This window comes from Caulobacter sp. FV2ps19 (assembly GCF_058681035.1).
Window position 1 is genome coordinate 451,764 of record NZ_CM178729.1, and the last position, 57,142, is coordinate 508,905.

At 67.5% G+C, this 57,142-nt stretch carries 49 protein-coding genes and 1 riboswitch (1 of these 50 running past the window's edge); of the genes, 30 read left to right on the forward strand and 19 right to left on the reverse strand.

Annotation, left to right across the window (positions count from 1 at the left end):
• Positions 1-101: 101 nt before the first annotated feature.
• From ACW18B_RS02140 to ACW18B_RS02150, 3 genes are all read left to right on the forward strand, one after another.
• Positions 102-524, forward strand: coding sequence for an Rrf2 family transcriptional regulator (locus ACW18B_RS02140; protein ID WP_492049203.1), 423 nt, complete (start codon positions 102-104; stop codon positions 522-524).
• A 154-nt stretch (positions 525-678) separates the two neighbouring features.
• Complete coding sequence (locus tag ACW18B_RS02145; protein WP_492049204.1) at positions 679-1,284, forward strand: flavodoxin family protein; 606 nt, start codon at positions 679-681, stop codon at positions 1,282-1,284.
• A gap of 186 nt (positions 1,285-1,470) precedes the next feature.
• Positions 1,471-2,271: an SDR family NAD(P)-dependent oxidoreductase gene (locus ACW18B_RS02150; RefSeq protein ID WP_492049205.1), complete on the forward strand. Its 801-nt coding sequence runs from the start codon at positions 1,471-1,473 to the stop codon at positions 2,269-2,271.
• Positions 2,272-2,380: 109 nt separating this feature from the next.
• Here the strand turns inward: ACW18B_RS02150 and ACW18B_RS02155 are convergent, their stop codons facing one another.
• Positions 2,381-3,001, reverse strand: a complete 621-nt coding sequence (locus ACW18B_RS02155; RefSeq protein ID WP_492049206.1) for a hypothetical protein — start codon at positions 2,999-3,001, stop codon at positions 2,381-2,383.
• Positions 3,002-3,102: 101 nt separating this feature from the next.
• Positions 3,103-3,798: a MarC family protein gene (locus tag ACW18B_RS02160; protein ID WP_492049207.1), complete on the reverse strand. Its 696-nt coding sequence runs from the start codon at positions 3,796-3,798 to the stop codon at positions 3,103-3,105.
• 84 nt (positions 3,799-3,882) lie between these two features.
• Between ACW18B_RS02160 and pyrF the strand changes: the two genes are divergently transcribed.
• Positions 3,883-4,584, forward strand: coding sequence for an orotidine-5'-phosphate decarboxylase (gene pyrF, locus ACW18B_RS02165; RefSeq protein ID WP_492049208.1), 702 nt, complete (start codon positions 3,883-3,885; stop codon positions 4,582-4,584).
• A 27-nt stretch (positions 4,585-4,611) separates the two neighbouring features.
• On the opposite strand, the gene ggt is transcribed toward pyrF, so the two are convergent.
• Both ggt and ACW18B_RS02175 read right to left on the reverse strand, forming a co-directional pair.
• The gene (gene ggt / locus ACW18B_RS02170; protein WP_492049209.1) at positions 4,612-6,306 is read right to left on the reverse strand and encodes a gamma-glutamyltransferase; all 1,695 of its coding nucleotides are present in this window, start codon (positions 6,304-6,306) and stop codon (positions 4,612-4,614) included.
• A gap of 78 nt (positions 6,307-6,384) precedes the next feature.
• Positions 6,385-6,594, reverse strand: a complete 210-nt coding sequence (locus ACW18B_RS02175; protein ID WP_492049210.1) for a DUF1674 domain-containing protein — start codon at positions 6,592-6,594, stop codon at positions 6,385-6,387.
• A gap of 97 nt (positions 6,595-6,691) precedes the next feature.
• On the opposite strand from ACW18B_RS02175, the gene ACW18B_RS02180 reads away from it, so the two are divergent.
• The 7 genes from ACW18B_RS02180 to ACW18B_RS02210 all read left to right on the forward strand — a co-directional run bounded on the left by ACW18B_RS02180 (position 6,692) and on the right by ACW18B_RS02210 (position 14,589).
• Complete coding sequence (locus ACW18B_RS02180; protein WP_492049211.1) at positions 6,692-7,096, forward strand: hypothetical protein; 405 nt, start codon at positions 6,692-6,694, stop codon at positions 7,094-7,096.
• 51 nt (positions 7,097-7,147) lie between these two features.
• Positions 7,148-8,431 (forward strand): RsmB/NOP family class I SAM-dependent RNA methyltransferase, encoded by a 1,284-nt coding sequence (locus ACW18B_RS02185; RefSeq protein WP_492049212.1) that lies wholly within the window; start codon positions 7,148-7,150, stop codon positions 8,429-8,431.
• Between the two features lie 60 nt (positions 8,432-8,491).
• Entirely contained in the window at positions 8,492-9,154 is a 663-nt protein-coding gene (rpe, locus tag ACW18B_RS02190) for a ribulose-phosphate 3-epimerase (protein WP_492049213.1), read from the forward strand.
• Between the two features lie 8 nt (positions 9,155-9,162).
• On the forward strand, positions 9,163-10,887 hold the full coding sequence (locus ACW18B_RS02195; RefSeq protein WP_492049214.1) for a heparinase II/III family protein: 1,725 nt from the start codon (positions 9,163-9,165) through the stop codon (positions 10,885-10,887).
• Between the two features lie 4 nt (positions 10,888-10,891).
• The gene (locus ACW18B_RS02200) at positions 10,892-11,176 is read left to right on the forward strand and encodes a hypothetical protein (RefSeq protein ID WP_492049215.1); all 285 of its coding nucleotides are present in this window, start codon (positions 10,892-10,894) and stop codon (positions 11,174-11,176) included.
• Between the two features lie 346 nt (positions 11,177-11,522).
• Entirely contained in the window at positions 11,523-13,778 is a 2,256-nt protein-coding gene (locus tag ACW18B_RS02205; protein ID WP_492049216.1) for a TonB-dependent receptor, read from the forward strand.
• Between the two features lie 124 nt (positions 13,779-13,902).
• On the forward strand, positions 13,903-14,589 hold the full coding sequence (locus ACW18B_RS02210; protein ID WP_492049217.1) for a TetR/AcrR family transcriptional regulator: 687 nt from the start codon (positions 13,903-13,905) through the stop codon (positions 14,587-14,589).
• Here the strand turns inward: ACW18B_RS02210 and ACW18B_RS02215 are convergent.
• The 3 genes from ACW18B_RS02215 to ACW18B_RS02225 are packed head-to-tail and all read right to left on the reverse strand — an operon-like array spanning position 14,528 to position 17,318.
• Positions 14,528-15,724 carry an MFS transporter gene (locus ACW18B_RS02215; RefSeq protein WP_492049218.1) on the reverse strand — a complete coding sequence of 399 codons (1,197 nt, stop codon included), beginning with the start codon at positions 15,722-15,724 and terminating at the stop codon, positions 14,528-14,530. The two genes, ACW18B_RS02210 and ACW18B_RS02215, sit on opposite strands and share 62 nt — an antisense overlap.
• A complete protein-coding gene (locus ACW18B_RS02220) occupies positions 15,721-16,374 on the reverse strand; it encodes a class II aldolase/adducin family protein (RefSeq protein WP_492049219.1) in 654 nt (217 codons plus the stop codon). Before ACW18B_RS02220 ends, ACW18B_RS02215 begins: the two co-directional genes overlap by 4 nt.
• Positions 16,374-17,318, reverse strand: a complete 945-nt coding sequence (locus tag ACW18B_RS02225; RefSeq protein WP_492049220.1) for a carbohydrate kinase family protein — start codon at positions 17,316-17,318, stop codon at positions 16,374-16,376. The genes ACW18B_RS02220 and ACW18B_RS02225 overlap by 1 nt, the downstream gene beginning before the upstream one ends.
• 82 nt (positions 17,319-17,400) lie before the next feature.
• Between ACW18B_RS02225 and ACW18B_RS02230 the strand changes: the two genes are divergently transcribed.
• Positions 17,401-18,675 carry an aminotransferase class III-fold pyridoxal phosphate-dependent enzyme gene (locus tag ACW18B_RS02230; protein ID WP_492049221.1) on the forward strand — a complete coding sequence of 425 codons (1,275 nt, stop codon included), beginning with the start codon at positions 17,401-17,403 and terminating at the stop codon, positions 18,673-18,675.
• A gap of 223 nt (positions 18,676-18,898) precedes the next feature.
• Here the strand turns inward: ACW18B_RS02230 and ACW18B_RS02235 are convergent, their stop codons facing one another.
• Together ACW18B_RS02235 and ACW18B_RS02240 are read right to left on the reverse strand one after the other, a co-directional pair.
• Complete coding sequence (locus ACW18B_RS02235) at positions 18,899-20,128, reverse strand: NAD(P)/FAD-dependent oxidoreductase (protein ID WP_492049222.1); 1,230 nt, start codon at positions 20,126-20,128, stop codon at positions 18,899-18,901.
• Positions 20,129-20,286: 158 nt separating this feature from the next.
• On the reverse strand, positions 20,287-20,649 hold the full coding sequence (locus ACW18B_RS02240; protein ID WP_492049223.1) for a PilZ domain-containing protein: 363 nt from the start codon (positions 20,647-20,649) through the stop codon (positions 20,287-20,289).
• Between the two features lie 105 nt (positions 20,650-20,754).
• A riboswitch (ZMP/ZTP riboswitch) is annotated at positions 20,755-20,835 on the forward strand.
• A 24-nt stretch (positions 20,836-20,859) separates the two neighbouring features.
• On the opposite strand from ACW18B_RS02240, the gene purH reads away from it, so the two are divergent.
• Together purH and ACW18B_RS02250 are read left to right on the forward strand one after the other, a co-directional pair.
• Positions 20,860-22,449, forward strand: a complete 1,590-nt coding sequence (gene purH, locus ACW18B_RS02245; protein WP_492049224.1) for a bifunctional phosphoribosylaminoimidazolecarboxamide formyltransferase/IMP cyclohydrolase — start codon at positions 20,860-20,862, stop codon at positions 22,447-22,449.
• 2 nt (positions 22,450-22,451) lie between these two features.
• Entirely contained in the window at positions 22,452-23,210 is a 759-nt protein-coding gene (locus tag ACW18B_RS02250; protein ID WP_492049225.1) for a dienelactone hydrolase family protein, read from the forward strand.
• On the opposite strand, the gene ACW18B_RS02255 is transcribed toward ACW18B_RS02250, so the two are convergent.
• From ACW18B_RS02255 to ACW18B_RS02265, 3 genes are all read right to left on the reverse strand, one after another.
• On the reverse strand, positions 23,207-24,415 hold the full coding sequence (locus ACW18B_RS02255; RefSeq protein ID WP_492049226.1) for a DUF418 domain-containing protein: 1,209 nt from the start codon (positions 24,413-24,415) through the stop codon (positions 23,207-23,209). The genes ACW18B_RS02250 and ACW18B_RS02255 overlap by 4 nt on opposite strands.
• Before the next feature lie 141 nt (positions 24,416-24,556).
• On the reverse strand, positions 24,557-29,413 hold the full coding sequence (locus ACW18B_RS02260) for an NAD-glutamate dehydrogenase (protein WP_492049227.1): 4,857 nt from the start codon (positions 29,411-29,413) through the stop codon (positions 24,557-24,559).
• 319 nt (positions 29,414-29,732) lie between these two features.
• Complete coding sequence (locus tag ACW18B_RS02265; protein WP_492049228.1) at positions 29,733-30,821, reverse strand: AI-2E family transporter; 1,089 nt, start codon at positions 30,819-30,821, stop codon at positions 29,733-29,735.
• 96 nt (positions 30,822-30,917) lie between these two features.
• On the opposite strand from ACW18B_RS02265, the gene ACW18B_RS02270 reads away from it, so the two are divergent.
• Positions 30,918-32,447 (forward strand): helicase HerA-like C-terminal domain-containing protein, encoded by a 1,530-nt coding sequence (locus tag ACW18B_RS02270; RefSeq protein ID WP_492049229.1) that lies wholly within the window; start codon positions 30,918-30,920, stop codon positions 32,445-32,447.
• A 6-nt stretch (positions 32,448-32,453) separates the two neighbouring features.
• Here the strand turns inward: ACW18B_RS02270 and ACW18B_RS02275 are convergent, their stop codons facing one another.
• The gene (locus ACW18B_RS02275; RefSeq protein WP_492051844.1) at positions 32,454-34,886 is read right to left on the reverse strand and encodes a putative bifunctional diguanylate cyclase/phosphodiesterase; all 2,433 of its coding nucleotides are present in this window, start codon (positions 34,884-34,886) and stop codon (positions 32,454-32,456) included.
• A gap of 108 nt (positions 34,887-34,994) precedes the next feature.
• Positions 34,995-35,978, reverse strand: a complete 984-nt coding sequence (gene galE, locus ACW18B_RS02280) for a UDP-glucose 4-epimerase GalE (RefSeq protein WP_492049230.1) — start codon at positions 35,976-35,978, stop codon at positions 34,995-34,997.
• A 329-nt stretch (positions 35,979-36,307) separates the two neighbouring features.
• Between galE and ACW18B_RS02285 the strand changes: the two genes are divergently transcribed.
• The 3 genes from ACW18B_RS02285 to ACW18B_RS02295 all read left to right on the forward strand — a co-directional run bounded on the left by ACW18B_RS02285 (position 36,308) and on the right by ACW18B_RS02295 (position 39,436).
• Entirely contained in the window at positions 36,308-36,964 is a 657-nt protein-coding gene (locus ACW18B_RS02285) for an exopolysaccharide biosynthesis polyprenyl glycosylphosphotransferase (RefSeq protein WP_492049231.1), read from the forward strand.
• A 186-nt stretch (positions 36,965-37,150) separates the two neighbouring features.
• Positions 37,151-38,458: a UDP-glucose dehydrogenase family protein gene (locus ACW18B_RS02290; RefSeq protein ID WP_492049232.1), complete on the forward strand. Its 1,308-nt coding sequence runs from the start codon at positions 37,151-37,153 to the stop codon at positions 38,456-38,458.
• Between the two features lie 3 nt (positions 38,459-38,461).
• Positions 38,462-39,436: an NAD-dependent epimerase/dehydratase family protein gene (locus tag ACW18B_RS02295; protein WP_492049233.1), complete on the forward strand. Its 975-nt coding sequence runs from the start codon at positions 38,462-38,464 to the stop codon at positions 39,434-39,436.
• Here the strand turns inward: ACW18B_RS02295 and ACW18B_RS02300 are convergent.
• The 4 genes from ACW18B_RS02300 to ACW18B_RS02315 form a co-directional block, all read right to left on the reverse strand.
• Entirely contained in the window at positions 39,421-40,326 is a 906-nt protein-coding gene (locus ACW18B_RS02300) for a DMT family transporter (protein WP_492051845.1), read from the reverse strand. The two genes, ACW18B_RS02295 and ACW18B_RS02300, sit on opposite strands and share 16 nt — an antisense overlap.
• A 5-nt stretch (positions 40,327-40,331) precedes the next feature.
• Positions 40,332-41,219: an SDR family NAD(P)-dependent oxidoreductase gene (locus ACW18B_RS02305; protein ID WP_492049234.1), complete on the reverse strand. Its 888-nt coding sequence runs from the start codon at positions 41,217-41,219 to the stop codon at positions 40,332-40,334.
• A 108-nt stretch (positions 41,220-41,327) separates the two neighbouring features.
• A complete protein-coding gene (locus tag ACW18B_RS02310) occupies positions 41,328-42,167 on the reverse strand; it encodes a WecB/TagA/CpsF family glycosyltransferase (protein ID WP_492049235.1) in 840 nt (279 codons plus the stop codon).
• Positions 42,168-42,286: 119 nt separating this feature from the next.
• The gene (locus tag ACW18B_RS02315; RefSeq protein ID WP_492049236.1) at positions 42,287-43,285 is read right to left on the reverse strand and encodes an NADPH:quinone oxidoreductase family protein; all 999 of its coding nucleotides are present in this window, start codon (positions 43,283-43,285) and stop codon (positions 42,287-42,289) included.
• 69 nt (positions 43,286-43,354) lie between these two features.
• Between ACW18B_RS02315 and ACW18B_RS02320 the strand changes: the two genes are divergently transcribed.
• The 6 genes from ACW18B_RS02320 (at position 43,355) to ACW18B_RS02345 (ending at position 50,736) form a co-directional block, all read left to right on the forward strand.
• Complete coding sequence (locus ACW18B_RS02320; protein ID WP_492049237.1) at positions 43,355-44,230, forward strand: isoaspartyl peptidase/L-asparaginase family protein; 876 nt, start codon at positions 43,355-43,357, stop codon at positions 44,228-44,230.
• 63 nt (positions 44,231-44,293) lie between these two features.
• Complete coding sequence (pgm, locus tag ACW18B_RS02325; RefSeq protein WP_492049238.1) at positions 44,294-45,934, forward strand: phosphoglucomutase (alpha-D-glucose-1,6-bisphosphate-dependent); 1,641 nt, start codon at positions 44,294-44,296, stop codon at positions 45,932-45,934.
• A gap of 874 nt (positions 45,935-46,808) precedes the next feature.
• Positions 46,809-47,753: a mechanosensitive ion channel family protein gene (locus tag ACW18B_RS02330; RefSeq protein ID WP_492049239.1), complete on the forward strand. Its 945-nt coding sequence runs from the start codon at positions 46,809-46,811 to the stop codon at positions 47,751-47,753.
• 397 nt (positions 47,754-48,150) lie between these two features.
• Positions 48,151-48,633: a hypothetical protein gene (locus tag ACW18B_RS02335; protein ID WP_492049240.1), complete on the forward strand. Its 483-nt coding sequence runs from the start codon at positions 48,151-48,153 to the stop codon at positions 48,631-48,633.
• A gap of 51 nt (positions 48,634-48,684) precedes the next feature.
• Entirely contained in the window at positions 48,685-50,343 is a 1,659-nt protein-coding gene (locus ACW18B_RS02340) for a lysine--tRNA ligase (protein ID WP_492049241.1), read from the forward strand.
• Positions 50,344-50,529: 186 nt separating this feature from the next.
• Positions 50,530-50,736, forward strand: a complete 207-nt coding sequence (locus tag ACW18B_RS02345; protein WP_492049242.1) for a hypothetical protein — start codon at positions 50,530-50,532, stop codon at positions 50,734-50,736.
• Positions 50,737-50,740: 4 nt separating this feature from the next.
• On the opposite strand, the gene ACW18B_RS02350 is transcribed toward ACW18B_RS02345, so the two are convergent.
• Positions 50,741-51,382: a S24 family peptidase gene (locus ACW18B_RS02350; protein ID WP_492049243.1), complete on the reverse strand. Its 642-nt coding sequence runs from the start codon at positions 51,380-51,382 to the stop codon at positions 50,741-50,743.
• A gap of 189 nt (positions 51,383-51,571) precedes the next feature.
• On the opposite strand from ACW18B_RS02350, the gene ACW18B_RS02355 reads away from it, so the two are divergent.
• From ACW18B_RS02355 to ACW18B_RS02380, 6 genes are all read left to right on the forward strand, one after another.
• A complete protein-coding gene (locus ACW18B_RS02355; RefSeq protein ID WP_492051847.1) occupies positions 51,572-52,051 on the forward strand; it encodes a MerR family transcriptional regulator in 480 nt (159 codons plus the stop codon).
• A 90-nt stretch (positions 52,052-52,141) separates the two neighbouring features.
• Positions 52,142-53,935, forward strand: a complete 1,794-nt coding sequence (locus ACW18B_RS02360; protein ID WP_492049244.1) for an acyl-CoA dehydrogenase C-terminal domain-containing protein — start codon at positions 52,142-52,144, stop codon at positions 53,933-53,935.
• A gap of 2 nt (positions 53,936-53,937) precedes the next feature.
• Positions 53,938-55,101: an acyl-CoA dehydrogenase family protein gene (locus ACW18B_RS02365; protein WP_492049245.1), complete on the forward strand. Its 1,164-nt coding sequence runs from the start codon at positions 53,938-53,940 to the stop codon at positions 55,099-55,101.
• 14 nt (positions 55,102-55,115) lie between these two features.
• Positions 55,116-55,472 (forward strand): hypothetical protein, encoded by a 357-nt coding sequence (locus ACW18B_RS02370; RefSeq protein WP_492051849.1) that lies wholly within the window; start codon positions 55,116-55,118, stop codon positions 55,470-55,472.
• Between the two features lies 1 nt (position 55,473).
• Positions 55,474-55,953: an OsmC family protein gene (locus ACW18B_RS02375; RefSeq protein ID WP_492049246.1), complete on the forward strand. Its 480-nt coding sequence runs from the start codon at positions 55,474-55,476 to the stop codon at positions 55,951-55,953.
• A gap of 24 nt (positions 55,954-55,977) precedes the next feature.
• Positions 55,978-57,142, forward strand: the 5' portion of a protein-coding gene (locus ACW18B_RS02380; protein WP_492049247.1) for an acetyl-CoA C-acetyltransferase. The gene runs 41 nt beyond the window's last position; 1,165 of the gene's 1,206 nt are visible here — the first part of the coding sequence; the start codon lies at positions 55,978-55,980; the stop codon falls past the right edge of the window.

Consider the following 57,142-nt stretch of genomic DNA (forward strand, 5'->3'; position numbering starts at 1 on the left):
GGCGACTTGGAGAAAGACTCTCCTAGGCTTTCGGGCCGGTTTTCGGTCTGTAGTGAGTTTTTGATTGAACGCACGAGTCGCGTGCTTAACCTGCGGTAGAGATGTCCGACAGCCAAAAATTTCCCGTGGCGGCTCACGCCCTCGCCTATCTGGCGCACAAGGAGGCCTTTTCGGCCGACCGTGCGGTGGCGAGCGCTGAACTGGCCGCCTCCATGCCGACCAATCCGGTCGTCGTGCGGCGTGTGACCGCCATGCTCGGCCGGGCCGGACTGATCGCGGCCCGGGCTGGGGCGAGCGGCGGGACCTGGCTGCTCAAGCCACCTGAGGCGATCACGCTCGATGTGGTCCTGCGGGCGGTCAACGGTTGCGCGCATCTTGGCGTCGCGCCTCCAGGGGTCCGGGGCTGCCCGATCGGCGAGAAGATTCCCGACGCCATCCGCGCCGCTCTCACCGCCGCCGACACAGCCGCCCAGGACCGCCTGGGCCAGATCACCGTCGCCGACCTGCTGGCGGGCGCGCACTAGGCTCCCTTCTCCCCTCGCGGGAGACGGGCTTTATCCCAACTCAATCCTCCCCCAGAAAAACTGCACCAGCTTTTGTTGCTGTTCCCCCTAGCGAAATCGAAACTGGGCCATATGTAATCGCCACAGCTTCAGTTTCTAAACAGGGAATACCCTCATGACTACCGTCGCCATCGTCTATCATTCCGGTTACGGCCACACCGCCGTCCTCGCCGACAAGGTCGCCCAGGGCGTCCGCGACGCCGGCCAGACCGCCGTGCTGTTGAAGATCGAAAGCGCTGACCAAGACTTCGCGCCCTTCATCGAGGCCATCACCAAGGCCGACGCCGTGGTGTTCGGCGCCCCGACCTATATGGGCGACGTCTCGGGCGTGTTCAAAGTGTTCGCCGACGCCACCTCCAGCGCTTTCTTCACCGGCGCCTGGAAAGACAAGCTGGCCGCCGGCTTCACCAATTCGCACAGCTTCGCCGGCGACAAGGCCCACGCCCTGGCCAGCCTGACCATCCTAGCCGCCCAGCACGGCATGAACTGGATCAATCTGGGCGTTCCCCCGCCCGCGGTCACCGCCGCCGAACGCGGCCCCGATACGCTTAATCGTGTGGGCTCGTTCATCGGCCTGGCCGCCCAGAGCGACAATGTCGCGCCCGAGATCTCGCCGCCGGCCGGCGACCGCGAAACCGCCCGCCTACTGGGCGAACGCGTCGCCAAGGCCGCCCTGCGGTGGACCAAGGGCGCCGAAGCCGACCTGGAAAAGGCGGCCTAACCCCTCTCGCCGGATCCCTCCCCGGTGATCGAGCGTCACGGCGTCGCCCACGTCGTGACGCCAGAGGGGGCCGTCGCTCCCCGAGCGCGACGCCCCCTCTCCCTGCGGGACTTCGCCCCGCCTTGAACCAAATCGGCTGGCATGCTGGTCTCCTGCGACGTTTCGCTTTCGCACTGGACCCACACCATGGCCCGCCGTCTTGCCCTGATCACCGGCGCCTCCGCCGGCATCGGGGCCGCCTTCGCCCGCATCCTGGCCAGCCATGGCTATGACGTGGCCCTGACCGCGCGCCGCGCCGATCGCCTGGAAGCCCTGGCCGCCGAGATCCGCCTGCGTTACGGCGTCGAGGCCTACGCCATCCCCGCCGACCTGGCCGATCCGGCCGGGGTCGAGGCGGTACTGGCCGGGGTCGAGGCCGAGGGCCGGGTGATCGACGCCCTGATCAACAATGCCGGCTATGGCCTGCCTGGAACCTATGCGACCACCGCCTGGAACGACCAGGGCAAGTTCCTGCAGGTGATGCTGACCTCGGTCTGCGAACTGACCCACAAGGTGCTGCCGGGCATGGTCGAGCGGCGGTTCGGCCGCATCGTCAATGTCGCCTCGCTGGCCGGCCTGGTTCCCGGCGCGGCCGGCCATACCCTGTATGCGGCGACCAAGGGTTTTCTGGTCAAGTTCTCCCAGAGCCTGCACCTGGAGAACCTGGCCACCGGCGTCCACGTCTCGGCCCTGTGCCCCGGCTTCACCTGGTCGGAATTCCACGACGCCAACGGCACCCGCGCCCAGGTCAGCCGAGGCGTGCCCGACTGGCTATGGATGGGCGCCGACGAGGTGGCCGCCACCGGCTATGAGGCCGTCGAGGCCAACCGGCCCGTCTGCGTCCCCGGCGCCCCCAACAAGACCATCGCTGCCATCGCCAAGGTGCTGCCGGACGACTGGGCCCTGGCCCTGATGGCCAACCAAGGCGGCAAGTTCAGGAAGGTCTGAGCGGCCGCTAAAGCATCGTGCGGAAAAGTGGACGCCGGTTTTCCGCCAAAACGATGCGAACATAAAAACCTAGAGCAAGGCGCGTGAGTCCGATTTCACGCGCCTTGCTCTAGGGACCGCAGGTCCAGAGGCCGGAGATCACGCGGCGGGCGCCGTCCGCCCGGTCATAGGTCAGGGTCGCGGGATAACCGGGCGATTCGCCGCCGCCGACGGGCTTTGCATCCGTCAGCGCCACGGACACCTGCTTGCCCTGTCCGACAAAGGTCGCGCCCTTCAGCATCGCGCTGAACCCGCCCCCGTCCTTGGCGCTGACGCGCTCGACATAGTCGAGGACCTTGACCACGCCTTGGGCCGAAGCCTTGGAGCCGACGTCCCCCATGGCCACCAGAAGCGGCGACGCCGTGGGTGACGAGAAGCTGCACCCCAGTTCACCCGGCAGCTTGGCGGCGTCCAGGTCCGCGGAAGACAGGGCGTTCAGGATGATGGGCGAACCGTCGCCGCCGATGGTGGCGCTGGCGGGCACGGCGTCCGCGCCGATCGCGGGCGTGGGGGCCGGCGCCACGGGCGCGGTCTGCGCCGGGGCCGGCGCGGGAGGCGCGCTTTCCGCCTGCCGCTCCGGAGCCGTCGGCTCCGAGCAGGCCGCCAGGGCGAGCGCGATCATCGCCGCGGCGGACGCCGCATGCCGGCGGTCGGTCGAGGCGTAGGCCCTTGAAGCTTGAAAGTCAGACATCGTCGCCCTCCGTCTAGCGGCAGCCGCGGACCTGGCCGCGCCGCCCTCATAGACAGAACGCCAGGCCCGTCGATCCGTTTCCGCGCCGGGACGAGGCGCGCCTACTTCCCCGCGGCGTAAGGCGCCCTGGCGTCCTGCAGCACAAAGCCCTGGGTCGCGTCGCCGATGCCGGTCAGCACGAACTGCACCGCCAGGGCGCACAGGATCAGGCCCAGCACGCGCACTACGATGCTCATGCCGATCCGGCCCAGGACCCGGCTGATCAGCGGCGCGGCCCAGAACACCGCCACCAGCACGACCGACACCGCCGAGATCACCGCCACGCCCAGGCCCAGGCCCGCCCAGCCGAACCGCTTGGCCTCGGCGGCATAGATGATCACCGTCGAGATCGCGCCGGGCCCGATCAGCAACGGCATGGCGAACGGCACGATCAGGCGCTCGAAACGCTGCTTGGCATAGACCCGGGCCGACTGGCCCTCGATGCCCTCGGCCGCGTCGGCGAACATGGTGGTGAAGTCGTCGCGCACCATGTCCAGGCCCAGGATGAACAGGATGATGCCGCCGGCGATGCGGAAGGCCGGCATCGAGATGCCGAAAAAGGCCAGCAGACTCACGCCCGAGAAATAGAAGAAGATCAGGAAGGCGGCGACAAACAGGCCGATATAGACGGCCACCATCCGACGGCCAGCGGCGGCCGCGCCGAGGGTGGCGGCGGCGAACAGCGGCACATTCCCGATCGGGTCGATCAGGGCGAACAGCGCGACGAAGAAGTTGACGGCAAGTTTGGCCTCGGTCATTCGACGTCCTTACCTTCCAACGCACCGGATCTTCGCCACTCTTAAGGCGAAGCGCTACCGCGCGCCAACCCCTGGGGCCTCACCATGACCGCCGATTCGCGCCTGATCGTCCCCCTGGACCTGCCCACCGTCGATGAGGCCCGCGATATGGTCGAGCGACTGGGCGACGCCGTCAGCTTCTACAAGATCGGCCTGGAGCTGCTGGCCACCGGCGGCATGGGCCTGGCCGCCGAGCTGAAAGCCCGGGGCAAGTCGGTCTTCCTCGACTGGAAACTGCATGACATCGGCGCGACCGTGGAGCGCTCGGCCCGGGTCCTGGCCCAGGCGGGCTGTGACCTGCTGACCGTCCACGCCGAGCCGCAGGTGATGCGCGCGGCGGTGCTGGCGCGGGGGTCGTCCGACCTGAAGATCCTGGCGGTCACCGTGCTGACCAGCCTGACCGACGCCGACCTCAACGAGATGGGCTACGCCTTCGGGGCCCGCGACCTGGTCGAGCGCCGCATCCGTCAGGCTCTCGACTGCGGCGTCGACGGCGTGGTCTCCAGCCCGCACGAGGCGGCTCTGGCCCGCGAGATCGCCAAGGGAGCCTCAAGGCCCGGCTTCCTGGTGGTGACGCCCGGCGTGCGCCCCTTCTGGTCGGCCAAGAACGACCAGGCCCGCGCCGCGACGCCTGAAGCCGCCATCCGCGCCGGGGCCAGCCACCTGGTCTGCGGCCGGCCCATCACGGCGGCCAACGACCCGCGCGAGGCGGCGCTGAAGGTGATCGCCGAGATGGCGGGGGTTTAGCGCCCCCCTTTGATGGGGGAAGGGAGACTACTCCACCACCCTCGCCACACCCCGCGCCCGGGGATCGGCCACCGGAACCGGCGTTCCGTCCACCACCTGGATGGCCTCAATGTCGCCGTTGTAGTCCTGGTCCTCCAGCACATAGCCCAGCGCCTCCAGGCCCTGGCGCAGCTCGGCGGAGGCCGGCGCATAGGGCTCAAAGAAGATCGTGTTCTGCGGCAGCAACTGGTGATGGAACCGCAGGGCCTTCTGGGCCTCGGCCAGGGGCAGGCCAAAGTCATAGACGTCGACCAGTACCTGGAACACCGAGGTGAAGATCCGCGAGCCGCCGGGCGTGCCGATCACCATGGCGACCTTGCCGTCCTTCGTCAGGAGGGTCGGCGTCATCGATGACAACGGCCGCTTGCCCGGCGCGATGGCGTTGGCCGCGCCGCCGACCACGCCGAACATGTTGGGCGCGCCGGGCTTGGCCGAAAAGTCGTCCATCTCGTCATTGAGCAGGAAGCCCGCCCCCTCGACCACCACGCCCGACCCGAACCAGCCGTTGAGGGTATAGGTGTTGGACACCGCATTGCCCCAGCGGTCGACGATCGAGAAGTGGGTCGTCTGCGGCTTTTCCAGACCTGGAACCACCGCCGGGGTCGGCGAGGGCTTGGCCGGGTCGATCTCGCCGGCGCGGCGGGCCACATAGGCCGGGTCGATCAGCTTGCCGACCGGAACCTTCACGACGTCCGGATCGCCCAGATATTCGGCCCGGTCGGCGAACACCCGCTTTTCGATCTCCGAGACCAGATGCATGTACTGCGGGCTGTTGAGCGGTACGCCCGCAAACAGCTTGCCGGCGTCCTGCTTCATCAGCAGCAGTTGCATCAGGGCGACGCCGCCCGAGCTGGGCGGCGGCGCGGTGATCACCTGATAGCCGCGCCAAGTCGCCTGCAAAGGCTCGCGCCACACGGCCTTGTAGGCGGCCAGGTCGGCCTTGGTGATCAGGCCCTTGACCGGACCACGGCCCATCTGGGCGACGATCAGGTCGGCGGTCTGGCCTTCGTAGAACGCCTTGTCGCCGTCCTCAGCGATGCGGGTCAGGGTGTCGGCCAGGGCCGGCTGACGGAACATTTGGCCCGCTTTCAGCCCGCCGAAATGGGCTTCAAAATTGCCTTGGGCGAACGGCGCGCGGCTGCCGTCCAGGATGCCGATCAGCTGCGGGGTGACCAGGAAGCCGTCACGGGCATAGCCGATGGCCGGCGCCAGCACCACCGCCCAGGGCAGCTTGCCGAACCTCTGGTGGGCCATGGCCATGCCGCGCACCGTGCCTGGCGTACCGACAGCCAGATTGCCGAACTGGCTGAGCGCGGCGATCGGCTCGCTGTCGGGGCCCAGATACATGTCGACCTTGGCGGCGGCGGGCGCTGTCTCGCGGTAGTCGAGGAAATAGGGCTTGCCGTCGACCAGCAGTGTCATGAACCCGCCGCCGCCCAGATTGCCGGCCTCGGGATAAGTCACCGCCAGGGCGAAGGCCGTCGCCACCGCCGCATCGACGGCGTTGCCGCCGGCTTTCAGGATCTGCTCGGCGGCCAGGGCGCCGTAGCGGTCTGGCGAGGCAACGGCCCCGGCGGTGAGGGTGGGGTGGGGCCTGGAGGCCTTGGGCGCGGCCAGAGCCGGCGATGCGGCGAACACGAAGGCGGCGGCCAGGACCGCGCAGAACCGGACAAACAGGCGCAAGACGACGGCCTCCTTCAGGCTGAAGGCGTCACGTTAGCCGATACCGCCGTCGCTTGAAGCCTCGCCGTGTCGTAGCTGTCAGAAATCCACCGCCACGCCCTTGCGCTCCCAATCGCCGAACCGCGTCGGCTCGGGACCGTCGCGGCCGCCCTTTTCCTCGGCCAAGGCCACCGCGTCTGCGGCGGCGCGTCGCGCGGCGGCCTCCTCCAGCGCGCGGCGCGCGGCGGGGGTCAGCGGCTTGTCGGGCGCGGCGCCCAGCTCGGGCGGAGGGTCGGAAAGGTCAGACATGACGAAGGTTTAACATCATCGCGCTTGATCGCGCCAGCTTGGCGGTGTTCAAACCCGCGCCTTCAATAACATCGTTCAAAGACCTACGGAATTCGAGATGACGACGCACCGCTGGCCTCGCACCTTCTTCGCCGCCGCCGCCCTTTACGGGATCATCGGCCTGTCCTGGGGGCTGGTCATGGCCATTACCGAGAACCATGCCACCTACTCCGCCCACGCCCATCTCAATCTTCTGGGCTGGGTCAGCATGGCGCTGATGGGCGCCTATTACGCCCTTCTGGGCCAGGGCGCGCCCAACTGGGTCAAGCTGACCAACTTCACGCTGTCGAACATCGGCGTCGTCTGCATGATCAGCGGCCTCTTCCTGTATCTGGGCCAGACGGGGCCCAAGTCGATCTATTCCCCGCTGCTGGCCGTGGGCGGTCTATCCGTGGTGGGCGGCTTCGTCGTCTTCGGCCTGACGGTGATCTTCGGCGCCTTCCGTCCGCCGGTCGCGGCCTGATTTTCACTCAAAGCGCTTGCGCTCGCCGTCGCCTCGGGGCACGGCGGGGCGGTGACTCAGGAAATCAATGACGGCCTGCCCGCCCGGGAAGCCGCGCTAACCCTCATGGACGCGGCCCTGTCGCGTCGCGGCGGCCTCGACGAGGCGGCGTCGGCCCACGGCTTCCGCTTTCTGGAGCCGCGTGAGCGCGCCTTCGCCCGCGCCCTGGCCATGGCCGCCCTGCGCCGCCTGGGACCGATCGATCGCGCCCTGTCGGCTAAGCTTCAGAAGGAGCCGCCGCCCCGCGTGCGCAACCTGCTGCGCCTGGGCGCGGTGCAGGCCTTCTATCTGGACGTCCCCGCCTTCGCCGCCGTGGCCACCAGCGTCGAGATGGCGGGCGTCAACAAGGCCAGCCGTCCCTTCAAGGGCCTGGTCAACGCCGTGCTGCGCGGCCTGCTGCGCGATGGCCCGCCTTCGGACGATCCCGAGCACCTGGCCCCGCCGTGGCTGTTCACCCGCTGGACCGCCGCCTGGGGCCCCGAGACCGCCCGCCGCGTCGCCTCGGAAATCGCCAACGAGCCCGCCACCGACCTGTCGCTGAAAGACCCCGCCCTGGCCGAGTCCTGGGCCGAGCGTCTGGAGGGCGAGGTGCTGCCCGGCGGAACCCTGCGCCTGGCGCGCAAGGGCGACGTCGCCGCCTGGCCCGGCTTCGACGAAGGCGGCTGGTGGGTACAGGACGCCGCCGCCGCCATCCCGGCCCGTCTTCTGAACATCAAGCCCGGCGAGACCGCAGTGGACCTGTGCGCCGCGCCCGGCGGCAAGAGCCTGCAGCTGGCCGCCGCCGGCGCCGTCGTCACCGCCGTCGACCGCTCGGCCGCCCGCCTCGAGCGCCTGACCGACAATTTCCGGCGCATGGCCCTGACCGCCGAGGTCGTCACCGCCGACGCCGGCGCCTGGGACGACGCCCGCACCTTCGACGCCGTGCTGCTGGACGCCCCCTGCTCGGCCACCGGCACCTTCCGCCGCCACCCCGACGTGCTGTGGGCCGCGCGTCCCGGCGACGTCGCCAGCCTGGCCGGCGTTCAGGCCCGCCTGCTCGACGCCGCCGCCGACAAGACCAAGGTCGGCGGACGCCTGGTCTATTGCGTCTGCTCGCTGGAGCCCGAGGAGGGCGAGGCCCAGGTCGAGGCCTTCCTGGCCCGCCGCCCGGACATGCGCCTGGACCCGATGGCCCCGGACGAAGCCGGCGCGCCCGTCGCCAGCCTGACGCCGCGCGGAACCCTGCGCCTGCTGCCCCACCAGCTGGACGGCGGCCAGGACGGCTTCTTCGCGGCGCGGTTCGTCCGGCAGGGTTAACCGCGGGGCCTGATCACGCGCTCGCTTGTCGCGCGAGCCTTGCGCGGCTAAGCCAAGGGCATGACCGCGTTCCCGATCATCGCCCCGTCCATTCTCGCGTCGGATTTCGCCAAACTGGGCCAAGAGGTCGCCGCCATCGAGGCGGCCGGCGCCGACTGGGTCCATGTCGATGTGATGGACGGCCATTTCGTGCCCAACATCACCCTGGGCCCCGATATCGTCAAAGCCATCCGGCCGCACGCCAAGATCCCGTTTGACGTCCACCTGATGATCAGTCCGGCGGACCCTTATCTGGAGGCCTTCCGCGCCGCCGGGGCGGACATCATCAGCATCCACCCCGAGGCGGGGCCGCACCTGCATCGCTCGCTCAAGCGGATCCGCGAACTGGGGGCCAAGGCGGGGGTGGTGTTCAATCCCTCCACGGGCCTGGACCATGTCGAATGGATCCTGGAAGACGTCGACCTGCTGCTGGTCATGTCGGTGAACCCCGGCTTCGGCGGCCAGAGCTTCATTCCCGGCCAGCTGCGCAAGGTGGAAGCCCTGCGAAAGATGGTCGACAAGGCCGGGCTGGACATCATCATCGAGGTCGACGGCGGCGTCACCCCGGCCACCGCCCCCCAATGCGTCGCCGCCGGAGCCACGGCCCTGGTGGCGGGGTCGGCGGTGTTCAAGGGCGGTCCCGACGCCTATGCCGCCAATATCCGCGCGCTCAAGGGCGACTGATCAAGCGGATGGTTCAACGCCTCGCTCGCGGCATGCCCAGGCTTCCCACCGCTCCGCGCGGCGGCGTCCTGTCGCGAGCGATCGGCGCCAGCCTCAAGGCCCATGTCGAGCGCGAGTGGTTCGGCTCGCCGCCGCATCGGCTGCTGCTGTCCCGACCCAGGCCGCGCGGCCTTGCGGCCCATCCGCACGATCCGCGCCCGATCGACGCCGCCCATGGCAAGAAGATCCTGGCCGGGGTCATGACCCTGTCGGGCGGCGCCCTGCGGATCGGCGAAGCGGGCGACCCCTTCGACACGCCCAGCCCCACCCGCCGCTTCGCCCTGGCCCTGCACCGCTTCGACTGGCTGCCGGACCTGGCCTCGGCCGGCTCCGAGGGCGCTCGCCGGGCCCTGCGGCTACTGGATGACTGGCGCCGGGTGTTCGGCGGTTGGAACGCCTTTTCCTGGAGCGGCGACTGCCTGGAGCGGCGGGTGTTCCACCTGGCCTGCGCCGCCCGGGCCCTGGCCGCCGAAGGCTCCGACGCCGAGGTCGCCGACCTGACGCTGGACCTGGCGCGCGGGGCGCGGCAGCTCCTCAAGGCGTCCGACGCGCCCGAACGGGATCTGGAGCGCGCGGTCGTCGCGGCCATCGCCGGCTGCGTGCTGGCCGGCCCGCCCGGCGACCGGCTGATCGACAAGGGGCTGAAGATCATCGCGGCCCAGATCGACCGCATCGTGCTGGGCGACGGCGGCCACGCCAGCCGCTCGCCCGAGGCCGGGCTGGAACTGTTGTTCGACCTGCTGACCCTCGACGACGCCCTGGGCCAGCGCGGCCGGCCCTCGCCCGAGGCGGTGTCGCGGGCCATCGACCGCCTGGCCTCGGCCGCCCGGTTCTTCACCCTGGCCGACGGCCAGCTGGCGGCCTTCCAGGGCGGCGAGGCGGTCAGCGCCGCCCGCATCGCCGCCGCCCTGGCCCACGACGACGCCGGGCCGCGCCCGCCCGATTCGGCCGCCCACAGCGGCTATGAGAAGATGCAGGGCGGCAGCCTGCAGCTGATGGCCGACACCGGGCCGCCCGCGACCGGCCCCCTGAGCCGCGCCGCCTGCGCCCAGCCGGCCGCCATCGAGATCGTCTGCAACAAGGACCGGCTGATCACCAGCTGCGGCTGGAGCCCCGAAGCCGGTGGGGCCCACGCCTTTCGCCTGTCGGACGCCGCCTCGACCCTGTCGGTCGGCGACGGCTCGGCCGGCCGGCCGCTGTCGGGCTTCCGCGCCAAGGCCCTGGGGCCGTGGCTGATCGACGGCGCCACCACCGTCGAGGTCAAGCGTCACGACGCCGACAACGGCGTGTGGCTGGACATCAGCCATGACGGCTGGCGGCGGCTGGGCCTGACCCACACCCGCCGCCTGTTCCTGGACATCACCCGCGACGAGCTGCGCGGCGAGGACAGCCTGATCCCCCTGGCCCCCGGCGACCCCGCCGGTCCGCGCCGCTACCTGCCCTTCACCGTGCGCTTCCACCTGCACCCCGACGCCCGCGCCTCGATCGCCCGCGACGGCAAGAGCGTGCTGATCCGCGGCCCGTCCAATGTGGGCTGGTGGTTGCGCAATGACGCGGTGGATGTCGAGATCGCGTCCTCGGCCCATTTCGACCACGGCCAGGCGCGCAAGGCCGGGCAGATCGTGCTCAAGAGCCAGGTGCGGCCGGAGATTGGGGCGAAGATCCGCTGGAAGCTGACGCGAGCGGAGGGGTAGGCCCATGGGCTTCGACCGCCGAGCTCCCCTGGATCCCGGCCGCATGCGGCATGCGCCGGAGTTCACGGACGACGAAGTCTTGCAGGTCTGCACCGCGCTGATGGCGGATGCGCCGACGCTTTGGGCCGTGCTGAAGCGCGAGGCCGAGCAGCCCGGGAGCGTGTCGTCGGCGGACTATGACGACACCTATGACCAGATGCTGACCTGGCTGTTCGAGCGACGGTACGTCGACACGCACATCGAGATGGCGATGTTGTTCAAGGCGATCGGTTTACGGCTCGCGGGATAGCTGCCTGGGTCACATGCCCGGCAGGACAAGCCCTTGCTCAGCCGCCGGCTTGCGATGGAGCCCGGGATGCCGATCGAACCCGACCGCCAGCGCCTGGAGGCCAGGCCGAACTGGGTGCCCTCGATGCGCCGCTCCACGGCGTGGAGCTCTGCCAGGCAAGAAAAGCCTGTCTGCCCAGCGCGGCCTTGGACCGTTTTCGGGTCAGTCCCGCCTTCAAACCATGCATCGCGATCGCCCGTCACCCCTGCGGACTGCAACGGCTTGCGTTTGGCGCCCTTGCGTTGAGATAGTTTTTATTATCGTATGTGGCGGACCGGTCGGAGTACCGGATTTAGGGGATCGGAATATGAAAGCGTCTATGTTCATGGGCTGCGCCATGCTGGCGCTTTCGGCGGGTCTGGCCAGCGCCCAGACAGCGGCCCCGGCCGACAACGACACGGCGATCGCAGAGATCGTCGTCACCGCCCAGAAGCGCGCCGAAAACCTGCAGGACGTCCCGGTCTCGGTCACCGCCCTGACCAGCGCCACCCTGGCCGCGCGCGGCGTCAACAACGTCTTGGCCCTGAACAACATGGCGCCGGGCCTGCGGATCAGCGCCAATGACGCGGCCGCCAATCCCAAGATCTATATTCGCGGCGTCGGCCTCAGCGACTTCAACCCCAACGCCTCCAGCGGCGTGGGCGTCTATGTCGACGGCGTCTATATCGGCTCGCCCTTGGCCCAGATGGCCGGCTTCTTCGACCTGGAGCAGGTCGAGGTGCTGCGTGGTCCACAGGGCACGCTGTATGGCCGCAACACCAATGGCGGCGCGATCAATGTCACCACCAAACGCCCGAGCCAGACCTTCTCGGTCGATACCTCGATGGAATATGGCAGCTTCAACGCCATCACCGGCGAGGCGGCGGTCGGCGGTCCGATCATCGCCGACAAGCTGGCCTTCCGGGTCGCCGGTCAGGTCGTCAAGGACGACGGCTACACCTACAACCGGGTAACCGGAAACAACGTCAACGCCGCCGACCACTGGGCCGGGCGGTTGTCGCTGCTGTACACGCCGACCGAAAATTTCGAGATGCTGACCCAGGTCAATCGCTACGTGAACCGCGGCGACGCCATCCAGCCGCAGCACCGCGCCCTGTTCCCCGCCACGGCCGAGGCGACCGGAGCCAATGGCCTGTGCGCCGCCAACGCCTATGCCAGCGGCCAGTGCACCGATTTGCTGGGCTATGCCGACACCGACAACAACAGCCGGGCGATCGACTCCAATCTCGAGGGCAAGGACAAGGTCGATCTGTTCGGCGCCTCCAACCAGGCCACATGGAATTTCGGCGGCATGTCGCTGGTCTCGGTCACGGCCTGGCAGTGGGCCCATCGCAATGACCTGGAAAACACCGACGGCAGCCCGCTGCAGATGCTGGAGATCAACTACCGCTCCCGCCAGCAGCAGTTCACCCAGGAGCTTCGCCTGCAGTCCAACGACAGCGGAGCCGCCCTCAACTGGGTGGTCGGCGCCTACTTCATGGACGAGACAGTTGAAGACAACACCCGCCAGGATACCCTGCGCGAGATCCGTCCGCTGTTCATAACCGACGACAATCCCACCGGCATCAGCCCCGCCGACAGCGTGGCGGTGTTCGGTTGGCCCTACACCCAGAAAACCAAGGGCTACGCCGTCTTCGGTCAGGCCGACTACAAGTTCACCGACAAGCTGACCGGCACGGTGGGCCTGCGCTGGTCGTCTGACGACAAGCACATGAACTATCAGAGCCAGATCGAGGACGGGCTGATCGTCCTGCTGACCTCCGACCAGAGCAAGACCTTCTCGGCGCTCTCCGGACGACTGGGCCTGCGCTATGAGGTGACGCCCGACGCCAGCGTCTACGCCACCTATAATCGCGGCTACAAGAGCGGCGGCTTCTTCGGCGGCCTGGCCACGACGCCCGAGGAGATCGAGCCCTACGACAACGAAACCCTCGACGCCTATGAGCTGGGGGTGAAGTCGGAATTCTTCGACCGCCGGCTGCGGCTGAACGTGTCGGGCTTCTACTACGACTACAAGAACCAGCAGGTCTTCGCCCAGGCGCTGCGCAACGGCCTGTCGGTGCTGGTGCTCGACAACGCCGCCAACTCCAAGGTCTATGGCGGCGAAGCGGAGATCACCGCCCGGCCGATCCAGCCCCTGACCCTGACCGCCGGTGTCTCGCTGCTGCACGCCAAGTACGGCGAGTATTTCAGCGAGGGCCAGGACTTCAGCGGCAACTGGCTGCCGCAGTCGCCCAAGGTGACCTTCAACGCTGCGGCGACCTATGTCGCCGCCCTGCCGTCCGGCGGCGCCGTCGTGGCCAATCTGGACGCCAACTACGCGTCCAAGGTCTATTTCGACAACAGCAACGCCGATCGCCTGTCGCAGGGCCCGGTGTGGATCGCCGGCGCCCAGCTCAGCTGGCGCTCGCCCGACCATACGATCGAGGCCGGAGCCTTCGCCCGCAACCTGTTCGACAAGACCTATGTCGTCTCGATCTCCAATATCGACAGCCTGGGCGAGGACCTGCTGAGCCTGAACCGGCCGCGCACGTTCGGCGCCTTCCTGCGCTACCACTACTAGATCTCGACCCTCCCGGGGGCGGAGGAGGCGGGGCGGTTTGGGGGATTTCCCTTTGCCGCCTCGTACCGCGGGAGCGTTTTTGCTATCTGTCGGCGATCCCCGATCCGGGCCCTTCAGGAACCCCATGGCAAGACGCTCCGCCGAAAAGCTTCCGTCGCTCTCTCTGGACACCAAGTCGCGCCCTTCGCGCCAGCGCGGCATCGACACGTTCGAGGTCATCCTGAGCACGGCGGGCGAACTGCTGGCCGAGGTCGGCTTCGAGCGGTTGACCACCAATCTGGTGTGCCAGCGTGCGGGCCTGACCCCCCCGGCCCTCTATCGCTACTTTCCCAACAAGTACGCCCTGCTCAAGGAACTGGCCCATCGCCTGATGGACGCCCAGGATCAGGTGGTGATGGCCTGGCTGAAGAGCGGCGGAACGCGCTTCACCTCGCTGGAGGAGTCGGTCGCCAAGAACCGGGATCTGCAGAAACAGGTCAATGCGATCACCCGCGCCTTTCCAGGCGGCGACTGGATCCTGCGGGCCCTGCGGGCCCTGCCGGTGCTGCAGGAGGTGCGAACCACCTCACGCGACGCCGTCGCCCAGGCGCTGTTCGAGATCCTCCGCGAAACCCATCCTCACGCCGATCCGGAGCGCCTGCACACGGCCACGCGCCTGACGACCCAGATGATGTACGCCGCCACCGAAATGGTGCTGGAAGAGCCCGACCAGGACGAAGACCGGATCAACGAAGAGATCTGCTGGATGGTCAGCCTGTACTATCAGCACCTGACGCGGCCGAAGCCCGCGCTCGCGACGCCAGCAGGCTGATCAGGCCCAGAGCCGCCGCCAGGCACGCGCCCGACAGCGCCAGAGCGCGCCGCACCTCGCCGTCGCCCACCACCAGAGACGCCGCCAGCGGGCCGGCGCTGCTGCCCAGCAGCTGGGCCGCGCCCAACTGCATCGCGGCTCGGCGCGTCGGGTCGAGGCGGATCAGCAGCAGGGTCTGGAAGGGCAGGGCGAACAGCCACAGGAAGCCGAACGCCGCCACGCAGGCGACGAACAGGCCCCGACCCGGTCCGCCCCACAGCACCGCCAGGATCCCCGCATTGAGCAGACCGACGACGATCAGGATCCGCGCCGCCGGGGCGCGGTCGCCGACCAGGGTCGCGGTTGCGCCGCCCGCCACCTGCAGCCCTAGCGCCAGGGCGATGGCCAGCCCCGCCTCGCGCGGCGAGAGCCCGGCCTGGGCGGCCAGAGGCTCCAGATAGACCCACAGGGCGACGATGAAGGCCATGTAGAGAAACACCGCCGCCAGTCCGGCCAGGGGCGCCGCGCCCAGCTTTCCGCCCGCCCCCTCGGGCTTGGGCAAGGCCGCCAGGCGATCGGGTCCGGCGAAGGCCGCGACGGCGGCCAGAACCGAGATGACCGCCAGGCTGACCAGGGCGCCGTTGACGCCCCAATGCCCCATGACCAGCGCCGGCAAGGTCGCCGCCAGCACCAGCTGGGCGAAGGTCTGGACCGTAACGAAGACACCCGAAGCGCGTTCGGGACGGGACGAGCGGGCGATCACGCCGATCGCCAGCCACAGCATTACGCCCGCGCACGCTCCCGCCGCGCCGCGCGCGATGATGACGCCCGCGCCGGTGGTCAGGGTGGTGGCCAGCATGGCCCCCGCATGGGCCAGACAGGCCAGGGCGATCTTCAGACGAATATTGGTGGGCTTGAGAAAGGCCGCCGCCAGACCGCAGGCCACGCCCAGGGCCATCAGCTCCACCGTCGCGGCCAGGCCGATCTGGGCCGTGGTCAGCCGGCCCTCGCGCTCCAGCGCCCCCAGGATCACCGGCTGCAGGCCGGCGATCAGCAGGGCGATCACCCCGATGCCCTGGCTGATCGCCGCCTCGCGGCGCGGCGGGGATGTGACGGCGACGGCCGTTTCGTCGGCCAGGACTTCCGCCACGCTCATCCGCGCTGCCCGTAGGATTTGAAGCGTTGCAGGATGGTTGTCATCTCGTCTTCCGCCAGCAGGGTCGGGCCGCCGATAGCCAGAGTTCCCCAATAGACCGCCGCCTGCTCCTCGATCTCCTCGGCGATCGCCAAAGCGAAATCCAGGCTGGGGGCCACGACGATCTGGCCGTGATTGGCCATCAGGGCGGCGTAGCGGCCGTCGAGGGCCTCAACCACCGCCTGGGCCAGTTCCGGCGATCCGAAGGTGGCGTAGGGCGCGACCGGCACGCTGGTCCCGCCACTGACCGCGACCATGTAATGCACCGCCGGGATCGGCCGATTGGCGCACGCCAGGATGGTGGCGTGGCGCGAGTGGCAGTGGACCACCGCGTTGATGTCGGGCCGCCGCTCCAGCAGGCCCTGATGCATCCGCCATTCGCTGGAGGGCTTCAACGCGCCGGGCGCTGTCGAGCCGTCTGGCTGGACCAGCACCATCTGCTCGGGCGTCAGCAGGCCGGCCGGCACGCCGCTGGGCGTCACCAGCATCGCCGCGCCGCAGCGGGCCGAGACATTGCCCGACGTACCGCGATTGAGGCCCCGCTCATCCATGGCCTTCATGACCTGGGCCATGCGGAGCCGCAGGGCGCCTTCGTCCACGTCCGCCGCCATCAGGCCGCCTCTTTCAATGTCATCTGGCGCATCGCCGCCTCGGTGGCCTCAAAGCTCTCCAGCTTGCCCAGGGTCGCCAGCCCTTGCGCCACCAGGGCCGCCGTCGCCGTGGCGAACCGGGCGGCCTCCAGCGGAGGCCAGCCACGGTCCAGCGCCGCGATGAAGCCCGCGCAGTAGGAATCACCGCAACTGGTGGTGTCCACCGGCGAGATGACATAGGCGGGCAGGATTGTGCGAATGCCCTCCAGAACGACCACCGAGCCCTCGCCGCCATTCTTGATCAGGCAGCCGCCGATCCCCAGGCCACGAAACACGTCGGCGGCGGCGAACAGGTCGTCCTGGCCGGTCAGGGCCTTGGCCTCAGCCGCACTGGGCATGAAATAGTCGATATGGGGCGCCAACCGGGTCAGCTCCTCCATCGCCGAGGCCTGCGGCGAGATCAGGTCGCAGGTCACGATGGCTCCGGCCTCGCGCGCTGCGCGGACAAGGTCGGCACCGGACCCGCCGTCCAGTCGCGGTCCGCCGATCCCGGCATAGTGGAAGAAACGGACCGAGGTGGCGGCCTCCAGCGCGGCCGGCGAGGGCCAGGCCAGCATTCCCGCGCCCAGGGCGTGGAAATTGGGCCGACGCCCAGCGGAGTCGACCGCCAGGACGGTCGTCGAGCTAGGCAGGCCCGGCATCGTTTCCAGCGCAGACAGATCCACGCCCGCCTCGTCCAGGGCCATGCGGATAAAGCGACCGATCAGGTCGTCGCCGACCGCCGAGGCCAGTTTCACCGACACGCCCAGCTTGGCGGCGACCATCGCCGCGCCGGCCGCCGTACCGGCGGGCGCACAGGCGATGCCCTCGACCAGGGTGGTACCCTCGCCTTGGGGCAGGGCGTCGATGGCGCGCGCCACCACGTCCAGGGTTGTCAGCCCGATACAGGCCAAGCCGGTCTTCATCGCCGTTCACCTCCCATGCGTTGACTCTCACTATGCCTAGGTCTTTATGATAGTCAAAACTATCTTATGGTGGAGCGCCGAGATGACCTGGACCAACAGCAAGGACAGCGCGCTGCGCGAGCGCGCGATGGCCGTGATCCCCAACGGCATGTACGGCCACCAGTCGGTGATGCTGATGCCCGACGACTATCCGCAGTTCTTCGAGCGAGCAGAAGGCGCCTATCTGTGGGACGTCGACGGCAACCGCTATGTCGACTTCATGTGCGGCTACGGCCCCAACCTGTTCGGCTACGCCCATCCCGAGATCGACGCCGCCTATGTCGCCCGTATGCAGCAGGGCGACACCATGACCGGGCCGGGCGAGGCCATGGTCGAGCTGGCCGAGGCCATGACCCGTCAGGTCAGCCACGCCGACTGGGCGATGTTCTGCAAGAACGGCACCGACGCCACCACCATGGCGTTGATGATCGCCCGCAACTTCACCCAGAAGAAGACCATCGTCCTGGCCAAAGGCGCCTATCACGGCGCCGCGCCGTGGTGCACGCCGCTGAAGAACGGCGTCACCCCCGCCGATCGCGCCCACCAGGTGTTCTACGACTATAATGACGTCGAGAGCCTGGAGGCGGCCGTGCGCGAAGCCGGCTCGGACCTGGCCGGCATCTTCGCCTCGCCGATCAAGCACGATACCTTCGTCGACCAGGAAGCCCCCACGCCCGAATACGCCCGCCGCGCCCGCGAGCTGTGCGACGAGCACGGCGCGCTGCTGATCATCGACGACGTGCGCGCCGGCTTCCGCCTGGCCCGCGACAGCAGCTGGGCCCTGGTCGGGGTGAAGCCGGACCTGTCGAGCTGGGGCAAGGCCATCGCCAACGGCCATCCGATCTCGGCGCTGCTGGGCGCGGACATCGCCCGCTTCGCCGCCGCCACCATCTACGCCACCGGCTCGTTCTGGTTCTCGGCCGCGCCGATGGCCGCCTCGCTGGCGACCATGAAGCTGATCGCCGACAGCGACTATCTGGAACGCACCATCGCGCTCGGCGAGCGCCTGCGCACGGGCCTTGCCGAGGTGTCCGACCGTCACGGCTTTGGCCTGCGCCAGACCGGCCCGGCCCAGATGCCGCTGATCATGATCGATGAGGATCCGACGGGCGCGAAGGGCTATTTCTGGAACAACGCCCTGCTCAAGCGCGGCGTCTATTTCCACCCCTGGCACAACATGTTCATGAACACCGCCATGACCGACGGCGACATCGATCACACCCTCCAGGCCGCAGACGACGCCTTCAAGCTGCTGAAGGCCGCCGGCCCGCTGGAGCCCGTCGCCAAGCTGGAATTCATGCACTCCATGGTCGGCTGAGGCGCCTCGCGGCGGGAGCCTATGAGCGAGGTCCCCGCCGCGATGATCCTTCTTCCTTGCAGGGAGCGCCGCACCAGGCTTTCGGACCGGAAGAGGAGGGCCTGGGGAGCGTGAAGCGGCCCTTCAGACCGGGCTCTTGCGCCACGCCCAGGAATGCTCGGTCCAAGCCTGCCCCCCGCTTCCGGCGAAAATGACGATGGCCCAGGCGTGCGGCGGCTGGGCCTCACACATCTCCATGCGCCGCCAGCTTGAATACTCCCTCCTCCGCCGGATCGACCGCCCGGCCCATCACCCGGTCGGCGAGGTATTGCCCCACCATCGGGCCATGCTTGAAACCGTGCCCGCCGCCGCCGCTGGCGAGCCAGACATTGTCGTAGTCGGGGTGGCGGTCGAGGATGAAGTGGCTGTTGCGGGTATTGTCCACCTGGCAGGCCCGGGTCTCCAGGATCGGGGCGTCGCGCATGTCGGGGAAGCGATGGCCGATATAGTCGCGGCCCTTTTTCAATAGATAGTCGGTGGGCAGGCGCTCGGCGGTGTCGGGGTCCTGCGTCACGCGCCCCCCGGCCTCGGGGGAATATTTCAGGCCCCGCTCCAGACTGCCAAAGCCGTAGCCGCCCTGCACATGGTCATGCCAGGCGGGCTGGTTGGGCCACGAGAACCGGGCGTCGCCGGCCGGCGGTCCCCAGTAGAAATATTCGCTGCGATAGACCCCCACCTTGGTAGCCACCAACTTGGGAAACAGCTTGGGCGCCCAGGGTCCGGTGGCGAAGACGAACTGTCCCGCCGCCAGCGACGAGCCGTCGCCCAGGGTCAGGGCGTTCAGCCGCCGGCCGGTGGCGGGACCGGGGATGGCGCGGGCCATGCGAAACTGACCGCCCTTTTTCTGGAACACCTCGGAGACCACCAGCATGGCCTCGCGGGCCTTGATCACCGCCGCGCTGGCCGCCGTCTCGACAAAGGCGAATTCGACATCGTCAAAGGCCATCTGCGGATAACGCGCCCGCAGCTGATCGCGGCTCAGAATCTCGTAGGGCAGTTTGAGATCGTCGAAGATCCTGCGCTGGGCCAGCATGCCCGGCAGCCAGCGGTCGGCCAGCTCGATGCGGTCATTGGGATAGAGCAGGGTGCGACCAAACTCGGCTTCCTTCAGCCGCCACAGCTTCAGGGCCTGCGCGGCCCAGGCCGAATAGAAGCCCTGGTCGCCATAGCCCGAGCGGATCGAGCGGGTCTCGCCGCCCGACGAGGCGCGCGGACTGGCCGGGCCGTATTCGTCCAGCGACACGACCGACAGGCCCCGCTCGCGCAGGGTCAGGGCCGTCCAGCCGCCGAAGGCCCCCGCCCCGACCACCGCCACATCGGGCGCGCCCCTGATCACGGCGGCCCCGGACGGCGCGGCGGACGCAACCAACGCGCCGCCGGCCGAGAGGTTGAGAAAGTTGCGCCTGTCGATCATCGTCGTGCCCCGCGTGCTGAGGCGATCAAAGCCGCTCCGCACGTCGGACGGGGATGAAATTTGGATCACGGGGGACGACGGCGGACGATTGCGCGGTCATTGGGCGCCCAACCCTGGGATCCGCGCGAACGGCAGCGCCTGCTGGCCTGGAGACGCGACTAGGACGCGTCGCTGAGCGAGGCGCGGGCGCGGCGCCGGGCGAAGGCTGTGGCGGCCTCGGCGGCGGCGATCACGCCCCCAGTGACCTGGTCCAGCGTATCGGTCTCGATGAACTGGAGACCCGCTTCCCGGTCAGACTGCCAGACCGCCTGGGTCAGGTGGATCAGGCCGGTGCGCATATCGACAAGATACAGATCGCCCTGCGGCAGGGCTTCATTGGGCAGGCGGACCCGCGCGCCGCCGGCCGCGATGTCCACAAGCCCGCACTTGGCCGCAAAGCCGCCGCTGACCAGATACACCTTGCGGCGCGCCGGCTCTCGCGCATGTCTGCGCTGTTCAATATGCGAGGCGTTATCTTCCACGCGGCGGAGCTTAGACCCTTACGGTTAACAGGGAGGTTCTTTCTGGCCCAAAAAACGCGCTGCGAGACGCCGCATTGACTCCCCGGCCCCCGGCCGTATTTTCCGCCCCGTTCGGGTGACTGGCGCTGGAGGTGGGCAACCACCGGGGAGCCCCTACGCATATCGCCGCGCGCCTGGGCTCCCTCGTTTCACCAGACCCGGAGTCCCGCCTTGCCCGCCGCCCCCGACTATCCTTCAGCCCCCGATCTCGTCATGCCCAAGCGGGCCCTGCTGTCGGTCTCCGACAAGACCGGCCTGGTCGAGGCGGCCAGGGTGCTGCACGAGGCAGGCGTGGAGCTGGTCTCGACCGGCGGCACCAAGGCGGCGATCGCGGCGGCCGGCCTGCCGGTCAAGGACGTCTCGGACCTGACGGGCTTCCCCGAAATGATGGACGGCCGGGTCAAGACCCTGCACCCCATCGTCCACGGCGGGCTGCTGGGGGTGCGCGACGCGCCGGAGCACGCCAAGGCCATGGCCGACCACGGCATCGGCGGCATCGATATCCTGTATGTGAACCTCTATCCGTTCGAGGCCACCGTGGCCAAAGGCGGCGACTATGCCGAATGCGTCGAGAACATCGACATCGGCGGCCCGGCCATGATCCGCTCGGCGGCCAAGAACCACGGCTATGTGGCGGTCTGCACCGATCCGTCGGACGTCGCCGAAGTGCTGGAAGCCCTGAAGACCGGCGGCACCACCCTGGCGCTTCGCCAGGTCCTGGCGGCCCGCGCCTATGCCCGCACGGCGGCCTATGACGCAGCGATCAGCGCCTGGTTCGCGGCCCAGCTGGGTCAGGACTTCCCGGCCCGCAAGGCGATCGCCGGCGAACTGCGCCAGGTGATGCGCTATGGCGAGAACCCGCACCAGAAGGCGGCCTTCTACGCCTTCCCCAATCCCCGCGTCGGGGTGGCCACCGCCACCCAGCTGCAGGGCAAGGAACTGAGCTACAACAACATCAACGACACCGACGCGGCCTTCGAGCTGATCGCAGAGTTCGACCCGGCGGCCGGCCCGGCCGTGGCGATCATCAAGCACGCCAATCCGTGCGGCGTGGCCGTGGGCGGCAGCCAGCGCGAGGCCTATGAGCGGGCCCTGGCCTGCGACCCCACCTCGGCCTTCGGCGGCATCGTGGCGGTCAATTCGCGCCTGACCAAAGAGGCGGCCCTGGCGATGGTCGAGATCTTCACCGAGGTGGTGATCGCCCCCGAAGCCGACGCCGACGCCATCGCCGTGTTCGCCGCCAAGAAGAACCTGCGCTTGCTGGTCACCGGCGGGCTGCCTGATGCGCTGTCGACCGGCGACACGTTCAAGAGCGTGGCCGGCGGCTTCTTGGTGCAGTCTCGCGATGACGCCCGCATCCAGGCCTCGGACCTGAAGATCGTCACCCAGCGCCAGCCGACCGACGACGAAGTGCGCGACATGCTGTTCGCCTTCACCATCGGCAAGCACGTCAAGTCCAACGCCATCGTCTACGCCCGCGACGGCCAGACCCTGGGCGTCGGCGCCGGCCAGATGAACCGTAAGGACTCGGCCCGGATCGCGGCCCTGCGCGCCTCTGATTTTGGTCTGGACCTGCAGGGCTGCGCCTGCGCTTCGGAAGCCTTCTTCCCGTTCGCAGATGGTTTGATTCAAGCTGCGGAGGCTGGCGCGACGGCGATCATCCAGCCGGGCGGCTCGATGCGCGACGGCGAGGTGATCGCGGCCGCCGACAAGCTGGGCCTGACCATGGCCTTCACCGGCGTGCGGGTGTTCAGGCACTAGGGATGGACAGCGCCGCCTGGGGAGCCAAGGTCGTCGAGCACTCTCGGGTCTTCAAGCCCGAGGGCGCCGGCCCCTTTCCGGTGGCGCTGATCCTGCACGGCTGCGGCGGCAAGACCCCGTTCCTGGAGGCCTACGCCCAGACGGCGGTCGAGGCCGGCTACGCCGCCATCGTGGTCGATTCGTTCAAGCCGCGAGGAATCTCGTCCCTGAACGCCATGCTGTTTGTCTGCACCGGGACCAAACTTCAGGGCGTCAAGCGCGCGGCCGACCTATTCGCGGTCCTGGCCTGGCTGGAGGCGCAGGACTGGGCTGACCACAACCGCGTGTTTCTGGCCGGCTGGAGCCATGGCGGCTGGGCCATCATGGACGCCTATGCCAGCGGCGCGAACGCCGCCCGCGACACGGGCCTGGCCGACGCCGATCCGGCCCGGCTGCGACATCAGGTGAAGGGCGCGCTGCTGGTCTATCCCTATGCCGGCTATCCGTTCCTGACCCATCGCCAGGGCTGGGGCGCGCAGGGACCCAGGGTCTGGTCGGTGCTGGCCGGCAAGGACCAGGTGGTCGGCTGGAAGCATCCCGGCCGGGCCATGGAGCGGTTAACCCGCGACGGCCTGACGGTGGACACCCTCTTCCACGCCGACGCCACCCACGCCTTCGACGACGACCGGGCCAATGACCCTCGCGCCCGATACCGACCCGACCTGTTCGATCAGACGCGGGACTATTTCGGACGGGCGCTGATCGAGACTTTGAAGGCTTAAGGAACCACCGGCGTCGGCGCGGGGCGCAGCAGCGGCGTCGGACCGCGATAGAGCCGCCGCCACAGCCACTCCAGCGGCCCCATGGCGAAGCGGTCCATCCACCAGCGCGACCACAGGATCTGGACGATCCAGAGGGCCACGACGATCAGGGCCAGGCCCGGCCGGTCGACCTTGCCGTGCAGGCCCGGGCCGCGACCGCCATAGAAGATCGCGGTCATGATCAACGACTGCGTCAGATAGTTGGTGAAGGCCATCTGGCCGACCGGCGCCAGGGCTTCAGGGATCTTCCGCCAAAACCCGGTCGAGCGCGCGGCGAAGACCATCAGGCTGACATAGGCCAGGGAGGTCAGGGGCGCGGTGGCGATCTGCACCCAACCCGCGATCTGGCCCAGCTTGCGGTCCAGGCCGTACGCGGCGCAGGCGATGAACAGCGCGCCCGTGACGGCCAGGGCCAGCAGGCCGACGGCGGTCAGCACGCCATAGGTGCGATTGGAGGCTTGCCCCGTGAAGACGCCCGTCTTGAAACAGCCCAGGCCGAGCAGCATCAGGCTGGTGGTCATCAGGAAAATGACCGGCTCGGCCGCCAGGCGGACGGCGCGCTCCTTGGCGTTCTGGATGAGCGACTGCAGGAAGGTCCCGGCGTACTGGGCCGCCTCGGCGCTGTTCTTGGCGGCCTCCTTGGCCGTGCGAAGGGCCTCCTTGGCCTGATCCGGGGCCGGACCGAAGACCGCATAGGCCACGCCGGCCATCATCAGCAGGCACAGCACGACCCAGATCACGATCCCCGTCGTCATCAGCTTTCGGGGCGTCCAGGATCGCGCCAGCATCACCGCGAAACCGGCCAGGGCATAGCTCAGCAGCACGTCGCCGTACCAGATGGCGAAACCGTGCAGCAGGCCAAACCCCGCCATCCACATCAGCCGCCTGCGCAGGATCGCGCCCTTGTCGATCTCGGACCGCTCACCGCCGACCAGGAAGATCGAGATCCCGAACAGCATCGAGAACAGGGTCACGAACTTGCGCTGGAACAGCCACTGGGTGGCGACCCAGACCGAGACCGTGTCGGCGCCGGATCCATGCGGCCAGTGGCGCACCGACTCGGCCAGGCCCGCGGTGACGGCGAAGTCCGGCGCATTGCACAGCAGAATGCCCAGCACCCCCAGACCCCGGAGGGAATCCAGCAGAACGATGCGACTCTTGGCCATAAGCCCCCCAAGGCGTTTGCCTGCCGAGCCTAGGCTCGGCTCAAAGCCCCCACAAGCCTGAGCCAGGGCCGGGGCGAGCGAGCGGGTATCCCCTCGCCCCTCGCCCCTCGCCCCTCGCCCAACGGGCGGTCGCGCCGCCGCCTAGCTCGCGCTGGCCAGTTCGCGCAGCGCGGCGTTGGCGATGGTGAGCTTGGCGAAGGTCCAGCCGCCGCCGGCGTTCTCGATGTCTTCCACCGTGCGCTTGGCGGCGCGGACGCGGTCGATGCGCAGGGCGGCCCACGAGGTCACCGCCGCCTTGGCCGAAAGCTCGTCCTCGCCGGCCTGGGCGTTGGCCGAGAACTTGAGAACGGCCTGGGTGATCGTCGTCTGCTCGCTGAGCAGATCCTCGATCAGGCGACGCACCGCCAGACGCTCGAAGGCGTCACCGCCGACGAACGAGCCGGCCGCGCCGCGCAACCGGTCAAAGCCGAAGGCCGCGCCGGTTTGGTGATAGAGGCGGGCGACAGCCTTCACCGTCCAGCTGGACGCATTGGCCAGGTCGACCAGATCAGCGGCCATGGTCAGGGGCTGCAGGGCGGCAACCGACTGGGCCAGGGCCTCGGGCGCGCCGTCGGCGACATACGCCTTCACCCGCTTGGCGACGACCTTTTGCTCAAAGGCCGACAGGACGACCGGACTGAGTGCGCGAAGCTCACCGACCGACGGGCCATAGCGATCGACCAGGGCCTTCACGGACACCTTGTCGCGGAAGGCTCGCCGGGCGAGCCAGAAGGTCTGGCTGCGCAGGGCGTAGGCGAGGGCCTTGTAGAGCCCGGTCTGCCCCTCGGCCGAGGCCCGATTGTCCAGAGCGCTGACCTGGTTCCACAGGGCGTCAACGCCCAGGATCTCCCGCGCGGCGGTGAAGCCTGTGACCAGAGCGTCGACATCGCAGCCCGCGGCGGCCCGCAGACGGGACGCGAAGGTTGGCCCACACATATTGACCATCTGGTTGCTGACCACCGTGGCGATGATTTCGCGCTTCAGGCGGTGCTTCTGCATCTGGTCGGCATAGCGATCGAGCGCCGGGGGGAAGTAGCCCCGCAGGGTGGTCTCGAACCAGGGATCATCCGGCGCATCGGACGCGACGATCTCGTCAAACAGATCCAGCTTGCCATAGGCCAGCAGCACCGCCAGCTCGGGCCGCGTCAAACCCTTGCCCGCCTGTTTGCGCTCCAGCAGCAGCGTGTTGGTCGGCAGGCCTTCGACCTTGCGATCCAGACGCCCGCGGGCCTCCAGGTCGACCATGTAGCGGATCTGCATCTCGACCTCGGCGGCCGCGTCGCTTTCCAGCAGCGTCAAGGCCAGGGTCTGATCGTAATTGTCGGCCAGCACATGGGCCGCGACGTCATCGGTCATGGTCGGCAGCAAAACGTTGCGGCCGTCTCGGGTCAGCTCGCCCGTCCGCTCCAGCATGCCGGTGAGGATCTTGATATTGACCTCGTGGTCGGAGGTGTCGACCCCCGCCGAGTTGTCGATGGCGTCGGTGTTGATGCGGCCGCCGCCGGACGCATATTCGATGCGCCCCGCCTGGGTGACGCCCAGATTGGCCCCCTCGCCCACCACCTTGACCCGCAGGTCCGCGCCATTGATGCGGATGGCGTCATTGGCCTTGTCGCCGGCGTCGGCGTTGCTCTCGCCCTGGGCCTTCACGTAGCCGCCGATGCCGCCGAAATACAGAAGCTCGACCCGGGCCTTGAGGATGGCGGTCATCAGTTCGGCCGGCGTAACAGTCTCGGCCTTGAGATCCAGCATGGCCCGCACCTCGGGCGACAGCGGGATCGACTTCAACGACCGGGCAAAGACGCCGCCGCCTTGCGAGATCAGGGTCTTGTCATAGTCGTCCCAGGACGAGCGCGGCAGCTTGAACAGCCGATCGCGCTCTTCCCATGAGGCGGCGATATCCGGATCAGGATCCAGGAAGATGTGACGGTGGTCGAAGGCGGCCAGGAGCCGGGTCTGCCTGGACAGCAGCATGCCGTTGCCGAACACGTCGCCGCTCATGTCGCCGACGCCGACCGCGGTGAAGGGTTCGGACTGGATGTCCTTGCCCATTTCCCGGAAGTGGCGCTTGACCGCTTCCCAGGCGCCGCGGGCGGTGATGCCCATGGCCTTGTGGTCATAACCCACCGACCCGCCGGAGGCGAAGGCGTCGCCAAGCCAGAACCCGTAGTCGTCGGCCACGCCATTGGCGATGTCCGAGAAGGTGGCCGTACCCTTGTCGGCGGCGACGACCAGATAAGGATCCTCGCCGTCATGCGCCACCACCGAGGGTGGCGGCGTGACATGGTTGTTCGCGTCGATATTGTCGGTGAGATCCAGCAGCCCGCACAGGAAGGTCTTGTAGGCGCGGATCGCCTCGGCCTGGATCGCGTCGCGATCGCCGCCGCGCGGCAACTGCTTGGGATAGAAGCCGCCCTTGGAGCCGACCGGCACGATGACCGCGTTCTTGACCTGCTGGGCCTTGACCAGGCCCAGAACCTCGGTGCGGAAGTCGTCCCGCCGGTCGGACCAACGAAGGCCGCCGCGCGCGACAGGACCAAAGCGCAGGTGAACGCCCTCGACATGCGGCGCTGAGATAAAGATCTCGCGGTAGGGCTTGGGGGCCGGCAGGTCTTCCAGTTCGCGGGATGCGATCTTGAAGCTGATATAGGGCTTGGGCTCGCCGTCGGGGCCGGGCTGGTAGAAATTGGTGCGCTGGATCGCCCCGACCAGAGCCGCAATGCGACGCAGGACGCGGTCGGCGTCCAGGCTTTCAACGGCCTGCAAGGCTTCGCCGATCTTGGTCTCGACCGCCTTGGCCTGGCTCTGTCGGTCCTTCAGATCGGCGACCACCGCCGGATCAAACTTGGTCTGGAACAGGTCCAGGATCAGGCGCGCGACGCCAGGATGGTCGGCCAGGGACTGCTCCTGCACGCCCTGGCTGGGATCCAGCCCCGATTGCTGGCGATAGCGCGCCAGACTGCGGATCAGGGCCGCTTCGCGCCAGCCGATTCCCAGCTCCAGCACCAGACGGTTGAAGCCGTCACTCTCGGCGCGGCCGTTCCAGATGGCGACGAAGGCGTCTTCAAAGGCCAGCTTGATGTCGTTGAACACCAGATGCTCGCCCTGCTCGTCGGCCAGCACAAATTCGTGGACCCAGACCGGCGCGCGGTCACCGCCCTCGGTGGTCGGCGAAATCTTGTGGCCATCCTCGATCAGAGCTTTCAGGCCCATGTGTTCCAGGATGGGCAGAACGTCGGCCAGGGGCGCTGCGGCGGCCGGGCGATAGAGCTTGAAGCGGAAGGTCACCGCGCTGTCGCCCTCGCGGCGAAAGGCGCGCACACGCACAGCCTCATCCGGCGACAAGGCGTCGATGACCCCAATATCGGCCAGCGCCTCGGCGGCGTCGTACTGATCGCGATAGCCGGGCGGAAAGGCCCCGGCATAGCGGGCCAGGGTCTCGGCGACGCGGCCCGGGGCGCCACCGTCACGGATCGCCGCCTCGAAGCGGTCCTCCCAGGTGCGGGCGATCTCGGCGATCTCGGCTTCCAGCGCGATCAGATCGGGCTCACGACGGTCGTCGACCGACATCCCGCCCAGAATGTAGTGAACCCGCGCCAGGGGGGCGTCGGAGAAGCTGGGATAATAGGCCGAAACCCGGCCGCCAAAGGCGTCGGCCAGCAAGCGGCCCGCGCGTTCACGCACCCCGGAATCATAGCGTTCGCGCGGCACGAACAGCAGGGCCGAGATGAAACGGTCGAACGGATCGCGGCGCGTGAACAGCCGCACCCGCGGCCGGTCGTAGAGATGCAGAACGCCCAGCGCCATGTTCAGCAGAACATCATCATCGGTCTGGAACAGTTCGTCGCGCGGCCAGGTCTCAAGGATGTTACGCAGCCGCTTGCCGTTGTGGCTGTCGGGATCCTTGCTGGCGCTGGCCAGGACGTGGACGACCTTGCGGCGGATCAGCGGCACCTCATGGGCCGGGGTCTCATAGGCCTCGGCGGTGAACAGGCCGACAAAGCGGACCTCACCCGACGGCTTGCCGTCGGCGCCGTATCGGCGCACCCCGACATAATCCATGTAGCCGCGCCGGTGGACGCGCGAGCGCAGGTTCGACTTGGCGACCGCGACCGGATCACCGATCTCGATGTGGTTGCGCACCTGGCGCGACAGGACCGCCGGTTCGTTGCCCCGACGCAGCACGGTGCGGGTCTGGTCGCGCAGCACGCCCAGGCTGCCTTCGGGCTGGTACAGCGGCTCTTCGGCCGCATAGCCGCCATCGCCGGTGCGCGGATATTCGTAGACCCGCGCGCCCAGAAACACGAAGTGGTCGGCCGCCAGCCATTCGAGGAAGTCGAGGTCTTCGGCGCGCGCTTCGGCCGGTATGGCGACCTTGGTGTCGCGCAGGTCCGCGATCGTCCGACGCATCAGATCGCGCATGGGGGCGAAATCCTGCACGGCGATGCGAACATCGGCCAGAGCGTCGCTGACCGCGGAGATCAGGGCCGCCTCGCGATCCTCGCCGACCGGAGCCAGATAGATCTGGATCATCGAGCGCCGCTGACCGCCCACCGCGATGACCGGGTGGAACATGGCGCGGACCGAGAATCCGGCCTCGGCCACGGCGCCCATGATGCTGTCGACCAGGAAGGGGCGATCGGGCTGGACGATTTCGAGGAGATCGCCGCGCAGGTCGGTTCCGTCAGGCTTGCGAGCGCGACGCAGACGGATGGCCGGCTCGTCGGCGTCGGTCAGCTGCTGACCGAAACGCCAGAAATCAGCGAGGGCATGGGCGGTGTCGCCCGCATCGAAGTCGGGCAACTCGTCGGCCGCCCAGTCATCCTGGGCCTGGGCGAGGAAATTGCGCGCCTGGTCCGGCAGGGCGTCGATGGGGTGACCCAAGGCCTGCGCGAAAGTCGCGATCAGAGGCCCCGTCGCCGCCCCCGAAGTTTCGAGGTCATTTCGTGCACCGGCCATGGGAATCTCTCGCGTATTTAGGGCGACAACCTAGTATTTTCGGGCAGGGATTCAACAGCGCAGCCGGAAATCCTCAAAGGATTTTGCCCATTTCATCCGCCTCGGAGAGAGGCTCGAAATTCGATAAGATCCGGTAAAACGGAAGCGCCGCCGGTGGGGGAACCGGCGGCGCCGACCCGCCGGGGGGGAGGCGGGCGTCTCCGCTTCGGACGCGCCGGAGAACCAGGCTGCGTCGCGCGGGGTGTCCGATTGGGGGCGTCGGACCAGACACAGATAGGCGCCGGTTTCAGGAATTTAAGTCCCTCGTCGCGACTTTCTGTCACGCGCCAGACTTCGCCTTCTGAGGGGTGGCCTGCGGCGAGGTCAAGCCCTGCGGGTCGCCGTCTTCCGACAGCAAAATCGCGATCCAGCGCGAGCCCTCAAACTGCGCCAGAATGACCATGCAGGCCACGGTCAGGGGCGTCGACAGGAACATGCCCGGCACGCCCCACAGCGCGCCCCAAACCGCCAAGGACAGCAGGACCACGGTCGGGTCCATGTTCAGACTGTCACCCTGCATGCGCGGCAAGACGATGTTGCCCACAACGAAATAGATGGCCTGCAGGGCGACGAAGAGAATGATCGCGGGCGCGAAACTGTCGGGGAACTGCACCACCGCGAACAGCGGCGGCAAGAAGCATCCGATCGCGCCGCCCAGAATCGGGATGTAACTGGCCAGGAAGATCAGGAACGCCCAGAAGAAGGCGTTGTCGAGCCGCAGAACGGCCATGACCAGCCAGGCTCCGACCGCGATGATCAGGCCTGTCACGGTCTGGATCCAGAGATATTGCTCCACACCGTCCCGGATGCGGTGAAACAGCACCATGGCCCGGTCGCGCTTGTCGTGGTGAGGGAACATGGCGACGATCTTGCGGCTGAAGCCCCGGCGCGAGGCGATGATGAAACCCAGATAGATCAGCACCAGCAGAGCGCTGGTGCCAAAGTTCTGCAGGCTCTGGGCCGCTGCGCCGATATAGGCCGAAGGATTGAGCTGAGTGATCAGGTCGCCAAGGGTGGGGGTCATGTGCAGGCCCAGCGCGTGGGCGATCCTGGCGATGACGCTATCGAGTCGCGGCGCATAGGCCTTCAACTGGTCGATGAAGCCATTGCTGTTCTCGGCCACCACCCAGACCGAAAGGCCAAACACCACGATCGACAGCACGACCGCCGTCGGCAGAGCCAGCCGCTTTGGGAAGCCCGGCAATCGCTGGGTCATCACCCGGGCGAAACTGTCGATCATCACCGCCAGGAACATGGCCAGGGCCAGGGGCGTCAAGATGTCGCGCATCCACAGCAGCGCCGCCCCGCAAGCGATGACCGCCAGGAGCACCACGGCGTTGCGGGTCGCGGCAGATGTGGAAACGGACATGCGAGAGCTCCTGGAAACCGCCACACCTTGCCTATCGCGATTGGCGGCGCGCAAGGGCCCCGTTAGGGTGAAGACTTCGAATGGGGGATGTTGCAGATGGCGCTGATCGTGGGTGAGGGCGAAATCCTGATCGGACTGGGCGAGGGCCCGGTCACCCAGAGGCTGGATCGTTCCAACCGCCATGGCGTGGTGGCCGGCGCGACCGGCACCGGCAAGACCGTCACCCTGCAGATCATGGCCCAGGCCTTTTCCGACGCCGGCGTTCCGGTGTTCGCCGCCGATGTGAAGGGCGACCTTTCCGGCATCGCCATGGCGGGCGCGCCGAATGAGAAAATGCTGGCCCGCGCCGCCTTGATGGAACTGACCCTGACGCCGGCCGCGCCCCCGACCATGTTCTGGGATCTGTTCGGACAAAAGGGTCACCCGATCCGCACCACCATTTCCGAAATGGGCCCGGTGCTGCTGTCGCGGCTGCTGGAGCTGAACGACACTCAGGAAGGCGTTCTGAACATCGCCTTCCACGTGGCCGACAAGGACGGCTTGCTGCTGCTTGACCTCAAGGATCTGCAGGCGGCGCTGAAATATGTCGCCGATCACGCCGCTGACATCGGCACCCTTTATGGCAATGTCTCGGCCGCCACGGTGGGCGCGATCCAGCGCAAGCTGTTGACCCTGCAAAACCAGGGCGCGGAAAACTTCTTCGGCGAACCGGCCCTGAAGCTGACCGACATCATGCGCACCGATGTCGCCGGCCGCGGCTATGTGAACCTGCTGGCCGCCGACCGACTGATCCAGTCGCCCAAGCTCTATTCCACCTTCCTGCTGTGGCTGCTTTCGGAACTGTTCGAGGAGCTGCCGGAACTGGGCGATCCTGAGAAGCCCCGCCTGGTGTTCTTCTTCGACGAGGCGCACCTGCTGTTCAACGACGCGCCCAAGCCGTTGCTGGAAAAGATCGAACAGGTCGTGCGGTTGATCCGCTCAAAGGGCGTGGGCGTCTATTTCGTCACCCAGAACCCGGCCGACATTCCCGACGCCGTGCTGGGCCAGTTGGGCGCGCGCATTCAGCACGCCCTTCGCGCCTATACGCCCGCCGATCAGAAAGGCCTGAGGGCCGCCGCCCAGTCGTTCCGGATCAACTCCACTTTCGACACCGCCGAGACCATCCAGGCCCTGGGCGTCGGCGAGGCCCTGGTCTCGACCCTCGATCTCAAGGGCGCGCCGTGTGTCGTCCAGAAGACCCTGATCCGACCACCCGCCTCACGGATGGGGCCGCTGACACCCGAAGAACGCGCCGCCTTGATCGCCAAAAGCCCGGTGGCCGGCGTCTATGAGATCACCCAGGATCGCGCCTCGGCTTACGAGGTCCTGCAAGGTCGCGCCCAAGAAACCCTGCGCCAGACCCAGGCCGCGCAGGACGCCGTCGAAGCCGAAAGGCAGCGGGCCGCGGAAGAGAAGGTGCGGGCTCGGGAAGAAACCCGCAGCGTGCGGGCGGCGCCGCGTCCTCGCGCCTCCAGCCGCCAGGGCATGGCCGAAACCTTCGCCAAGTCTCTGATCCGCACGGTCGCCACTCAAGCGGGGCGCGAGATCATGCGCGGCCTGATGGGCGGCTTGAAGCGAGGTCGCTGATCCGGTTCAGGCCGCCGAACGTCTCGCGCGTTTGGCGCGAGTTGGCGGGGCTGGCGGCGCGGCCATGGTCCAGACGCCAAGGGTCTCGAGCGGCGCGGGTCGGCCAATGGCGTAGCCTTGCAACTCGGCGCAATCTTCCGCGCGCAGGAAGTTGATCTGCTCCTGGGTTTCCACCCCTTCGGCGACAACCGGGATCTCGAGGCTCCGACCCAGGCCCAGCACGGCGCGAACGATCACGGTGGCGCGGTCGTGGCGATGGATGTTCTCGACAAAGCTCTTGTCGATCTTGATCTTGTCGAACGGAAACGACTGCAGGGTCGACAAGGACGAGAAGCCCGTGCCGAAATCGTCCATGGCGATGCGCACGCCCAGGGCCTTCAACCGGCGCAGATTGTCCAGCGCCCGCTGATAGTCCTTGAACAGGGCGCTCTCGGTGATCTCCAGCTCCAGCCGGTGCGGCGACAGGCCCGTCGCGATCAGCACCTCGTGCACCAGGGTCGGCAGGGCGGGATTGTTGAGCTGCAGCGGCGACAGGTTCACGGCGATCCGCAGCGGCTTTTCCCAGGAGGCGGCGTCGGCGCAGGCGCGACGCAGGACCCATTCGCCCAGCGGCGCGATCAGGCCGCTCTCTTCGGCAACCGGAATAAAGTCGAGCGGCGGGATCATGCCGCGCGTCGGGTGTCGCCAGCGCACCAGCGCCTCGAAACCACAGACCTCGCCGTCGGACGCACGCGCCAGGGGCTGGTAAAAGACCACCAGTTCCTCATCGATAATGCCCTGTTTCAGGTCACGGGCCAGGGCGCGGCGCTCGCGGATCGATTCGTCCATCTCACGCTTGAAGAAGCGATAGACGCCGCGGCCGCCCTCCTTGGCGCGAGAGAGCGCCATGTCGGCATTGGCCATCAGGGCTTCCGCCGTGCGGCCGTCGTCCGGATAGAGGCTGACGCCGAGACTAGCGCCCAAGGTCAGGTCCTGACCTTCGAACATCACCGGCGTGATCAGGGTCTCCAGCAGGCGGCCGGACAATTCGGCCGCGGCGGTGGGCTGATCGCCGCCCGCCACCTGCACGACGATGAACTCGTCGCCGCTCAGACGCGCCGCGAACGAGGGCGCTGTGATCGAATCCTGCAGACGCCGCGCGGTCGCGACGAGCAGGGCGTCGCCCGCCAGATGGCCGTGCTGGTCGTTGGCGTCCTTGAAGTGGTCCAGATCAATACAGATGATCGCGAGGCTCTCACCCGAGGCTTCGACGCGCTCCAGGGCTCCGGCCAGGCGAGATTGTAGCGAATTGCGGTTGGGCAGACCCGTCAAACCATCGTTCTCGGCCAGATAACGGATCTTCTCCTCCGCCGACCGCCGCTCGCGAAGATCCCGGACCGCCAGCACCGTGAGGCCCGAGGTTTCGGTGCGGGCGCCATCGTCCATCAGGCGCGAAAACACCTCGACGGGAATCTCGCGGGCGCCCTCGACCGGTTGCAGAAGACCTTCACGACGCACACCCTCCCACGAGGCCTCGTCATCATTGAAGGTCAGGATGGCGCCGAACAGGGGCTTGCCCGTCAGGTCCTCAAGCGCGGCGCCGACCAGATCGCAGAAAGCGGCGTTGGCGTCGTTGATGAGGCCGTCCTGAACCACGACGATGCCTTCATAGGCCGCATTGGCCATACGGCGGATACGGTCGAGGGCTGAACGCGAGGTCTGCGACTCGATCGCCACAGCCCCGAGCCCGCCCAGGATGATCAGGCTGGTGATCGTGGTCACCGACAGGGTGAGGGCTCCGCCCGAAAGCAGTTGCTCGGGCACGATGATGGTCGGATCCGGCGCGATGGTGATGGCGCCCATGCCGATGAAATGCAGGGCGCAGACACCCAGGCTCAGCACGCCGCCGCCCAGGATCTGATGGCTGACGCTCCGTGCCCGTCCCGCGACCATCAGCGCCGCCGTCGCGCCGGCCACGCCGAACAGGACCGAAGCGCCCACCGTGGCGTGTTCCCAAATGACCTGGCCCTGCGTCACGAAGGCGGTCATGCCGGTATAGTGCATGGAGGCCGCGCCAAGACCGAGGATCAGACCACCGGCCACATCATTGGTTCGGCTGCGCTCGGCGGAGGACACGGCGAAACCCGCACCCATGAACAACACCGCGATCATCAGGGACAGCAAGGTTCCTGTCGGGCTGTAGCCGGTCTTCAGGCCAGGGTCATAGGCGACCATGGCGATGAAATGAGCCGCCCAGACGCCAGAACCGCTGACCAGGCCCGTGAGCAAGAGCCAGGCCGCGCGAACCAGCCCCTTGGCGCCGCGCATTCGCGAATAAAGTCTGAATGCGGTGAAGCAAGCAGCGAGACAAACGACCACGGCCACCGCGACCAACCGATAGTCATGCTCGGTCGTCAGACAGGTCAGAACCTTCAACACACGCGGCCCCCAGGTCACAATCCTTCAAAGGTACCGCCAGAGTTACAAATAAACCGTTTAACGCTTCAGGCGAGCGACAATTGGTCGGCGTGCAGGCGAACCCGCGCAAGGATTTTCCCTTCCGACACCTCAGCGGGCCGCCTCAGCCTGCGCCCGATGCCAAAGCCAGGCGCTGCCCAGGATGGCGTCCAGATCCCGCGACGGGCTCCAGCCCAGCTCGGCCCGAGCCTTGGCGTTGTCGCCCACCAAGATGGGCGCGTCGCCGGGACGGCGAACCGCCATCTGCACGGGTAGCGGTTTGCCCGTAGCGCGCTCGACACCGGCGATCAGTTCCTTCACCGTCGTGCCATGGCCGGTGCCGAGGTTGTAGCTGGTGCTCGGCGCGCCTTCGAGCAGCGCCCTCAGCGCCGCGACGTGGGCGTCGGCCAAGTCGAGAACGTGGACATAGTCGCGCACCGCCGTGCCGTCGCGGGTGTCATAGTCATCCCCGAAGATCGTGAAGTGCGACCGCTGTCCCAGGGCCACCTGGATCGCCAGCGGAATGGCGTGGGTCTCGGGCTCGTGCCACTCGCCGATCCGGCCCTCGGGATCGGCGCCGGCGGCGTTGAAATAGCGCAGCACCGCGCTGCGGAAGCCGACATAGCGTCCGTAGTCGGCCAGGGCTTGCTCCACCATCAGCTTGCTGCGGCCGTAGGGATTGAGCGGCTGCTGCGGATGGGTCTCATCCATGGGCAGGCGCACGGGATCGCCGAAGGTGGCGCAGGTCGAGGAAAACACCATCGCCTGGACGCCGGCGCTGCGGGCGGCCTCGATCAGGGTGATCGTCCCGCCGACATTGTTGTCGAAGAACGCGCCCGGATCCTTGACCGATTCCCCGACCTCGATGCGGGCGGCGAAGTGCAGCACGGCGACGGGGTTGTGGGTCGCAAACACCGCGTCCAGCCGGGCGCGGTCGCGGATGTCGCCGATTTCCAGCGGGCCCCATTGAACATGCTCGGCGTGCCCATTGGACAGGTCATCGAACACCACCGGCATGAAGCCCGCCGCCGCCAGGGCAAGGCAGGTATGGGCGCCGACATAGCCCGCGCCGCCGGCCACCAGGACAGTTCGCATCGAGACCCTTCCGAAACCTGTTCAAGACGCTGCTAACGGGTTCAGCGATCACACGGAAGTCATTGTGATCGCGCCAGCCTCCTGGACCGGCTTGAAAATCAAAAGTGTGTCAGTTCGATCCACGCCATGGCCTTGATGGCCCTGACGTCCCATCGCCAACCGTCCAAAGAGGCGGCGCAGGGCTGTTGACCATGGAGATCATATCCGCCATGCCGCCTCGGAGTGTGAGATTTGGCACATCCCGAGACGAGGATTGTGGACCAAACCTTGCAGGTGAAGCGTCGACAAAGGCTGGTGAGCCTTCTCGCAGACGAAAGTACGGTGGGGAAATGGTCAGCGTTATCTCTCGCCCTCAGGCGGAGCAGTCGCCTGTGGCGGACATCACGCCGCGCGTGGCGCAGGATCCCTACAAGCGCGCCTTCGATATCGTCGTAGCCTCGGCCATGCTCCTGTTTTTCGGCCCCCTGTTGCTGCTCGTCGCCCTGCTGATCCGGTTGACCTCGCCAGGCCCGGTTCTGTTCCGGCAAGCCCGGGGCGGGCTGAATGGCGACGTCTTCACGATCTACAAGTTCCGATCAATGCGCTGTCAGGAAGATGGCGCGGTGGTCGTTCAGGCCTTGCGCGAGGATGATCGCATCACCCCCATCGGGCGCTTCATTCGCAAGACCAGCGTCGATGAGTTGCCGCAGTTGCTGAACGTCCTGAAGGGCGACATGTCGCTGGTCGGGCCACGCCCGCACGCCCAGGCCCATGATGCCCACTATGGTGTGGTCGTCGCCGGCTACGGGCGGCGCTTTCAGGCCCGTCCCGGCCTGACGGGCCTGGCGCAGATCAAGGGTCTGCGCGGCGGCACGAGCGAGGTCGAGGCCATGGCCGAACGCGTCGAGGCCGACGTCGCCTATATCCGCACCTGGTCCTTCTGGCTCGACGTCAAGATCATGCTTCTGACGATCCCCCATCTGCTGATGGCCGAAAACGCCTACTAGTCCGCGATCAGGCAAGCGCGCGCCCTGAACCGCCGACAAGGCCCCTGGCGCCAAAGGGACTGGGGAAGATTGACGCTTTCAGACCCAATGACGATTTGCGCATTGCATTCGCCTGATCCTTGGGCGATCTGCTCGCCGTCTCTTTTGTCCCGCCTTGGTTAGGCGGGAGCGCTGTGTGAGGGCTCGATGCGCGTAGCGATGATTGGCACCGGCTATGTCGGCTTGGTGTCGGGGGCGTGTTTCGCCGATTTCGGTCACGTGGTGACGTGCATCGACAAGGATCCGAGCAAGATCCAGCGTCTGGAGCAGGGCGAGATCCCGATCTTCGAGCCGGGTCTCGATGACCTGGTGGCCCGCAACGTCCGCGAAGGCCGGCTGTTCTTCACCCTGGAAGGCGCTCAGGCGATCAAGGAGGCCGACGCGGTGTTCATCGCTGTCGGCACCCCGACCCGCCGCGGCGACGGCCATGCGGACCTGTCCTATGTCTACGCCGCCGCCGAAGAGATCGCCGGCCTGATCGACGGCTTCACCGTCATCGTCACCAAGTCGACCGTGCCGGTCGGCACCGGCGACGAGGTCGAGGCGATCATCCAGCGCGTGCGGCCCGACGCCCAGTTCGCCGTGGTCTCCAACCCTGAGTTCCTGCGCGAAGGCGCGGCGATCGAGGACTTCAAGCGTCCCGACCGCGTGGTCGTCGGCACCGAGGACGAGCGCGCCCAGGCGGTGATGCGCGAGCTCTATCGCCCCTTGAGCCTCAACGAGACCCCGATCGTCTTCACCGGTCGCAAGACCAGCGAGCTGATCAAATATGCCGCCAACGCCTTCCTGGCGATGAAGATCACCTTCATCAACGAGATGGCTGACCTCTGCGAAAAGGTCGGGGCCGACGTGCAGCAGGTCGCCAAGGGCATCGGCCTGGACAAGCGGATCGGCGGCAAGTTCCTCAACGCCGGTCCCGGCTATGGCGGATCGTGCTTCCCGAAGGACACCATCGCCCTGGTCCGCACCGCCCAGCAGTACGGCGCGCCGGTCAAGCTGATCGAGACCACGGTCGCCGTGAACGACGCCCGCAAGAAGGCCATGGCGACCAAGGTCGCCGACGCCATCGGCACGACCGATCTGACCGGCAAGACGATCGGCGTGCTGGGCGTGACCTTCAAGCCCAACACCGACGACATGCGCGACGCCCCCAGCCTCGACATTCTGCCGGCCCTTCAGGCCATGGGCGCCAAGGTCCAGGCCTTCGATCCGGAAGGGGCCAAGGAAGCCGCCCACATGCTGCCCGGCGTCGACTTCAGGGCTGGTCCCTATGAAGCCGCCGAAGGCGTCGACGCCCTGGTGATCCTGACCGAGTGGGACCAGTTCCGGGCCCTGGACCTTGACCGCCTGAAGGCGACCATGGCCGCCCCGGTGGTTGTGGACCTGCGCAATGTCTACAAGCCCGCAGAGATGGTGCGGGCCGGCTTCACCTATGCCTCGATCGGCCGGGGCTGAGCCATGGCGCCTCCCGTCATCGTCACGGGCGCAGCCGGTTTCATCGGCCTGCACGTCGCCGAGCGTCTGCTCGATCGCGGCGAGACGGTGATCGGGATCGACAATTTCAACACCTATTACGACCCGGCTCTGAAGGCGGCGCGGGCCGCGCGGCTGGAAGGCCGGCCCAACTTCACGATGGTCCGGCTGGACATCGCCGAGCACGAGGCCCTGCTGAAGCTGGTCAAGTCCTCCGGCGCCAAGCGGATCGTACACCTGGCCGCCCAGGCCGGCGTCCGCTACTCGATCGACAATCCCTTCGCCTATGAGCGCTCGAACCTGGCCGGCCACCTGGCCGTGCTGGAAGCCTGTCGCCACAGCGGCGTCGAGCACCTGGTCTATGCCTCGTCCAGCAGCGTCTATGGCGATCGGCCGATAGACGGTTCGGGCTTCAGGGAGAGCGATCCCGCCGACAAGCCGGTGTCGCTCTATGCGGCCACCAAGCGCTCGTGCGAGCTGATCAGCCAGAGCTATGCGGCGCTGTACGGCTTCCCGCAGTCGGGTCTGCGGTTCTTCACGGTCTATGGACCCTGGGGCCGGCCCGACATGGCCTATTACAGCTTCACCCAGAAGATCCTCTCGGGCGAGGCGATCGAGGTCTATGGCGAGGGCAAGATGGCCCGCGATTTCACCTATATCAACGACATCGTCGATGGCATCGTTGGGGTGCTGGATCACCCGCCGGCCCAGGGCGTCCACGAAGTTTACAACATCGGCGACAACGATCCGGTCGGCTTGATGGAGATGATCTCGACCCTGGAAACCGCGCTCGGCGTCGAGGCTCAGAAGGTCATGCGGCCCATGCAGCCGGGCGACGTCACCGCCACCTTCGCCAATATCGACAAGCTTCAGGCGCTGACGGGGTACAAGCCCAAGGTCAAGCTCACCGAAGGGCTGCAGCGCTTCGCCGACTGGTGGCGGGTCTATTCCGGCGTCTGAACCGTCAGGGCCGTCGCGCGCTTCGACAGCTGGTGTTCCCGCAGCGAGATGAACAGGGTTGAGGCCACAACAATCGCAGCGCCGATCAGGGTCGCCGGCTTGGGAATCTCGTGGAACAGCAGCAGGCCGGCCAGCACCGCGAAGACCAGCCGCGTATAGTCGATCGGCGCCATGACCGCCGCCTCGCCCAACTGCATGCCCTTGATATAGGCCCCTTGGGTCAGGGTGCCGATCACCCCCATCGCCGCCAGCAAACCCAGGTCGGGCAGGCTGGGCCAGCGCCAGACGAACAGGGCCGGCGGAATCGAGAACGCCAGGCCCAGCACCGCCGCATAGACCAGCAGGGTGAAAGGGCTGTGATCGCGGGTCATCACCTTCATGCCGGTGATGGTCAGGGCAAATAGCAAGGCCGCCGCGAGGGCCGCCGCCTGAGGCCAGCCCAGCCAACCGCTTGCCCCATCGCCCCCGGGCCGCAGCATGATCAGCACGCCCAGAAAACCCACCACCGCCGCGCCGATCCGCAGGGGCCCGATCGGTTCGCGCAGGATCAGGCCGGCGAACGGCACCAGCCACAGGGTCCGGGTGAAGGACAGGGCGTTGGCGTCGGCCAGCGGCAGTTCCTGATAGGCGTAGAAGCTGAGGATCAGGGCCAGAACCCCGGCGCTGGACCGGAAGATCAGGATGCCCGGCCGCGTGGTGTAGAAGGTCCCCCGCCAGTCCCGCGCCATCAGCGGCAGCAGGATGATCACCCCCGCCAGCTGCCGGTAAAAGGTCTGCAGGGCGGCGGGATAGCCCGGCCCCAGAAACTTGATCAGCGTCGTCATCGCCGTGAAGCCGACCGCCGAGGCCAGCATCCACAGCGCGCCGCGCAGATTGGGCGTGAGAGTGATCGCAGTCACCCCGCCCCGCCGTTCGCCATCGCCACCCGCATCTGCTCGGCCTGTTCGGGCGTGATGCCCATGGCCGACAAGATGGGCGAAGGCGCGGTCCTGTCCCAGGCGCTGCGCCCGCCGACGGTGATGCCGCCGTCGACCACGATGTGGGTTCCGGTGACAAACTCGGAATCGTCGCTCGCCAGATAGAGGGCGGCGCGGGCGATGTCCTCGGGCAGGCCCGCCTTGGGGATCGGCTGGATCCTGGGTCCGACCTCGGCGATCTGGGCGGCCATCTGATCGGCGACCTCGCGCGGCAGGCCCATCGAAGCGCCGAAGATCGAGGTGGCGATCAGGCCCGGGCAGATGGCGTTGACCCGGATCTTGTCCGGCGACAGCTCGGCGGCGGCGCAGCGGCTCATATGGATCACCGCGCACTTGGCGGTCGAATAGGCCAGGGGGCCAAAGCCGGCCTGCAGCCCGGCGATCGAGGCGGTGTTGATGATCGAGCCGCCGCCTCGGGCCAGCATCAGCGGCGCGGCGTATTTCATGCCCAGCATCGGCCCGCGCACCAGCAGGGCGAAGGTGTGGTCCCAGCCCTCGGCGGTCATGTCGGCGACACCCAGCGGCGTGCCGCCGTGGCCTGCGTTATTGAACAGGATATCGAGCCCGCCAAAGGCGTCCTTGGCCATAGTGACGGCGGCGGCGATGTCGGACTCGACGGTGACGTCACACCGGGCGAAGCGGACCGTGTCGGGGAAGCGCTTTTCCAGCATCGCGCCCTTGTCGGCCTGCAAGTCGGCGGCGATGACGCGGGCGCCCTCGGCGACGAACAGTTCGACGGCGCCCAGGCCAATGCCCGAACAGGCCCCGGTGATGACGGCGACCTTGCCGTTCAGACGTCCAGCCATTCTCAATCCCTCCCCATGTCGCCCGACCTCTGACGGATCGGTGATCGGCGATCATACTCGCGGAGGATAGAGGGGTTGGCTAGCCAGGAAAGCCCCTGCGCCGTCGATCTAGTCGGCAGAGCGGGTCAAGAAGGCCTGTTTCAGATCACCGAGGGCCGGGCCGACCAGCGACCAGGGCTCGACGCAATAGCGCGAGAACAGACGCGGCGGATCCGCCATCAGGCGAAACAGCCACTCAACGCCCATCTTGCCCATCCAGCGGGGGGCGGGCTTCTGAACGCCGGCCTCATAGTCGAAGGCGCCGCCGACGGTGAAATGGGCGCAAGGCGCGGTGATCGCCTCGTGGTTTTCCAGCACCCAGATCTCCTGGCGCGGCATGCCCATGCCGACCAGCAGGATATGGGGCTTGTAGGCGTTGATGGCCTCGACCACGGCGGCGTTTTCCGCCGAGCCGGGGCTGGCGTCAAAATAGCCGTGATGGGTTTCAAGCTGGACGCCGGGCCAGTCGGCCAGGATCTTGTCGCGGGCTGTCTGGGCCACGCCGGGCTCGCCGCCGACGAAGAACACCCGCCAGTTCTCCTGACGGGCCCGCTCCCAGAAGAAGTCGCGCCAGTCCAGATAGGTGCAGCGGTGGAACTGCCGGCTGTTGCGGCCGATCACCCGGGCCCAGGCCAACAGCGGCGTCGAGTCCACCTCGACCAGATCGGCGGCGCTGAAGAAGGCGCGCACGGCCTCGTCGTTTCGGGCCAGATACAGGCTGTGCAGATTGTGGTTGGCGATGATCGAGGACACGCCCCGGTTCAAACGCGCCGCCACGAAATGGAAAACTTCCTCGTGCCGAACCAGGTCCATCGACTCACCCAGCAAGCAGACCCGTTCGTCCGCCCGTCGCGTGCGACGGAAAGGACGAGCCTGCGGCAGGGGAGCATAGTGGACGACGTCAGACATACCGCAGCTTCCGTGAGAACCGCGCCAGCCTTACAAAGTCGACGTAAGCATCCTCCTAAAACTTGTCCTTAGCGAGGGTTAACCCTGACGGTTTTCCTTGTCCCGTCAGGGTTGCAGGATCAGGCGTTGGTGACCACGACCTTGCCCATCGCCTTGCGGCTGGCCAGGTGAGCGATGGCCTCTCCGGCCCGATCGAGGGGGAAGCGCTCGGACACGTGCGGCTTGATCTTGCCCTCGGCATACAGCGCCATCAGGTCCTTGACGTTCTGGGCGTGGCCCTTGGGATCGCGGGCCACCGCCGCGCCCCAGAACACCCCGACGATGTCGCAGGACTTCAGCAGGGTCAGGTTCAGCGGGATCTTGGGAATGCCCGACGGGAAGCCGATCACCAGGAACCGGCCGCCCCAGCCCGCCGCGCGGATGGTGGCCTCGGAATAGTCGCCGCCGACCGCGTCATAGGCCACGTCCCAGCCATTGGGGCCGCAGGCCTCCTTGATCAGATTGGCCAGCGCCTTCTGGCCGTTCTTGTCGAACGGACCGCGCGGATAGACGACGCCGGCGTCGGCGCCGTGAGCGATGGCCAGATCGACCTTTTCCTGGCTGGAGGCCGCCGCGATCACCCGCGCCCCGGCCGCCTTGCCCAGCTCCACCGCCGCCAGGCCGACGCCGCCGGCCGCGCCCAGCACCAGCAAGGTCTCGCCGGCCTTCAGATGGCCGCGATCCTTGAGGGCGTAGTAGGAGGTGCCATAGGTCAGGATGAAGGCCGCCGCCTCGTCAAAGGGCATGGCGTCGGGAATGGCCGTGCACCGCCCCTCTTCCAGGGCCAGCTTCTCGGCCATGCCGCCCCAGCCGGTGGAGGCCAGAACGCGGTCGCCGACCTTGAAGCGGGTGACGCCCTCGCCGACCGCGGCGATCAGGCCAGAGACCTCGCCGCCCGGCGCGAAGGGCCGGGTGGGCTTGAACTGATACTTGTCCTCAATGATCAGCACGTCGGGATAGTTGACCCCGCAGGCCTTCACATCGATCAGCACCTGACCGGGACCGGCCACGGGATCGGGCAGTTCCGACAATTCCAGGGTTTCGGGGCCGCCGACCACCGTGCTGAGAACCGCCTTCATCTGTCTTCTCCCGTCGTTTTTCGTTAAGAGGCCGGACGCTAGCGCGGCTTGCGCGGCCAAGGAAGCAGAATGTCAAACAAGCGTTTTAGTCTCGCCTTGCACGGCGGCGCCGGTTCGGCGCCCGGCCATGACTACGGCGTGGAGATCGCCCATATGCGCGGCCTGGTCGAGGCGGCGCGTGACCGGCTGGCCGCCGGAGCCGGGGCCCTGGACGTGGCCGTGGAAACCGTCGTCGCCCTGGAAGCCTCGGGACTCTACATCGCCGGCAAGGGCGCCTCGCCCAATGCGGCGGGCGCCTATGAGCTGGACGCCTGCCTGATGGACGGGGCCACGGGCCGGGCCGGATCGGTCGCCGCCCTGCAGGGTTTCGAGAGCCCGATCCTGGCCGCCCGGGCGGTGATGGAAAAGACGCCCCATGTCATGCTGGCCGGCGAGGGCGCCATGGCCTTTGCCCGCGCCCAGGGCCTGAAGGCCATCGCCGATCCCGAAAGCTGGTTTACCCGGGCCGGGGCGTTCGAGAGCAATCATCCGCCCGAGCTTCCCACCGGCACCGTGGGCTGCGTGGTCCGCGACGCCGGGGGTCGCCTCGCCGCGGCGACCTCGACCGCCGGCGTGTTTGGCAAGATGCCGGGACGGGTCGGCGATTCGCCCATCATCGGCGCGGGAGCCTGGGCCGATGACACGGCGGCGGTGTCGTGCACCGGACAGGGCGAGTATTTCATCCGCACGGCCGTGGCGGTGCAGATCGCTCACCGCATGACGTTCGGCGGCGAGAGCCTGGAGAGCGCGGCGAAGGCGGCCATCGCCGGGGTCGCGGCCCTGGGCGGCGACGGCGGGCTGATCGCGGTCGACAAGGACGGCAACATCGCCATGCCCTTCGCCTCGGACGGCGTCAAACGCGCCGCCCTGCTGCCGGATGGAACAATCTTCAGCGCCGCGTTCTAGACAGGGCTTCAGGGTCGGCGACCCCGATTGAATCTGTAACCTCCGGTCGATAGGTTTCCCGCCATGCATGCACACGCCGGCCAGCTGGCCCGACCCGAAGACCTGATCGACCTCGCCGCCCTGACCGGCGCCTATTTCGACCTCAAGCCCGACCTGTCCCACCCCGCCCAGCGGGTGGCGTTCGGCACCTCGGGGCACCGGGGCTCCAGCCTCGACGGGGCCTTCAACGAGACGCACATCCTGGCCATCGTCCAGTCGATCGTCGAGTACCGCGCCGCCCAGGGGATCACCGGCCCGGTCTTTGTCGGCCGCGACACCCATGGCCTGTCGCAGCCCGCCTGGCGCTCGACGATCGAGGTGCTGGTCGCCAACGGCGTCGAGACCCTGATCGATGACCGCGACGGCTTCACCCCGACGCCGGCGGTGTCGCACGCCATCCTGGCCTTCAATCGCGGCAGGACCTCGGGCCTGGCCGACGGCATCCTGATCACCCCCTCGCACAACCCGCCCCGCGACGGCGGCCTGAAATACAATCCGCCTTCGGGCGGCCCGGCCGACAGCGACGCCACCTCGGCCATCGCCGCACGGGCCAACCAGCTGATCGAGGGCGGCCTGGCCGATGTGCGCCGCATCCCGTTCGAGCGGGCCATCGGCGAGGCCAGGCGCTTCGACTTCCTGGGCCGCTATGTCGATGACCTGCCCAGCGTTCTGGACCTCGACATCATCCGCGGCGCCGGGGTGAAGATCGGCGCCGACCCGCTGGGCGGGGCCAGCGTCGGCTATTGGGGCGAGATCGCCACGCGTCACCGCCTGGACCTGACCGTGGTCAATCCCGCCGTCGATCCGCGCTGGGCCTTCATGCCGCTGGATACCGACGGCAAGATCCGGATGGACTGCTCGTCGCCCTGCGCCATGGCCAATCTGGTCAACGCCATGGCCGGTGGGGCCGGCTATGACGTCGCCACCGGCAATGACGCCGACGCCGACCGCCACGGCATCGTCACCCCCGACGGCGGGCTGATGAATCCCAACCATGTCCTGGCCGCCGCAATCGCCTATCTGTTCAGCCATCGCGAGGGCTGGGGCCCGGACGTGGCCGTCGGCAAGACCCTGGTGTCGTCCTCGATGATCGACCGCGTCGTGGCGGGTCTGGGTCGGACGCTGCTGGAGGTGCCAGTCGGCTTCAAGCATTTCGTCCCGGGCCTGCTGGACGGCAGCGTCGGGTTCGGCGGCGAGGAATCGGCCGGGGCCGCGTTCCTGCGCCGCGACGGCACGGTATGGACGACCGACAAGGACGGCCTGCTGCTGGCCCTGCTGGCCGCCGAGATCCAGGGCGCCACGGGCAAGAGCGCCAGCCAGCTGTATGATGACCTGGCGGGCAAGTACGGTCGCCCGGCCTATGCCCGCATCGACGCCCCGGCCAGCCGGGCGGAAAAGGCGCGGCTGGGGGCGCTGAGCCCGTCGGACGTGACCGCCAAGACCCTGGCCGGCGAGGCCATCACCGCCACCCTGACCAAGGCCCCCGGCAATGGCGAGGCCATCGGCGGGCTCAAGGTGGTGACCGCCAACGCCTGGTTCGCCGCCCGCCCCTCGGGCACCGAGGACGTCTACAAGATCTATGCGGAGTCGTTCCTGGGCGATGAGCATCTGAAGGCGGTGCAGGCCGAAGCCCGCGAGGTGGTGGCGGGAGCGCTGAAGGGCTGAGGCTTCTCCACGGCGCACGCCTCCAAACAGGCATGGCCTCCCTGGGCCTCGTGCCCAGGGCCCAACGTTCCGCTTGCGTTGAGCCTGATCGGGATGCGTTGAGACAAGCGGATCCAGGGGTCCTCGCCACAAGGGCGAGGAAGGCGGGGTTTGTTTTGGGTTGGAGCAAAGACACGAGCGCTCAACCTCACGCGATTCCTCGCTGAAGGGATGGGAAGGGCTGCGGAGCGTCCGGGCCTCGCCCGGAGGATTGGGTAGTGAATACCGTTTCGACGAAGACAGACGCTCCGCGCAGCCGTTATCCGGGAGCATCGCCGGGATTGGCGGGGTTTTAACCCGCTCCGGTAGCTAGGCCCCCGACGGGCAGGGTGTTGGCGCACCCTGGACCGCATGGGCGATTTCAGCCCATGCCTGTTGCGCGTCGTACGGGCGTCGGCGAGGGGAGTTCCCGGCGGTCCGGGCCTGGCCTCGACGCGGCGTCCTCGAAGGGACCGTCCCGCTCAGCCAGACCCCGCCGGGCCTTCGACGACGGCCGACGGGCGCGACCCGCTCGACCACCCCTGACAGTCGCAACGGTCGCCGTACGTGCGCCCTTCCCGTGCTGTCAGGTGAGATTGATTATGCGGGCGGTTTGAACGCCGGGGATTGGCGCGCTCGATTATTTTTTAGAGCGTTGAAAAGGCTGAAGTCTAGTCCGCAAACGACGGGGATAAACTGCGCCCGATCCCCGTTGTGCGCCATCCCGCAGCGCCTGCACGGAACCCGTCGGCCGACTTCGCGTATCGAAGGGGTTAGGCTGAAGGCGCACAAAACGATGCCGACCGCGTGACTCCGACTGGACAATCCAGCTTCACCCCCAGCCCAGGACCCCGCCATGACCGATGACGTCGTGAAACAAGTCGCGGCCTGGTTCGCCGCCTTCGGGGTGGGGCGGCTGGGCGTGCTGCTGATCGTCGTGTTCGCGGGTCTGATGGGCGTGCGGCTGGCGCAGGCGGCCATCACCCGCGCGGTGGAAGACAATGGCCTGCGCTATCGGGCCCGCAAGGTGGCCGGCCTGGCCGGCTATGCGATCATCGCGGTCATCGTCCTGTCGACCCTGAGCAAGAGCCTGGATCAGCTGGGCGTGATCCTGGGCGTGGCGAGCGCGGGGATCGCCTTCGCCCTGCAGGAGGTGATCGCCAGCATCGCCGGCTGGATCGCGGTGTCGTTCGGCAATTTCTACAAGTCGGGCGACCGAGTCGAGCTGGGCGGGATCAAGGGCGACGTCATCGACATCAGCATCCTGCGCACCACCCTGATGGAGGTCGGCGACTGGGTGGACGGCGATCTTTATAACGGCCGCATCGTGCGGGTGGCCAACAGCTTCGTGTTCAAGTCGCCGGTCTATAACTATTCCAGCGAGTTTCCGTTTCTGTGGGACGAGTTCACCCTGCCCGTCCGCTTTGGATCGGACTGGCAATTGGCCCAGACCGTCATCGAGGACGTAGTGACCCGGCAGGTGGCTGACTACACCGCCGCCTCGACCCACCAATGGGAGCACATGATCAAGCGCTTCCGGATCGAGGAGGCCAGGATCACCCCGTCGGTCACCCTGGTGATCACCGACAACTGGATCGAATTCCGCATCCGCTACATCGTCGACTACAAGAGCCGCCGGACGACCAAGGACGCCATCATGCGCGACCTGCTGATCGCCCTGGATGCGCATCGCGACCAGATCCAGCTGGGCAGCACGACGATCGAGCTGGTGGGGGTTCCGCCGATCCGGGTGTCGGGGGTGGCGCGCGCGGGGGCGACGCCGCCCGCTTCGCCAGCCTGAACCTATCCCGCCTTCCTGGGCCTTGTGCCCAGGACCCATGGCGCCGCCCGCGCTGATGGGGTCTGCTATCCGGGCCGTTCAGCGGCGGACAACCCCTGGCTCACCACCGGCCTCGACCCTGAATCCCGGGCACAAGGCCCAGGAAGGCGAGGCTATGGGACATGGCGCCCGTGACTTTCCAGAGATCCGCCGCCCCCAGCGGCGAGGCCGCGCCTTAAACGCTTGGAGGCGAGCTTGCTCTGAGGCCAGGCCGTGTCAATGACCGGCCAGAGGCCGGCCGCGCGCGGCGGCGCGGCGCGCCGTCATTGACACGGCCTGGCCTCAGAGCTCCAATTCCACCAAGGGTTTCAGGGCGCGCCAGCCTCCGCTGCGGCGGATGGCCGTCTCGAGGGAATGGATGCCAAAAGTGCTCGCAAACAATCTCGACAATCGCGTGGAGGGAATGATTGAGCGCGCACGGACGCTCTTTATCGACCTTGCCAAAACCCACGGCCTTCAACTCGAGTGGGACAACAGCGCGCCAGTTGAACTCGCGGCCTCTCTACCAAAGCAGCCGGGCCTCGACTGGTCGCTGTGGCTGAACCTGCAGAACAACGACGAGATCGGCGTTCAACACGACCTCTTCTACGTTGAGTGGTTTCCAGCCGACGATCCCGCTGCCGAGGCGGAGTTTTTAGCGACCGTCCACGGTCTGATCTCCGGTGACGTGCGACTGAGATGCCGCTTTGGACGCTGGAGACGGCAGCCTTACGCCGTTGATTTTCAGCGGGAAGTGAATGGGATTTGGCGCACCTTCTATGCATATGGAAATGGCTTCCACATCGGGAGGGCGGCTTCGATCAAGATTTTGCGCAACGGCCATCCAGACACATCCGAATAGACGAGCACCCAAAACCTAGCCACCACCGCCACTTCCCCCTATACCGCCCGCATGTTTGAAGGCCTCTCCCCCCTCGCCCGCGACGCACGCGCCTGGCCGTTCGAGCAGGCGCGCGCCCTGCTGGCCCGCACGCTGCGTCTGCGCCTGTCCGACGCCGAGCGCGATCTCGCCTCGACCCTGATCCACGCCGGCAAGACCGACGAAGCGGTCGCCACGCTGGAGGCCCTGCGCAAACCGGTGGTGCTGGAGACCGGCTATGGTCCGTCGGGCCTGCCGCACATGGGCACCTTCGGCGAGGTGGCGCGCACCACCATGGTCCGCGCGGCGTTCCGCGCCCTGACGGACGACAAGATCCCCACCCGCCTGATCTCGTTCAGCGACGACATGGACGGCCTGCGCAAGATCCCGCCGAACGTGCCCAACGGCGAGGTCATGATCCCCGACCTCGACAAGCCGCTGACCGTGGTCCGCGACCCCTATGGCGAGTTTGAGAGCTTCGGCCACCACAACAACGCCCGCCTGCGCACGTTCCTGGACGGCTTTGGCTTCGACTATGAGTTCGTGTCGTCCACCGACTGCTATCGCGGCGGCCGCTTCGACGAGACCCTGCTGATCGCCCTGGAGCGCTTCGACGCCATCCAGAAGATCATGCTGCCCTCCCTCGGCGAAGAGCGCCGGGCGACCTATTCGCCGTTCCTGCCGATCAGCCCCAAGACCGGCAAGGTGCTGCAGGTCCCGACCCTTGAGCGCAATGTCGCCAAGGGCACGATCGTGTTCCGCGACGAGGACGGCGAACTGACCGAGGTTCCGGTGACCGGCGGCGGCGTCAAGATGCAGTGGCGTCCTGACTGGGCGATGCGCTGGACGGCCCTGGGCGTCGATTACGAGATGAGCGGCAAGGACCTGATCGACAGCGTCCGCCTGTCCAACCAGGTCTGCAAGGTTCTGGGCGGCTCGCCGCCGGAAGGGTTCCACTACGAACTCTTCATGGACGAGAACAACCTGAAGATCTCCAAGACCAAGGGCAATGGCCTGACCATGGACGAGTGGCTGCGCTATGGCGCGCCCGAGAGCCTGGCCTACTACATGTTCCAGAGCCCCAAGAGCGCCAAGAAGCTCTATTTCGACGTCATCCCCAAGGCGACGGACGAATATCTGCAGCAGCTGGACGCCTTCCAGAAGCAGGAACCGGCCAAGTCGATCGACAACCCGGCCTGGCACGTCCACTCAGGAAAGCCGCCCGAGCAGGGCTCGCCGGTGTCGTTCAGCCTGATGCTCAATCTGGTTTCGGCCGCCGACGCCTCGACCAAGGACATCCTGTGGGGGTTCCTGGGCCGCTACGTGGGCGGCGCCACGCCGGAAACCCAGCCGCTGCTGGACCGTCTGGCCGGCTATGCGATCAACTACTACGAGGACTTCGTGAAGCCCTCGAAGACCTTCCGCGCCCCTGACGATAAGGAGCGCGCGGCGATCGTCGATCTGCGTGCCCGCCTCGCGGCCCTGCCGGACGGTTGCCAGGACGCCGAGCTGATCCAGAACGAGGTGTTCGCGGTCGGCAAGGACCACGGCTTTGATCCGCTGCGCGCCTGGTTCCAGGCCCTGTACGAAGTGCTGCTGGGCCAGAGCCAGGGCCCGCGCTTCGGCTCCTTCGCGGCGATCTTCGGCCTGGACCGCACGATCGCCCTGATCGACGAGAAGCTGGACCTCTAAATCTCCGTTCTCCCCGGCTTTCGCCGGGGAGACGGGATGTGAAGGGATCATCCTCGCACGCCTCCGCTGAATCTCCCCGCCTGCGACACCATGACCGCCAAGATGAATGAAGTCTGAATTGGCTATTAAGGAAATATCCGCAATTCAGAGACTAAGGTCTGACCATCAGAACCAAGGTTAGTCCCAATGGCTTCGTTCACCCTTCGCCCCGCCGACCGCTCGCAATTTGATTCTCTGCTCGGTGGCCTGGTCCAGAATTTCCCGGCCGCGCACGTGGAAGCGGCGCACAACGACATCTGGAAATCCTATCGCCTGGACGTGTCGTGCGACGCGCCCCAGGACGGCGATCTGATCGCCTGGCTGGGCCAGAACGCGAACTGTCCGCGGACTTAAAACCCTATTGGCTGGCCCAGAGGATCCGCGCGATCCAGGCCACGTCGCCGCGCTCCAGAACCCGGTCGGCATAGTCGCGATTGAGCGAGGTCAGCTCGATCGTCCTGGCCGTCACCCGTGACAGCTCCTTGGCCATCACCTCGCCGTCCGTGGTCTTGACCACGACGCGGTCGCCGCGCCGCGGCTCGATCGAGGGCGAGACCAGGATGCGGTCGCCGTCGCGAAACACCGGGGCCATCGAGTCGCCGGCGATCTCCAGCGCATAGACGCCGTCGTCCTGCAGGCCGGGAAAGGCGATCTCGTCCCAGCCTTCGCCGGCGGGGAATCCCGCATCATCGAAAAAGCCGTCCGAGCCGGCCTGGGCGAAGCCCAGCAGCGGCACGCCCCGCGCCGCTGGGCGTCTGGCGCTTTCCGTCAGCGCCGCGAATTCGGAAAATCCCACCCCCGTGGCCTCCAGCACCTTGGCCAGGCTCTCGGTCGAGGGCCAGCGCGGCCGCGCCTCGGCGTCGGCGGAGGTGCGCTTGGAGCGGTTGAAACTGGTGGGGTCCAGACCCGCCATCTTGGCCATGGCCGACGGGCTCATGTCGAAACGCTTGGCAAGCGCGTCAATCGCGGTCCAGATTTCAGCGTGCGAAAGCGCCGTCATGCGTGAGGTCCAGGCGGGGTGGGCGGCAGGAAAATAAGCCTCACCCCTAGGAAAGTAAACCTATTTCGAACAGCCCAGCTTGACGTTTACGTAAACGTTGACGTCGATTGGACCTGGATGTAAGGTGATCGACGATAACAAAGCGGCCCCGCCGCGTAGTGGGGCCTTTCCTCTTGGGAGGTTTCTATGTTGGCTGACCTGCGTCGCCCCGAGCGTACGTTCACGATCCGCAATCTGTGCAACGAATTCAAAGCGACCCCGCGCGCCCTGCGCTTCTATGAAGACAAGGGCCTGCTGTCGCCGGCCCGCGAGGGTCTCAATCGCGTCTATTCCCACAAGGACCGCGTTCGGCTGCAACTGATCCTGCGCGGCAAGCGCGTGGGCCTGTCGCTGTCGGAGATCCGCGAGCTGCTGGACCTGTATGACGAGAACGACGACGGCGCGGCCCAGATGGCGAGGTCGCTGAAGAAGTTCCGCGAGCGCGCCACGGCCCTGGAGCAACAGCGCGACGACATCGACGGCGCCCTGATCGAACTGAACCAGGCCTGCGCCCGTCTGGAACAGCGCCTGGTCGAGATCCGGCCCGACCTGCTGCCCCGCGCCGCCGACTACGACCAGGTCTTGCGCGCCCGGCTGGATGGTCACGCTGACGCCGCACTGGGCAAGTAGACCATCTTCACGGTGCGAACTGGCCAAGACCCCGGCCAGGGCGCACGCCTATCCTCTTCGTTTTGACACCCCCTTCTTCCAGGACCTTCCATGACCTACCAGGCGCCCGTCCGCGATCACGTCTTCATCCTGCGCGACATGCTCAACATCGACCAGCACAGCGAACTGCCAGCCTTCGCTGACGCCTCGTTCGATGTGGTGGAGCAGATCCTGGAGGCCGCCGCCCAGTTCACCGGCGAGGTCCTGGCCCCGCTCAACAGCGTCGGCGACAAGACCGGCTGCGTGCTGGACACGACGACCAACACCGTCACCACGCCGCCAGGCTTCAAGGAGGCCTACAAGCAGCTGTGCGAAGGCGGCTGGACCGGCCTGGGCTCGGATCCGGCCTATGGCGGCCAGGGCCTGCCGTTCGTGGTCAGCCTGGCGTTCAGCGAGATGTCGAGCTCGGCCAACATGGCGTTCTCGATGTATCCGGGCCTGGCCCACGGCGCCTATTCGGCCATCCACTACGGCGGCAGCGATGAGCAGAAGGACCTCTATCTGCCCAAGATGGTGACCGGCGAATGGACCGGCACCATGAACCTGACCGAGCCGCACTGCGGCACGGATCTGGGCCTGCTGCGCACCAAGGCGGTTCCGCAGGCGGACGGTTCCTACCGCATCACCGGCCAGAAGATCTGGATCAGCGCCGGCGAGCACGACATGGCCGGCAACATCGTCCACCTGGTGCTGGCCCGCATCGAAGGCGCCCCGGCCGGCGTCAAGGGCATCAGCCTGTTCATCGTCCCCAAGTTCCTGCCCAAGGAAGACGGCAGCGTCGGCACGCGTAACGAGGGCGCCAAGTGCGTGGGCCTGGAAGAGAAGATGGGCATCCACGGCAACGCCACCTGCGTGATGCAGTATGACGACGCCAAGGGCTGGCTGATCGGCGGCGAGAACGCCGGCCTGAAGATCATGTTCGTGATGATGAACGAGGCCCGCCTGGGCGTGGGCCTGCAGGGCGTGGCCCAGGGCGAGGCCGCCTATCAGGCCGCCGTCGCCTTCGCCAAGGACCGCCTGCAGGGCCGCTCGCTGACCGGCCCCAAGAACCCCGACGGCCCGGCCGATCCGATCATCGTCCACCCCGACGTGCGGCGCATGCTGCTGGAGAGCAAGGCCCTGATCGAGGGCGGTCGCGCCTTCCTGTTCTGGACCGCCCTGCACGGCGACCTGGCCCACGGCCATCCCGACGAGAAGGTGCGCGAAAAGGCCGAGGACTATATGGGCCTGATGACCCCGGTGCTGAAAGGCTACCTGACCGACAAGGGCTTCAAGATCTGTTCGGACGCGGTGCAGGTGCATGGCGGCAGCGGCTTCACCGAGCACTTCCCGGTCAGCCAGTTCATGCGCGATTGCCGCATCGCCCTGATCTATGAAGGCACCAACGGCATCCAGGCCCTGGACCTGGTCGGCCGCAAGCTGGCCTCCAAGGGCGGCCGCGCGGTGATGACCTTCTTCCAGGAAATCGACCAGTTCATCGGCGAGAACGACAGCGACGAAGGCCTCAAGCCCTTCATCAAGGCGCTGGCCGAGGTGAAGGCCCAGCTGCAGGACGGCACGATGTGGCTGATGCAGAACGGCCTGCAGAACCCCGAAAACGCCGGCGCGGCCTCGACCGACTACATGCACCTCTTCGGCCTGACCGGCCTGGCCTATATGTGGGCCCTGCAGGTCAAGGCGGCCCAGGCCAAGATCGCGGCCGGCTCGTCCGACCCGTTCTATTCGACCAAGGTCACCACCGCGCAATATTTCATCGAACGCATCTTGCCTGACGCTGGGGCGCATCTGACCAAGCTGAAAACCGGTTCAGCGACCCTGATGGCGCTGCCTGCGGAGGCTTTCTGATCATGAGCGTGCTCGACGTCGCAAAACCGGCTTTCATGGCCGAGGAAGACATCGCGATCTTTGAAGACGCGGTGGGCAAGTTCTTCGACGAGCACGCGCCCGAACATGTCGTGGCGACCTGGCGCAAGAACCACTGCGTCGATCGCTCGATGTGGACCAAGGCGGGAGAGGCCGGCTTGCTGGGCCTCTCCACCCCGGAAGAATACGGCGGGGCCGGCGGCGACTATCGCCACGAGGTCGTGCTGATGGAACAGCTGGGCCTCAAGGGCGTGGATGGCTTCGGCATCAGCCTGCACAACGCCATCATCATGCCCTACCTCGTCCACTACGGGACCGAGGAGCAGAAGCGCCGCTGGCTGCCCAAACTGGCCACCGGCGAACTGGTCGGCGCCATCGCCATGACCGAACCCGGCGCGGGCTCGGACCTTCAGGGGATCAAGACCACCGCCAAGAAGGTCGGCAACCAGTACGTCATCAACGGCTCCAAGACCTTCATCACCAACGGCCAGACCGCCAATCTGATCATCGTGGTGGCCAAGACCGACGCCGCCGCCGGCGCGCGCGGCACCTCCCTGCTGATGGTCGAGACCGACGGGGCTGAAGGCTTCGAGCGCGGCCGCAACCTCGACAAGCTGGGCCAGGAAGCCCAGGACACCTCCGAGCTGTTCTTCAACGACGTCAAGGTTCCGACCGAGAACCTGCTGGGCGTCGATGAGGGCCAGGGCTTCTTCCAGCTGATGGGCCAGCTGCCGCAGGAGCGGCTGAACATCGGCGTCCAGGGCATGGCCACCATCGAGCGGGCGCTGGACCTGACCATCGCCTACGTCAAGGAGCGCAAGGCGTTCGGCAAGGCGATCCTCGACTTCCAGAACACCCAGTTCGTGCTGGCCGAATGCAAGACCGAAGCGACCGTCGCCCGGGTGTTCATCAACCACTGCATCGAACAGCATCTGGCCGGAAAGCTGGACGCCTCGACCGCCTCGATGGCCAAGTACTGGGTCAGCGACCTGGAGAACAAGATCGTCGACCGCTGCCTGCAGCTGTTCGGCGGCTACGGCTTCATGAACGAGTATCCGATCGCCCGGATGTACCGCGACAGCCGCGTCCAGCGGATCTATGGCGGCACCAACGAGGTGATGAAGATCCTGATCGCGAGGACCCTGTGATCGCTATCGCCCTGATGCTGGCCCAGGCCGCCGCGCCCGCCGCCAAGCCGGCCGCCGACCCGCGCGCGGCCGTGGTCTGCGTGCGCGCCGCGCCGGGCGGCCGTCGCCCCCTGGCCTTCTCGGGCCAGCTGGTCGGCAAGCGCCCCCAGCCGGGCGCGTTCAAGCTGCCGCTCAAACCCGGCGCCGATGTCTGCAACAATCTGCTGCGCTCGAAGATCGCAACCTGGAGCCTCGAGGTCACCACCTCGGGCTTCACCGCCTGCACCCTGCCCGCGCCGGAATTTGGCCAGCGCGTCACCTACAGCGCCAAGGTCTCCGCGCGAGGCCTGATCTGCGCGCCGATCGCCAAGTCACCCATCGGGAGCTGGTAATATGGCCGCCTATACCGCCACCATCGACTGGAGCCTGAACGCGGGCGAGGATTTCGCCGCCGGCCACTACAGCCGCGCCCACAGCCTGCGGTTCGACGGCGGAGCCACCCTGCCGGGCTCATCCTCCCCGTCCATCGTGCCCAAGCCCTGGTCCGATCCCGCCGGCGTGGATCCCGAGGAGCTGTTCGTGGCCTCCCTGTCGTCGTGCCACATGCTGTGGTTCCTCGACATCGCCCGCCGCGCCGGCCACGTCGTCACCCGCTATGTCGACGAGGCCGACGGCCTGATGGGCCATGACGAGGCCGGTCGCCTGATCATGACCCGGGTCACCCTGCGCCCCGGCGTCGCCTTCGCCGGCGAGGCTCCGGATCCCGAGGCCCTCAGCGCCCTGCACGAGGCCGCCCACCACGCCTGTTTCATCGCCAACTCGGTCCGCACGGATGTGCAGGTCGAGCCGGGCTTCACCCCACAATCGATCTAAATATACGCAGGAAGGAGCCATCAAATGGCCGACGCTTATATCTTTGACGCCGTGCGCACCCCGCGCGGCAAGGGCAAGAAGGACGGGTCTCTGCACGAGATCACCTCGCTGTCCCTCGCCACCCAGGTCCTGCAGTCGCTGCGCGACCGCAACAATCTCGACACGTCCTTTGTGGACGACGTCGTGCTCGGCTGCGTCGCCCCCGTGGGCGAGCAGGGCAGCGACATCGCCCGCACCGCCGTCCTGACCGCCGACTACGCCGAAAGCGTCGCCGGCGTGCAGATCAACCGCTTCTGCGCCTCGGGCCTGGAAGCCGTGAACATGGCCGCCGCCAAGGTGGCCTCCGGCGAGGCCGGCATGGTGATCGGCGGCGGCGTCGAGAGCATGAGCCGCGTGCCCATGGGCAGCGACGGCGGCGCCTGGCCCACCGACCCCTCCTCGGCCTTCAAGACCTATTTCGCCCCGCAAGGCGTCTCGGCCGACCTGATCGCCACCCTGTACGGCTTCAGCCGCGATGACGTCGACGCCTATGCCGTCGAGAGCCAGCGCCGCGCCGCCGCCTCCTGGGCCGACGGCCGCTTCAAGAACTCGGTGATCGGCGTCAAGGACCAGCTGGGTCTGACGATCCTCGACCACGACGAGACCGTGCGCGGCTCGACCACCATGCAGACCCTGGCCTCGCTGAACGCGTCGTTCCAGGGCATGGGCGACATGGCTTTCGACGCCGTGGTCACCCAGCGCTATCCGCAGGTGGAGAAGGTCAATCACGTCCACCACGCCGGCAACAGCTCGGGCATTGTCGACGGCGCCGCCGGCGTGCTGATCGGCAGCAAGGAAATGGGCGAGGCCCTTGGCCTGAAGCCCCGCGGCCGCATCAAGGGCGCCGCCTCGATCGGCAGCGAGCCCTCGATCATGCTGACGGGCCCCGCCCTGGTCAGCGAAAAGCTGCTCAAGAAGCTGAAGATGGAGGTCAAGGACATCGACCTCTATGAGCTGAACGAAGCCTTCGCCGCCGTCGTCCTGCGCATGATGCAGGCGCTGGACATCCCGCACGACAAGATGAACGTCAACGGCGGCGCCATCGCCATGGGCCACCCCCTGGGCGCCACCGGCGCGATGCTGGTCAGCACGATGCTGGATGAACTGGAGCGCTCCGACAAGGAGACCGCCCTGATCACCCTGTGCGTCG

Excerpts from the sequence above, each read along its gene's own strand:
- pyrF (WP_492049208.1), top strand. The coding sequence starts at position 3,883 with ATGACCGCCGATTCGCGCCTGATCGTCCCCCTGGACCTGCCCACCGTC.
- ACW18B_RS02195 (WP_492049214.1), top strand. The coding sequence starts at position 9,163 with ATGGTTCAACGCCTCGCTCGCGGCATGCCCAGGCTTCCCACCGCTCCG.
- ACW18B_RS02160 (WP_492049207.1), bottom strand. The coding sequence starts at position 3,798 with ATGACCGAGGCCAAACTTGCCGTCAACTTCTTCGTCGCGCTGTTCGCC.
- ACW18B_RS02235 (WP_492049222.1), bottom strand. The coding sequence starts at position 20,128 with ATGATCGACAGGCGCAACTTTCTCAACCTCTCGGCCGGCGGCGCGTTG.
- ACW18B_RS02375 (WP_492049246.1), top strand. The coding sequence starts at position 55,474 with ATGGCCGCCTATACCGCCACCATCGACTGGAGCCTGAACGCGGGCGAG.
- ACW18B_RS02225 (WP_492049220.1), bottom strand. The coding sequence starts at position 17,318 with ATGAAGACCGGCTTGGCCTGTATCGGGCTGACAACCCTGGACGTGGTG.
- ACW18B_RS02210 (WP_492049217.1), top strand. The coding sequence starts at position 13,903 with ATGGCAAGACGCTCCGCCGAAAAGCTTCCGTCGCTCTCTCTGGACACC.
- pgm (WP_492049238.1), top strand. The coding sequence starts at position 44,294 with ATGCATGCACACGCCGGCCAGCTGGCCCGACCCGAAGACCTGATCGAC.
- ACW18B_RS02330 (WP_492049239.1), top strand. The coding sequence starts at position 46,809 with ATGACCGATGACGTCGTGAAACAAGTCGCGGCCTGGTTCGCCGCCTTC.
- ACW18B_RS02265 (WP_492049228.1), bottom strand. The coding sequence starts at position 30,821 with ATGTCCGTTTCCACATCTGCCGCGACCCGCAACGCCGTGGTGCTCCTG.
- ACW18B_RS02270 (WP_492049229.1), top strand. The coding sequence starts at position 30,918 with ATGGCGCTGATCGTGGGTGAGGGCGAAATCCTGATCGGACTGGGCGAG.
- ACW18B_RS02295 (WP_492049233.1), top strand. The coding sequence starts at position 38,462 with ATGGCGCCTCCCGTCATCGTCACGGGCGCAGCCGGTTTCATCGGCCTG.
- ACW18B_RS02255 (WP_492049226.1), bottom strand. The coding sequence starts at position 24,415 with ATGGCCAAGAGTCGCATCGTTCTGCTGGATTCCCTCCGGGGTCTGGGG.
- ACW18B_RS02350 (WP_492049243.1), bottom strand. The coding sequence starts at position 51,382 with ATGACGGCGCTTTCGCACGCTGAAATCTGGACCGCGATTGACGCGCTT.
- ACW18B_RS02180 (WP_492049211.1), top strand. The coding sequence starts at position 6,692 with ATGACGACGCACCGCTGGCCTCGCACCTTCTTCGCCGCCGCCGCCCTT.
- ACW18B_RS02230 (WP_492049221.1), top strand. The coding sequence starts at position 17,401 with ATGACCTGGACCAACAGCAAGGACAGCGCGCTGCGCGAGCGCGCGATG.
- ACW18B_RS02155 (WP_492049206.1), bottom strand. The coding sequence starts at position 3,001 with ATGTCTGACTTTCAAGCTTCAAGGGCCTACGCCTCGACCGACCGCCGG.
- ACW18B_RS02370 (WP_492051849.1), top strand. The coding sequence starts at position 55,116 with ATGCTGGCCCAGGCCGCCGCGCCCGCCGCCAAGCCGGCCGCCGACCCG.
- ACW18B_RS02205 (WP_492049216.1), top strand. The coding sequence starts at position 11,523 with ATGAAAGCGTCTATGTTCATGGGCTGCGCCATGCTGGCGCTTTCGGCG.
- galE (WP_492049230.1), bottom strand. The coding sequence starts at position 35,978 with ATGCGAACTGTCCTGGTGGCCGGCGGCGCGGGCTATGTCGGCGCCCAT.
- ACW18B_RS02215 (WP_492049218.1), bottom strand. The coding sequence starts at position 15,724 with ATGAGCGTGGCGGAAGTCCTGGCCGACGAAACGGCCGTCGCCGTCACA.
- ACW18B_RS02200 (WP_492049215.1), top strand. The coding sequence starts at position 10,892 with ATGGGCTTCGACCGCCGAGCTCCCCTGGATCCCGGCCGCATGCGGCAT.
- ACW18B_RS02310 (WP_492049235.1), bottom strand. The coding sequence starts at position 42,167 with ATGTCTGACGTCGTCCACTATGCTCCCCTGCCGCAGGCTCGTCCTTTC.
- ACW18B_RS02140 (WP_492049203.1), top strand. The coding sequence starts at position 102 with ATGTCCGACAGCCAAAAATTTCCCGTGGCGGCTCACGCCCTCGCCTAT.
- ACW18B_RS02335 (WP_492049240.1), top strand. The coding sequence starts at position 48,151 with ATGCCAAAAGTGCTCGCAAACAATCTCGACAATCGCGTGGAGGGAATG.
- ACW18B_RS02315 (WP_492049236.1), bottom strand. The coding sequence starts at position 43,285 with ATGAAGGCGGTTCTCAGCACGGTGGTCGGCGGCCCCGAAACCCTGGAA.
- ACW18B_RS02150 (WP_492049205.1), top strand. The coding sequence starts at position 1,471 with ATGGCCCGCCGTCTTGCCCTGATCACCGGCGCCTCCGCCGGCATCGGG.
- ACW18B_RS02260 (WP_492049227.1), bottom strand. The coding sequence starts at position 29,413 with ATGGCCGGTGCACGAAATGACCTCGAAACTTCGGGGGCGGCGACGGGG.
- ACW18B_RS02175 (WP_492049210.1), bottom strand. The coding sequence starts at position 6,594 with ATGTCTGACCTTTCCGACCCTCCGCCCGAGCTGGGCGCCGCGCCCGAC.
- ACW18B_RS02220 (WP_492049219.1), bottom strand. The coding sequence starts at position 16,374 with ATGGCGGCGGACGTGGACGAAGGCGCCCTGCGGCTCCGCATGGCCCAG.
- ACW18B_RS02145 (WP_492049204.1), top strand. The coding sequence starts at position 679 with ATGACTACCGTCGCCATCGTCTATCATTCCGGTTACGGCCACACCGCC.
- rpe (WP_492049213.1), top strand. The coding sequence starts at position 8,492 with ATGACCGCGTTCCCGATCATCGCCCCGTCCATTCTCGCGTCGGATTTC.
- ACW18B_RS02250 (WP_492049225.1), top strand. The coding sequence starts at position 22,452 with ATGGACAGCGCCGCCTGGGGAGCCAAGGTCGTCGAGCACTCTCGGGTC.
- ACW18B_RS02290 (WP_492049232.1), top strand. The coding sequence starts at position 37,151 with ATGCGCGTAGCGATGATTGGCACCGGCTATGTCGGCTTGGTGTCGGGG.
- ACW18B_RS02285 (WP_492049231.1), top strand. The coding sequence starts at position 36,308 with ATGGTCAGCGTTATCTCTCGCCCTCAGGCGGAGCAGTCGCCTGTGGCG.
- ACW18B_RS02305 (WP_492049234.1), bottom strand. The coding sequence starts at position 41,219 with ATGGCTGGACGTCTGAACGGCAAGGTCGCCGTCATCACCGGGGCCTGT.
- ACW18B_RS02360 (WP_492049244.1), top strand. The coding sequence starts at position 52,142 with ATGACCTACCAGGCGCCCGTCCGCGATCACGTCTTCATCCTGCGCGAC.
- ACW18B_RS02345 (WP_492049242.1), top strand. The coding sequence starts at position 50,530 with ATGGCTTCGTTCACCCTTCGCCCCGCCGACCGCTCGCAATTTGATTCT.
- ACW18B_RS02340 (WP_492049241.1), top strand. The coding sequence starts at position 48,685 with ATGTTTGAAGGCCTCTCCCCCCTCGCCCGCGACGCACGCGCCTGGCCG.
- ACW18B_RS02365 (WP_492049245.1), top strand. The coding sequence starts at position 53,938 with ATGAGCGTGCTCGACGTCGCAAAACCGGCTTTCATGGCCGAGGAAGAC.
- ACW18B_RS02320 (WP_492049237.1), top strand. The coding sequence starts at position 43,355 with ATGTCAAACAAGCGTTTTAGTCTCGCCTTGCACGGCGGCGCCGGTTCG.